Origin of the sequence: Blautia acetica, from assembly GCF_038739805.1 — a bacterium.
Classification (GTDB): Bacteria; Bacillota; Clostridia; order Lachnospirales; family Lachnospiraceae; genus Blautia.
The window spans coordinates 114,168-171,838 of sequence record NZ_JBBEWO010000003.1 but is presented as its reverse complement, the minus strand read 5'-3'; the positions used below and the strand labels follow the sequence as shown (position 1 = coordinate 171,838).

Annotated in this window: 45 protein-coding genes (2 of these 45 cut by a window edge); 37 read left to right on the top strand and 8 right to left on the bottom strand. The window is 44.5% G+C overall.

Translation table 11 applies throughout. The features are described from left to right. Together WBS51_RS03325 and WBS51_RS03320 are read left to right on the top strand one after the other, a co-directional pair. Nucleotides 1-819 carry the 3' portion of an ABC transporter permease gene (locus WBS51_RS03325; protein WP_173748647.1) on the top strand. Its footprint begins 129 nt before the window's first position, so the window shows 819 of its 948 coding nt (coding positions 130-948); its start codon lies beyond the left edge, outside the window; the stop codon is at nt 817-819. Nucleotides 820-839: 20 nt separating this feature from the next. Beyond that, nucleotides 840-1,799: a biotin--[acetyl-CoA-carboxylase] ligase gene (locus WBS51_RS03320; RefSeq protein ID WP_294459237.1), complete on the top strand. Its 960-nt coding sequence runs from the start codon at nt 840-842 to the stop codon at nt 1,797-1,799. A gap of 41 nt (nt 1,800-1,840) precedes the next feature. On the opposite strand, the gene WBS51_RS03315 is transcribed toward WBS51_RS03320, so the two are convergent. After that, entirely contained in the window at nt 1,841-2,332 is a 492-nt protein-coding gene (locus WBS51_RS03315; RefSeq protein WP_173748643.1) for a VanZ family protein, read from the bottom strand. 197 nt (nt 2,333-2,529) lie between these two features. Between WBS51_RS03315 and thyA the strand changes: the two genes are divergently transcribed. Together thyA and WBS51_RS03305 are read left to right on the top strand one after the other, a co-directional pair. Beyond that, nucleotides 2,530-3,381, top strand: a complete 852-nt coding sequence (gene thyA / locus WBS51_RS03310; protein WP_173748641.1) for a thymidylate synthase — start codon at nt 2,530-2,532, stop codon at nt 3,379-3,381. 14 nt (nt 3,382-3,395) lie between these two features. Beyond that, complete coding sequence (locus tag WBS51_RS03305; protein ID WP_173748639.1) at nt 3,396-3,887, top strand: dihydrofolate reductase; 492 nt, start codon at nt 3,396-3,398, stop codon at nt 3,885-3,887. A 54-nt stretch (nt 3,888-3,941) separates the two neighbouring features. Here the strand turns inward: WBS51_RS03305 and WBS51_RS03300 are convergent, their stop codons facing one another. Further along, the gene (locus tag WBS51_RS03300) at nt 3,942-5,003 is read right to left on the bottom strand and encodes a LacI family DNA-binding transcriptional regulator (protein WP_173748636.1); all 1,062 of its coding nucleotides are present in this window, start codon (nt 5,001-5,003) and stop codon (nt 3,942-3,944) included. 221 nt (nt 5,004-5,224) lie between these two features. Here WBS51_RS03300 and WBS51_RS03295 point away from each other — a divergent pair, with 221 nt between their 5' ends. The 10 genes from WBS51_RS03295 to WBS51_RS03250 all read left to right on the top strand — a co-directional run bounded on the left by WBS51_RS03295 (nt 5,225) and on the right by WBS51_RS03250 (nt 16,548). Beyond that, nucleotides 5,225-6,049, top strand: a complete 825-nt coding sequence (locus WBS51_RS03295; protein WP_291683201.1) for a sugar phosphate isomerase family — start codon at nt 5,225-5,227, stop codon at nt 6,047-6,049. Nucleotides 6,050-6,051: 2 nt separating this feature from the next. After that, nucleotides 6,052-7,227 (top strand): N-acetylglucosamine-6-phosphate deacetylase, encoded by a 1,176-nt coding sequence (nagA, locus tag WBS51_RS03290; protein WP_173748632.1) that lies wholly within the window; start codon nt 6,052-6,054, stop codon nt 7,225-7,227. Further along, nucleotides 7,218-8,369 carry a class II fructose-bisphosphate aldolase gene (locus tag WBS51_RS03285; protein WP_173748630.1) on the top strand — a complete coding sequence of 384 codons (1,152 nt, stop codon included), beginning with the start codon at nt 7,218-7,220 and terminating at the stop codon, nt 8,367-8,369. Before nagA ends, WBS51_RS03285 begins: the two co-directional genes overlap by 10 nt. A gap of 263 nt (nt 8,370-8,632) precedes the next feature. Next, the gene (locus WBS51_RS03280; protein ID WP_173748628.1) at nt 8,633-9,430 is read left to right on the top strand and encodes an ABC transporter permease; all 798 of its coding nucleotides are present in this window, start codon (nt 8,633-8,635) and stop codon (nt 9,428-9,430) included. Then, nucleotides 9,406-10,197, top strand: a complete 792-nt coding sequence (locus tag WBS51_RS03275; RefSeq protein ID WP_173748626.1) for an ABC transporter ATP-binding protein — start codon at nt 9,406-9,408, stop codon at nt 10,195-10,197. Before WBS51_RS03280 ends, WBS51_RS03275 begins: the two co-directional genes overlap by 25 nt. A 59-nt stretch (nt 10,198-10,256) precedes the next feature. Continuing rightward, complete coding sequence (locus tag WBS51_RS03270) at nt 10,257-11,318, top strand: ABC transporter substrate-binding protein (RefSeq protein ID WP_291683203.1); 1,062 nt, start codon at nt 10,257-10,259, stop codon at nt 11,316-11,318. A 234-nt stretch (nt 11,319-11,552) separates the two neighbouring features. Beyond that, nucleotides 11,553-12,731 carry a diphosphate--fructose-6-phosphate 1-phosphotransferase gene (locus WBS51_RS03265; protein WP_173748622.1) on the top strand — a complete coding sequence of 393 codons (1,179 nt, stop codon included), beginning with the start codon at nt 11,553-11,555 and terminating at the stop codon, nt 12,729-12,731. A gap of 48 nt (nt 12,732-12,779) precedes the next feature. Next, on the top strand, nt 12,780-13,616 hold the full coding sequence (locus WBS51_RS03260) for a triose-phosphate isomerase family protein (RefSeq protein WP_173748620.1): 837 nt from the start codon (nt 12,780-12,782) through the stop codon (nt 13,614-13,616). 19 nt (nt 13,617-13,635) lie between these two features. Further along, nucleotides 13,636-15,123 carry a lactate racemase domain-containing protein gene (locus WBS51_RS03255; RefSeq protein ID WP_173748618.1) on the top strand — a complete coding sequence of 496 codons (1,488 nt, stop codon included), beginning with the start codon at nt 13,636-13,638 and terminating at the stop codon, nt 15,121-15,123. 171 nt (nt 15,124-15,294) lie between these two features. After that, on the top strand, nt 15,295-16,548 hold the full coding sequence (locus WBS51_RS03250; protein WP_173748616.1) for a glucose-6-phosphate isomerase: 1,254 nt from the start codon (nt 15,295-15,297) through the stop codon (nt 16,546-16,548). 34 nt (nt 16,549-16,582) lie between these two features. On the opposite strand, the gene WBS51_RS03245 is transcribed toward WBS51_RS03250, so the two are convergent. Continuing rightward, nucleotides 16,583-17,608 carry a branched-chain amino acid aminotransferase gene (locus WBS51_RS03245; RefSeq protein WP_173748614.1) on the bottom strand — a complete coding sequence of 342 codons (1,026 nt, stop codon included), beginning with the start codon at nt 17,606-17,608 and terminating at the stop codon, nt 16,583-16,585. Between the two features lie 220 nt (nt 17,609-17,828). On the opposite strand from WBS51_RS03245, the gene WBS51_RS03240 reads away from it, so the two are divergent. The 5 genes from WBS51_RS03240 (at nt 17,829) to WBS51_RS03220 (ending at nt 26,839) form a co-directional block, all read left to right on the top strand. Next, entirely contained in the window at nt 17,829-19,112 is a 1,284-nt protein-coding gene (locus WBS51_RS03240) for a 5-bromo-4-chloroindolyl phosphate hydrolysis family protein (protein WP_291683205.1), read from the top strand. 3 nt (nt 19,113-19,115) lie between these two features. After that, on the top strand, nt 19,116-20,258 hold the full coding sequence (locus tag WBS51_RS03235) for a toxic anion resistance protein (RefSeq protein WP_173748610.1): 1,143 nt from the start codon (nt 19,116-19,118) through the stop codon (nt 20,256-20,258). Between the two features lie 13 nt (nt 20,259-20,271). After that, the gene (gene ispG / locus WBS51_RS03230) at nt 20,272-21,324 is read left to right on the top strand and encodes a flavodoxin-dependent (E)-4-hydroxy-3-methylbut-2-enyl-diphosphate synthase (RefSeq protein ID WP_173748608.1); all 1,053 of its coding nucleotides are present in this window, start codon (nt 20,272-20,274) and stop codon (nt 21,322-21,324) included. A gap of 19 nt (nt 21,325-21,343) precedes the next feature. Further along, nucleotides 21,344-25,825: a PolC-type DNA polymerase III gene (locus tag WBS51_RS03225; RefSeq protein WP_294459216.1), complete on the top strand. Its 4,482-nt coding sequence runs from the start codon at nt 21,344-21,346 to the stop codon at nt 25,823-25,825. Between the two features lie 144 nt (nt 25,826-25,969). Further along, nucleotides 25,970-26,839, top strand: coding sequence for a phosphoribosylaminoimidazolesuccinocarboxamide synthase (locus WBS51_RS03220; RefSeq protein ID WP_173748604.1), 870 nt, complete (start codon nt 25,970-25,972; stop codon nt 26,837-26,839). Nucleotides 26,840-26,937: 98 nt separating this feature from the next. On the opposite strand, the gene WBS51_RS03215 is transcribed toward WBS51_RS03220, so the two are convergent. Next, nucleotides 26,938-28,044, bottom strand: coding sequence for a pyridoxal phosphate-dependent aminotransferase (locus WBS51_RS03215; RefSeq protein WP_173748602.1), 1,107 nt, complete (start codon nt 28,042-28,044; stop codon nt 26,938-26,940). A gap of 165 nt (nt 28,045-28,209) precedes the next feature. On the opposite strand from WBS51_RS03215, the gene WBS51_RS03210 reads away from it, so the two are divergent. The 9 genes from WBS51_RS03210 (at nt 28,210) to rlmD (ending at nt 42,246) form a co-directional block, all read left to right on the top strand. After that, complete coding sequence (locus WBS51_RS03210; RefSeq protein ID WP_173748734.1) at nt 28,210-31,734, top strand: DUF5717 family protein; 3,525 nt, start codon at nt 28,210-28,212, stop codon at nt 31,732-31,734. Nucleotides 31,735-31,745: 11 nt separating this feature from the next. Further along, nucleotides 31,746-32,993 carry a DUF5716 family protein gene (locus WBS51_RS03205; protein WP_173748600.1) on the top strand — a complete coding sequence of 416 codons (1,248 nt, stop codon included), beginning with the start codon at nt 31,746-31,748 and terminating at the stop codon, nt 32,991-32,993. A gap of 13 nt (nt 32,994-33,006) precedes the next feature. Continuing rightward, nucleotides 33,007-33,783, top strand: a complete 777-nt coding sequence (locus tag WBS51_RS03200; protein ID WP_173748598.1) for a hypothetical protein — start codon at nt 33,007-33,009, stop codon at nt 33,781-33,783. Between the two features lie 83 nt (nt 33,784-33,866). After that, complete coding sequence (gene purB / locus WBS51_RS03195) at nt 33,867-35,300, top strand: adenylosuccinate lyase (protein WP_173748596.1); 1,434 nt, start codon at nt 33,867-33,869, stop codon at nt 35,298-35,300. 106 nt (nt 35,301-35,406) lie between these two features. After that, nucleotides 35,407-36,684 carry a Na+/H+ antiporter NhaC family protein gene (locus tag WBS51_RS03190; RefSeq protein WP_173748594.1) on the top strand — a complete coding sequence of 426 codons (1,278 nt, stop codon included), beginning with the start codon at nt 35,407-35,409 and terminating at the stop codon, nt 36,682-36,684. A 90-nt stretch (nt 36,685-36,774) separates the two neighbouring features. Continuing rightward, nucleotides 36,775-38,052, top strand: a complete 1,278-nt coding sequence (locus WBS51_RS03185) for an adenylosuccinate synthase (protein WP_173748592.1) — start codon at nt 36,775-36,777, stop codon at nt 38,050-38,052. Between the two features lie 142 nt (nt 38,053-38,194). Further along, the gene (gene pcrA, locus WBS51_RS03180; protein ID WP_294459207.1) at nt 38,195-40,468 is read left to right on the top strand and encodes a DNA helicase PcrA; all 2,274 of its coding nucleotides are present in this window, start codon (nt 38,195-38,197) and stop codon (nt 40,466-40,468) included. A gap of 81 nt (nt 40,469-40,549) precedes the next feature. Continuing rightward, on the top strand, nt 40,550-40,777 hold the full coding sequence (locus WBS51_RS03175; RefSeq protein ID WP_173748588.1) for a hypothetical protein: 228 nt from the start codon (nt 40,550-40,552) through the stop codon (nt 40,775-40,777). An 80-nt stretch (nt 40,778-40,857) separates the two neighbouring features. After that, on the top strand, nt 40,858-42,246 hold the full coding sequence (gene rlmD, locus WBS51_RS03170; protein WP_294459203.1) for a 23S rRNA (uracil(1939)-C(5))-methyltransferase RlmD: 1,389 nt from the start codon (nt 40,858-40,860) through the stop codon (nt 42,244-42,246). Nucleotides 42,247-42,365: 119 nt separating this feature from the next. Here rlmD and WBS51_RS03165 read toward each other — a convergent pair whose 3' ends face one another. Further along, nucleotides 42,366-43,268 carry an AraC family transcriptional regulator gene (locus tag WBS51_RS03165; protein WP_173747101.1) on the bottom strand — a complete coding sequence of 301 codons (903 nt, stop codon included), beginning with the start codon at nt 43,266-43,268 and terminating at the stop codon, nt 42,366-42,368. 154 nt (nt 43,269-43,422) lie between these two features. Between WBS51_RS03165 and WBS51_RS03160 the strand changes: the two genes are divergently transcribed. The 3 genes from WBS51_RS03160 (at nt 43,423) to glgD (ending at nt 47,601) form a co-directional block, all read left to right on the top strand. Next, nucleotides 43,423-45,087: a glycoside hydrolase family 13 protein gene (locus WBS51_RS03160; protein ID WP_173747102.1), complete on the top strand. Its 1,665-nt coding sequence runs from the start codon at nt 43,423-43,425 to the stop codon at nt 45,085-45,087. 166 nt (nt 45,088-45,253) lie between these two features. Next, nucleotides 45,254-46,462 (top strand): glucose-1-phosphate adenylyltransferase, encoded by a 1,209-nt coding sequence (locus WBS51_RS03155; RefSeq protein ID WP_291683216.1) that lies wholly within the window; start codon nt 45,254-45,256, stop codon nt 46,460-46,462. After that, nucleotides 46,456-47,601 (top strand): glucose-1-phosphate adenylyltransferase subunit GlgD, encoded by a 1,146-nt coding sequence (gene glgD, locus WBS51_RS03150; RefSeq protein ID WP_291683217.1) that lies wholly within the window; start codon nt 46,456-46,458, stop codon nt 47,599-47,601. The genes WBS51_RS03155 and glgD overlap by 7 nt, the downstream gene beginning before the upstream one ends. 52 nt (nt 47,602-47,653) lie before the next feature. Here the strand turns inward: glgD and WBS51_RS03145 are convergent, their stop codons facing one another. Next, complete coding sequence (locus WBS51_RS03145) at nt 47,654-48,010, bottom strand: P-II family nitrogen regulator (protein ID WP_173747105.1); 357 nt, start codon at nt 48,008-48,010, stop codon at nt 47,654-47,656. A 14-nt stretch (nt 48,011-48,024) separates the two neighbouring features. Then, a complete protein-coding gene (locus tag WBS51_RS03140) occupies nt 48,025-49,266 on the bottom strand; it encodes an ammonium transporter (RefSeq protein WP_294459200.1) in 1,242 nt (413 codons plus the stop codon). A gap of 286 nt (nt 49,267-49,552) precedes the next feature. On the opposite strand from WBS51_RS03140, the gene WBS51_RS03135 reads away from it, so the two are divergent. From WBS51_RS03135 to WBS51_RS03110, 6 genes are all read left to right on the top strand, one after another. Then, nucleotides 49,553-50,422 carry a MurR/RpiR family transcriptional regulator gene (locus WBS51_RS03135; protein ID WP_173747107.1) on the top strand — a complete coding sequence of 290 codons (870 nt, stop codon included), beginning with the start codon at nt 49,553-49,555 and terminating at the stop codon, nt 50,420-50,422. A 179-nt stretch (nt 50,423-50,601) separates the two neighbouring features. Further along, complete coding sequence (locus tag WBS51_RS03130; protein WP_173747108.1) at nt 50,602-51,381, top strand: ABC transporter ATP-binding protein; 780 nt, start codon at nt 50,602-50,604, stop codon at nt 51,379-51,381. A gap of 18 nt (nt 51,382-51,399) precedes the next feature. Continuing rightward, nucleotides 51,400-54,021: an ABC transporter permease subunit gene (locus WBS51_RS03125; protein ID WP_294459197.1), complete on the top strand. Its 2,622-nt coding sequence runs from the start codon at nt 51,400-51,402 to the stop codon at nt 54,019-54,021. Nucleotides 54,022-54,059: 38 nt separating this feature from the next. Beyond that, nucleotides 54,060-55,151, top strand: a complete 1,092-nt coding sequence (locus WBS51_RS03120; RefSeq protein ID WP_294459195.1) for a 2-aminoethylphosphonate--pyruvate transaminase — start codon at nt 54,060-54,062, stop codon at nt 55,149-55,151. 1 nt (nt 55,152) lies between these two features. Beyond that, complete coding sequence (gene phnX / locus WBS51_RS03115) at nt 55,153-55,932, top strand: phosphonoacetaldehyde hydrolase (RefSeq protein WP_291683222.1); 780 nt, start codon at nt 55,153-55,155, stop codon at nt 55,930-55,932. Between the two features lie 110 nt (nt 55,933-56,042). Next, on the top strand, nt 56,043-57,536 hold the full coding sequence (locus WBS51_RS03110) for an IMP dehydrogenase (RefSeq protein ID WP_294459192.1): 1,494 nt from the start codon (nt 56,043-56,045) through the stop codon (nt 57,534-57,536). A 99-nt stretch (nt 57,537-57,635) separates the two neighbouring features. Here the strand turns inward: WBS51_RS03110 and WBS51_RS03105 are convergent, their stop codons facing one another. Beyond that, nucleotides 57,636-57,671, bottom strand: partial view of a hypothetical protein gene (locus tag WBS51_RS03105; RefSeq protein WP_173747113.1) — the 3' portion only. 150 nt of this gene lie beyond the right edge of the window; only the last 36 of its 186 coding nucleotides appear in the window; the start codon falls outside the window, past its right edge — the gene reads right to left on this strand; its stop codon occupies nt 57,636-57,638.

Genomic DNA, 57,671 nt, shown 5'->3' with positions numbered 1-57,671 from the left:
ATTGGTGCCGTAGGCGGATTTGTGGTGGGATACTGGACAGACAATCTGGTGTTTGCCTTGATTGCAGCCTTTGTGACCGGTATGCTGGGTGCGCTTATCTATGCGGTTCTGACTGTTACCTTTATGGCAGACCAGAATGTGACCGGTCTGACGCTTACGATTTTCGGCATTGGTTTTAGTAACTTTGTAGGTGATTTTGTAAGGGAAAAGAGCGGAAGCACCTCTTTAAAGCTGCCGGAAGGAATTCTGGACAGTCTGGGAAAGGTGGAGATTCCTTTCCTGACCGATATTCCGGTACTGGGAAAACTGCTTTTTAACTATAATATTTTTGTGTACCTGGGTGTGGCTGCGGCTATTCTGTGCGCCATTTATCTCCATAGAACGAAAGCAGGTCTGAATGTCCGGGCGGTAGGCGAGAATCCGGCGGCAGCAGATGCAGCGGGAATTCCGGTTACGAAACTGAAATACCTGAATCTGATGCTGGGCGGCGGCTTGTGCGGTATCGGTGGTGCTTACTGTTCTATGATTATTTGTAATGGTGTGTGGGTGACAAGCTGCGTAAACGGACTTGGATGGATTGCGGTGGCTTTGGTTATCTTTGCAACCTGGAATCCCAACAGAGCTATTTTGGCAGCCTTGGTATTTGGCGGTTTCAGCGTTCTGAAATACTATGTACCTCAGGTGATTCCAAGCTCTATTTTTGACATGATTCCGTTCCTCATGACGATTGTGGTGCTGGTTGTGACCTCCATTCGCTTCTCTAAGGAGAATGCGCAGCCGAAATCCTGCGGTGTGAATTATTTCCGTGAAGAGCGGTAAAAGAAAGTAAGGGAAGGCAAATGTCTACGAAATCAAAGCTTCTGGAGTTGTTGGAAAGTCAAAAAGGAACTTATCTTTCGGGAGAGGAACTGGCGCGGCAGCTTCAGGTGTCCAGAGCCGCTGTATGGAAAGCAGTGAAAACGCTCCGTCAGGAGGGGTATCAGATTCAGGCGGCAACAAACAGGGGATATGCGCTGAAGCAGGAAAACGATATCCTTTCCAGAGAAGCTGTCCGTTGTTTCCTGGAGCACCAGGAGGCAGAGGTGCAGGTCTTTCAGAAAATTTCTTCTACCAGCAGGGTCATGAAACAGTTAGCGGTGGAGAAACAGCTGCCCCATGGGTCTCTGGTGGCAGCCAACAGCCAGACAGAAGGAAGAGGCAGAAAAGGACGAAAGTTCTATTCGCCTGAAAGCAGCGGGCTGTATCTCAGTGTGCTGCTTTATCCGAAAAAGACACTGCGGCAGAGCCTGGAGATTACGGCAGCAGCTGCGGTGGCTGTGTGCCGTGCGGTGGAAGGGTGCTGCGGGGTTTCTCTGGGCATTAAGTGGGTCAATGATTTGTATCTGCAGGAAAAAAAGGTGTGCGGAATTCTTACAGAAGCTGTCACGGATTTTGAGACAGGAGAGATAGAGTTTGCCGTAGTGGGAATCGGTCTGAATCTCTATGAACCAAAGGAGGGATTCCCGGAAGAAATTCGCCGGAAGGCAGGAGCGATTCTGGAAAGAGGAGTTCGGACAGACAGAAACCGACTGGCAGCCTGTATTGTCAATGAACTTTTAAAAGAAGCAGAAAAGCCAGGCATTTCTCCAGAATATCGACAGAGAAATATTGTGCCGGGAAGACAGATAAAAGTCTTTGGAAATCAGGAGTGTCGTGTGGTAAAGGCAGAAAAAATTCTGGAGGATGGAAGACTTCTTGTAACCAATGGACAGGGAGAGAGAGAACTTCTGGATTTTGCAGATGTGTCCCTGGAAATTTAAAAAATAAAAAAGGAACTGTTGGCGGGACAGTTCCTTTTTTATTACCTTCTTTTAGAAGGCGTAAAGCTATGACAGAAAATCTGGACGAAAATAATACCAAACAGCGCCCCGGTACTGTCGATAAGGACGTCTCGCTTGGAAGGTCCCCGTCCGGCAACAAAGGACTGGTGGAATTCATCTGTGCAGGCAAATCCTGCGGACAGCAGTCCGGCCAGAAGAAAGAGCCAGAAGCCCCGGACTCCGTATACATACAGAGGGAAAGATATACATATGGTCAGAATGCAGTATTCTGTCATGTGAGCCAGTTTTCGTACCGGCAGTTCAATTTTGTCGGCATAGGTATTTTTGCTTTCTTCAGACAGATTTTTATCCAGAATCCGGTCTGCTGCGGATACAATCTGATAACTGATTTCATGGCTTAAATTTCCGGACTCTTTGCCGGTTTGGCTGGAAAAGCTGAAAATGAGATACATCATGGCAATGGCCGGAAGGAAGGAAAATGGTTTCAATAAATAAATAATCAGTTTTTTCATCTGTAAAGGGCTCCTTTCTGAATCGTAAAAAGTAAAACACACGTTGAAGAATTTATTGTTAAAGCGTATCATTTTTTGCAGGATTTGTAAAGTTCAGAAGCTTTCCGCCGGGAGACGCTTTTGTTTTTTGTATAGCAAAAGACAGGAGAATAGGGTATAATAAAAAGCATGAGAAAAGCAGAAGAAAGGAAACCAGTATGAGTTTAGCAGATAATTTGTTTATTTCCATGTGCCGTGACATCCTGGAAAACGGAACTGATACACAGGGAGAAAAGGTGCGCCCCAAATGGGAGGATACAGGCGCTTATGCTTATACCATTAAGCGTTTTGGAGTGGTAAATCGTTACGATCTGCGCAAGGAATTTCCGGCGCTGACTTTAAGAAAAACAGCATTAAAAACCTGTATGGACGAAATTCTCTGGATTTATCAGAGAAAGTCCAACAATATTCATGATTTAAACGCCCATATCTGGGATGCGTGGGCGGATGAAAACGGCTCTATCGGAACCTGCTACGGAGATGTGGTGGGCAGAAAATTTCTGTATAAGGGCGAAAAAATTGACCAGATGGACTATGTATTAAAGCAGCTGAAGGAGAATCCTTACAGCAGAAGAATTATGACGAATCTGTATCAGTTTGAATATCTGCACAGCGGCGGCTTAGACCCTTGCTGTTACAGTATGACGTACAACGTTACCAAAGAAAAGAACAGCGAGAAGCTGGTGCTGAATGGCGTGTTAAACCAGCGTTCCCAGGACGTGCTGGCAGCAAATAACTGGAATGTGTGCCAGTATGCGATTCTTCTTATGATGGTGGCTCAGGTCAACGATATGATTCCCGGAGAACTGGTACATGTGATTGCGGACGCCCATATTTATGACCGACATGTGGACATTGTGAAAGAACTGATTTCCAGAGATACCTATCCTGCGCCAAAGGTTTCTTTGAATCCGGAAATCAAGGATTTTTATGCGTTTACCACAGCAGATTTGATTGTGGAAAATTATCAGGCAGGACCACAGATTAAAAATATACCTATTGCAGTGTAAGAGAGGAGAACAGTATGAATCTGATTGTAGCGGCAGACGCCAACTGGGGCATTGGAAAAGAGAATAAACTGCTGGTAAGTATTCCGGCGGATATGAAATTTTTCCGTACCACAACCACGGGAAATGTGGTGATTATGGGAAGAAAAACATTGGAGAGTTTTCCGGGAGGACTTCCATTGAAGAACCGGGTGAACATTGTTCTTACAAGGGACAAGAATTACCGGGTAAAGGATGCCATTGTAGTGCACAGCGTGGAAGAAGCTCTGGAAGAAGTGAAAAAATATAAGGAAGACGTTTACGTTATCGGCGGGGACAGCATTTATAAACAGATGCTGCCTTACTGCCACAAGGCTCATGTGACAAAAATTGATTTTGCCTACGAAGCAGATACCTTTTTCCCAAATCTGGATGAGGATAAAGAGTGGAAAGTGACTGAGAGAAGCGAAGAACAGACGTATTTTGATATTGAATACGAATTCCGGACATATGAGAGAGTGAAAAAATAAAAAACAGCAGAAAGCTGCAGGAGAAAAACGCCATTGCAGCTTTCTGCTGTTTTTTTACCCTGGGGGCATTTGCAGAAAGGTTTTCCCGTTTCGTGCAGGCTTTGCGCAGGTGTCCCGTTTGGCAATGTGGAAGGGCAGAATTACTTTCAAAGGAATTCTGTGTCCGCCGTTAATCCGGTCAATGAGAATCTTGGCAGCCAGCTGTCCCATTTCTTCTGTGGGAATGTGTACGGTGGTCAGCATGGGAGAGAGATACTGGGCGGTTTCGATGTCATCCACACCAATGATAGAAATATCTTCCGGAATCCGGTATCCTTTTTCCCGGATGGCTTTGATGGCCCCGATGGCAGTATTGTCATTGGCACAGAAAATGGCCGTTATGTCGGATTTGGCTTCCATAAGATGATAAGCTCCCTGGTAGCCGCCTTCGTGGGAAAGTTTTACGTTTGCTGTATTTTTCTGTAAAAAGGGCAGATTCAGGGATTTTAAAGCCTCCTTGAAAGCCGTATAGCGGATTTCGTTGTTCTGCTCTCCGATATAGCCGATTTTAGTATGCCCCAGTTCATGGAGATAGGAAATGGCGCTGTAGGTAATCTCTCTTCCATCGCATACCACCTGGTCGTATTTGCTTCCCATGGGGTTTAGTCCTGCATATACAATATGCTTATAATGTTCTGTGAAAAATTTCAGCATTTGTTTGTCATAACGACCCAGAATCACGGCTCCGTCGGCAGGAGAATTAGCTACCCGGGCGGCAACCTCCGCATTGGCAATATCAAGAGCAGTGAAAGAATGTTTGATGAAAAAGTTGCTTTTAAAAGCTTCCTGCTCAATGGCCTTGGCAATATGCGAGAAAAAAAGGTCGGAAACTGCGGTTTCTCCTCTTGCGTAAATACAGGAAATCGTTTTCGGCAAAGAGGTGATTGCAGCAGGTGCTTTTGTCCCCATTTTCAGCGCCCGTGCAGAAGTATTGGGCGTATAGCCGCTCTCCCGCACAATTTCCCAGATACGTTCCTGAACTTCAGGGCTTGCTGCTTTTGTGTTTTTTTGATTAATGACACGGGAAACCGTGGATATGGATACGTTTGCTTTTTGGGCGATTTCTTTTAAAGTCATATTCAAACCTCACAATACAAGAGTTAATAGATAAGTATATTATAACTGAAATGACGGATTATGACAACAAAATATAAGACAACGTTTGCTTAAATAGAATATAAAAACAAGGGGCTTTTGGGAAAGGTTTGTTGAAAATGTATGGTGATTATCGTATAATCGGAACTACAAAGATAAGATTTATAGTACAATGACCAATCGTATGGAAAGGAAGAACTGATATGAGACATGCATATTACAGCTATACCAGAGAAGAACTTTTAAGCAATAACCCGAAACTTCCTGTGCTGGTTATGGAAAACAATGAAGCGGTGTTTCGCTCTATGGCAGAGGAAATGGCAGAGGAAATCAAGTCCCACAACGAAAAAGGGGAAAAAACAGTATTTATTTGCCCTGTAGGCCCGGTAGGACAGTATCCGTTTTTTGTGGAAAAGGTAAATACGGAAAAAATCAGCCTGAAAAATGTATGGTTCATCAACATGGATGAATATCTGGAGGACGACAAAAAGTGGGTGCCGGAAACCCATCCGTTAAGTTTTCGAGGCTTTATGAACCGTGAAGTATATGGAAAAATCGAAAAAGAACTTTTGATGCCGGAAGAACAGAGGGTTTTCCCGGATCCGGAAAATTTGGGATACATACCGGAATTGATTGAAAAGCTGGGCGGTGTGGATATTTGTTTTGGCGGTATCGGTATCAACGGTCATGTGGCGTTCAACGAAGCAGACGCTTCTATGAGCAAGGAAGAATTTCTGGCGCAGAAGACCAGAGTGCTGGAGATTACAAAGGAAACCAGAACTGCAAATGCCATTGGAGATTTTAACGGTGCACTGGAAGATATGCCTCATTACTGTGTGACCATTGGTATCTGGGAAATTGCCCATGCAAAAAAAATCAGACTGGGATGCTTCAGAAACTGGCACAGAGCAGTGGTACGCCGTACAGCTTACGGAGAGGCAACTTCTGATTTCCCGGTATCCCTTCTTACCGGACATCCGGACATTAATCTGAAGATTACAGAGTTTGTAGCTGCACTGGAGGGATAGAGATGAAAACCTGGATTACCGGCGGATATGTATACCGATATGAAAAACGCCGCCTGGAAAGAAAAAATCTCTGTATGGAAGATGGGAGGATTACCAGAATCTGCAGCCCGTCTGAGAAAATTACAGATGGAATCATCCATGATGTCAAAGGCAATGCGGTAGTTCCCGGCTTTATCGATATTCACACCCACGGCGGCTGCGGCTTTGACGTCAATGCAGCTTCCAAAGAAAAATTTCAGAAAATCGGTTATTTTTTTGCACAGCAGGGAACTACAACCTGGCTTTGTTCGATTTTGACCGATACCAAAGAACAAACGGAAAAGGTCATTGCAGAAGTGCTGAAGCATAAAGAAGACCACGAAAACTGTGCAGATTTGCTGGGAATTCATCTGGAAGGACCTTTTTTATCCGTGGAATTTAAAGGGGCCATGCCTGAATCCCTGCTTCGGGGGGCGGATATAGAGCTTTTACGGGAATATCAGGAAAAAGCCCGGGGGAACATTCGGTATATTACAGTATCGCCGGAGGTAGAGGGAATTCCGGAATCCATTCCTGAAATCAGAAAGCTGGGCATAACCGTTGCCATCGGTCATTCCGGAGCGGATTATGAGACGTCAAGAAAATGTATTGAAAACGGAGCCGAAGCCTGTACCCACACCTGCAATGCCATGAAGCTGTTTCATCAGCATTTCCCTGCAATTATGGGGGCTGTGCTGGAAGCGGACGATGTATACTGTGAAACTATCTGTGACGGAAGACATCTGCACCCGGGCAGTGTCCGTATGATTTTAAAGGCAAAAGGCCATGACAGAGTGGTAGCTGTGACTGATTCTATTATGGCCGCAGGACTTCCGGACGGAGCGTACAAGCTGGGAGTCAATGATGTGATTGTGGAAGACGGAGATGCCAAACTGCCAAACGGTGTCCGGGCCGGCAGTACGCTGACTACGGGAACAGCTCTGAAGCGGCTGATCGAATTTACGGGAGAGTCTATGGAAGACGTTCTGCCGCTGCTTACCATGAATCCGGCCAGACTGATACACGCAGAGGAGCATATTGGCAGTCTGGAAGTGGGAAAAGACGCAGATATACTCATTTTAGATGAAAATTACAATATTCTGGAAACTTTTGTAAAAGGAATGAAAATTGAAAAACAGGAGGAATCATCATGCCATTAATACCATTGAGACCATTGTTGGAAACCGTTGACAAATATCATTTTGCCCAGGGGGCTTTTAATGTAAATGCAGTGGCACAGGCAAAAGCAGCCATTGAAGTACACGAAATGTTCCGTTCCGCAGCAATTCTGCAGGGGGCGGATTTGGCCAACGGATTTATGGGAGGACGCACAGATTTTCAGAATGCTACCCTGGAAGATAAAAAAGTAGGCGCAAAAAATATTGCGGCAGCAGTAAAAAAATACGCAGAAAATTCACCTATACCGGTTGTTCTGCACCTGGACCACGGCAAAAATTTTGATTCCTGTGTGGCAGCCATTGAAGGTGGATATACGTCGGTTATGATTGACGGTTCTTCCCTTCCTTTTGAGGAAAATGTGGAACTGACCAGAGAAGTGGTAAAATATGCCCATGAAAGGGGCGTATCTGTAGAAGGAGAATTAGGTGTACTGGCCGGCGTGGAAGACCATGTATTTTCCGCCACCTCTACTTATACCAATCCTTTAAAGGCAGTGGAATTCTTTCGGAAAACAGGCTGTGATGCCCTGGCCATTTCTTATGGAACTATGCATGGGGCTTCCAAAGGAAAAGGTGTAAAGCTGAGAAAAGAAATTGCTATTGCAATTAAAGAGTGCATGATGCATGAAAATCTCTTTGGAGTTCTGGTATCTCACGGTTCCTCTACAGTACCCGGATATATTGTAGAGGAAATCAATGCACTGGGCGGAAATATTCAGAATGCACATGGTATTTCCATTGAAGAACTGAAAGCTGCCATTCCCTGTGGCATTGGCAAAATTAATGTGGACACGGATATTCGTCTGGCTGTTACCAGAAATATGAAAGAATATTTCGCACAACATCCGGAAAAGAGAAACAGTCCGTCTATTGGAGGCGTTTATCAGCTGCTGGAAGAGAAGAGAGAGCAGTTTGACCCAAGAGCCTTTCTGCCGCCAATTATGGATACGGTTATGTATGGAATGGTTCCGGATAAGGACAGGGCGGAATTGGTAGAAGTGATTGAGAAAGGTGTAAAAGAAGCTATCGGAACTTTGATTGTAGAGTTTGGTTCTTACGGAAAAGCGCCGCTGGTGGAACAGGTTTCTCTTGAGGAAATGGCAGAACGTTATAAAAGAATGTAAAAAATAGAGTCAAAAGTGCAAAATGCACAGAAAAATGTGAGGTTTGGGCAGCGCAAAAAAGGCGCTGCTCAAATTTTTATGCTTTTTTGCTATCTTGCGCAATATTTTACTTTGATAAAACACAAAAATAAACAAAACAATCAAACGTTTGCTTAAAATACAGTTGAAACAAAACCCTATATAGGGGATAATGTCAATAGAAAAACAAATAAGAAATGTGTTTTGGTGCGAAATACCGAAACGAAAGAAAGCGGAGGTTTAAAATGGGGAAAAAAAACAAGGGCGGTGCTGATTTTATTAGCAAAATACCAAAAGGGATATGGCTGTTTATTTCATTTATCGTTGCCATGCTTGTATGGACGCTGTTATCTGTGACGCCGCAGACAGCAAGATGTTTTCCAAATGCGGTGAAAGTAGTGGAGTCCATAGGATTAATGCAGGGAGAAAGAGGAATTTTGCTGCAGGATATCGGAAGCAGTTTGATTTCCGTATTCTGGGGATTTCTTCTGGGATTTGTGATTTCTGTGCCGGTAGCCTTTCTGATGGCCTGGTACAGACCGGTACGGTTTATTCTTGAGCCGTGGATTCAGTTTATTAGAAATATCCCGCCATTAGCATATGTACCGTTGGTTGTTATTGGTGTTGGTGTTGGACGTACACCGCAGATTATCGTTATCTGTCTGGCCACTTTCCTGATTATGACCGTTACGATTTTCCAGGGTGTTATCAATGTGGATGAAACGTTGATTAAGGCGGCAAGAGTATTGGGAGCCAATGATGCGCAGCTGTTCGTGAAGGTTATCTTTCCGGCTACGACACCATTTATCATTACGGCAGTAAGACTTGGTATTTCTACTGCACTGACGACTCTGATTGCGGCAGAGTCCACCGGAGCCATTGCAGGTCTTGGTATGAGGATTAAATCTCTGGCCAACTCTTATGAGACAACACCTATGCTGCTTTACATCATCATTATTGGTGTAATCGGTATGATTGCAGAAAAAGTTCTTAAATTCTTTGAAAGGAAGTTAACAGGATGGCAGGAAAAGAGGGAAATATAAAGGTAAGTATTCAGGGCATAGAGAAAAAGTACAATACCCGTAAGGGAGAGGTAGTTGCTCTGAATGGTGTAAATTTTGATATTAAAGAAAATGAATTTATCTGTGTAATCGGGCCGTCCGGCTGTGGAAAATCCACCCTGTTAAATATTATTGCCGGACTTTTAGAGCCTACAGCCGGACAGATTCTGGTAGACGGCAAACCGATTCAGGGAACCGGAACAGACAGAGGTGTGGTATTTCAGCAGTATGCGCTGTTTCCGTGGCTGACAGTTAAGAAAAACGTAGAGTTTGGTCTGAAGTTAAAGGGACTCTCCAAAGACGAATGTGACAGCATTGCCATGAAATATCTGAAAATGGTAGAACTCGAAAAATTCGCAGATTCTTATCCAAAGGAATTATCCGGCGGTATGAAACAGAGGGTTGCGATTGCAAGAGCTTATGCCATGAATCCGGAAGTACTTCTCATGGATGAGCCTTTCGGCGCTTTGGATGCACAGACCAGGACGCAGCTTCAGACAGAGTTATTAAAAGCATGGCAGGAAGAGAATAAAACCTGTTTCTTTGTAACGCATGACATTGAGGAGGCCATTGTACTGGCTACCAGGGTAGTGATTATGAGTGCCCGCCCGGGACGGATTAAAGAAGTGGTGGATATTGATATTCCATATCCGAGAGACCAGGAAACAAAAATGAGCGAGCGTTTCATTGAACTGAAAAACCATATCTGGGGTCAGGTATACCAGGAATACCTGGAGGTTAGAAAATAGGACTTACAAGGGGCGACCTGTGAGAACATAAAAACTATATTTTTAAGGAGGATTTTTTCATGAAGAAGAAATTATTGGCAATGGTACTGGCAGCAGCGACTGCAATGACAATGTTGGCAGGCTGCGGCGGTGACGACAAGGCGGCAGGCACCAAGGACAACAAAGAAGCGTCTGCAGATGCAGGGGAGAAAAAAGAAGAGTCCAAAGAACTGGACAAGGTAAAAGTGGCTTATATGCCGAATTACGCTTCCTTATGGGTTGTTACCACAGCGAGAGAAAAAGGATTTTTTGAAGAAGAAGGCATTGAAGTAGAACTGACAAAGTTTGATGACGGTCCTACAGAAATTGCAGCTATGGAATCCGGTTCTATGGACGTGGCTTATATCGGCCCTGGCGCTCATACACTGGCAATTCAGGGAAATGTAGACGTATTCTGCTTCCAGCAGTTGGGTGATGCAGACTGCGTGATGGGGCTGAAATCCCACGGTGTAAATTCCCTGGAAGACTTAAAGGGTAAAAAAGTAGCGTATGCTTCCGGTACATCTTCTGAGACAATTTTGCTTCGCGCTCTGAACTCTGTAGGGCTTACTATGGACGATATTGAACCATACAACATGGAAGTTACCAACATGCCAAGTGCCATGATTTCCGGTTCCATTGACGCCTGTGCTCCATGGTCACCGAACACAAAGGTTATCACGGATGAGTTAGGCGATGACGCACAGATTTTCGTAAGCAACGCAGACTTCTCTGACATTGCAGCAGACCCGGCAAGCTGGGTATGTATGCCGGAATATGCAGAGAAGAACAAAGACCTGCTGGTAAGATACACAAGAGCATTGTATAAAGCCATGGACTTCGGTGCAAAAGAAGAAAACTTTGAAGAAGTTGCCGGATATGTGGCAGATGAAACAAAAACAGATGTAGAAACGGCTATGGGTCAGACAACAGACGGTGCATGGATTACTTCCGAAGAACTGTTGAAAGAAGTTGGTGACGGAACCGTTGCAGGATACTATGAAATTCAGCAGAAAAACTTCCTGGATGCAGGAAAGATAAAAGAAGAAGTTCCGGTTGAGGACTATGTACTGTTTGACATTATGGAAGAGGCAGGAAAATAAGCTTCCAAACTTGTCAGGTGCAGCTGTAGGAAAAACAGAGGATTGAAAATTGGGGGAGGGGCTGCCGCGTTTGTTGTATACAGAAAATTACAGAAAGCGGCAGCCCCTGTTTTTTGTCATATGGAAAACACGTTTTTCCCTGTGCCAAAGAACTTCCCGAAATATGGAAAAGAAAAATTCTGTGTTTCAAAGGGAACTCCAAATTTTATAGAAGATTGAGAAAGGAAAAGAAGCATGGCAGAGAATTTACTGATTGTACATGGAGGCGGGCCTACGGCAGTTTTAAACGCTTCTCTGTACGGGGCAATCAAAGAAGCAAAAAAATACGGAAAGCTGGAACATATTTACGGAGCTGAAAATGGAACGGGAGGTGTTCTGGAAGAGCATTTTCTTGCATTAGAAAATGTGCCGGAAGAAAAGCTGGAACTGCTTCTGCAGACTCCAGGAACTGCCATTGGAACGTCCAGAGACCCTATCTGGCAGGAAGACTATGAAAAAATGGCAGATATTCTGGTAAAGAGAGAGATAAAATATGTGCTCTTTAATGGAGGCAACGGTACGATGGATACTTGCGGGAAACTGCATAAAACCTGTCAGGCCAGAAATCTGGATATCCGTGTTATGGGGATTCCCAAGACTACAGATAACGATATTGCGGTGACAGACCACAGTCCCGGTTTTGGAAGTGCAGCCCGCTATATTGCAGCCTGTACGGAAGAATTGTGTGCGGATGTGCGTTCCCTGCCAATTCATGTAGTGGTGATGGAGGCTTCCGGTAGAAATGCAGGCTGGATTACGGCAGCCAGTGCGCTGGCCGGGGAGAAAGGATACGGACCGGATTTGATTTACCTTCCGGAGCGTCCTTTTGATGAAGAACAGTTTATAAAAGATGTGGAAAATAGGCTGAAAGAGAAAAGCGGCATTGTGGTAGTGGCCAGTGAAGGGCTCACAGACAAAGAGGGAAACCCCATTGTCAAACCGGTTTTTAAAACAGAACGGGCTACGTATTTCGGAGATGTGAGTTCTCATCTGGCTAACCTGGTGATTCAGAAGCTGGGGTATAAAGCCAGAGGAGAAAAACCGGGGCTTCTGGGCCGGGCATCCATTGGTCTGCAAAGTCCGGTGGACTGTCAGGAAGCGCAGCTTGCGGGAGAAACAGCATGCCGGGCTGCCCTTGATGGAGAGTCCGGGAAGATGGTGGCATTTAAACGGACTTCAGAAAATCCATATCACATAGAAGCGTTTCTGGTGGATATTGATGAGGTTATGATGTATGAGAGGACCATGCCGGAGGAATTTATCAATGAAGAGGGCAATGGTGTGACCGGGGCCTTTCTGGACTGGTGCAGACCTCTTATCGGAGAAGAACTTCCGGATATGGTATCGTTTAACGGATTTTATGGAAAAAAGTAAAAGCGTGTTTCGTTCGGTTTGAAAAGGGAAACACAGAAAGGAAAAAAGATGAAACATATTTATCTGAATTTAAAGAGATTTGATGTGCCTGCAGAGTTGGGCGGTGTAAACCGGATTGCGGATGTTCGGGAATGGGGCAGTTATATAGTAAAGGAAACACAGGAAAAGCTGAAACCTTATGCAAAAGAGGATGTGGAGTTTGCTATGTTTTTCCCTGAAATTCACCTGTTCTCCGCTATTGGGGCAAAGACAGAAGAAAGTCCGGTTCAGGTGGGCTGTCAGGGAGTATTCCGGAATGACGTACAGCCCGGTGGAAACTTCGGGGCCTTTACAACCGGAAGACCGGCAGCAGCGATGAAAGCGGCGGGCTGTGAAGCCGTGATTATCGGACACTGTGAGGAACGGAACAACTTAAATGGGATTCTGGCAGAAGCCGGATGTAAAGATACCAAAGCCGTGAACCGTATTTTGAATCAGGAAATCAAATGCGCGGTAGCTCAGGGGCTGAAAGTTCTGTACTGTATTGGGGAAAAGAGCGAAGAACAAGAGCAGTGGCAGGAAGTTTTGGGAGAGCAGTTGGAAATCGGACTGCAGGATGTGGATAAATCCATGGTAACCATTGCCTATGAACCGGTTTGGTCCATTGGACCGGGCAAAACTCCGGCAGATAAAGAATATATCACGAAGATTGCCAGATTTGTCAAAGAAAAGACAGCGGGCATGGATATGGTATACGGAGGCGGGCTGAAGCAGGACAATGCAGCCATGCTGGCTTCTATACCGGAAATCGACGGCGGACTCATTGCTCTTACCAGATTTCAGGGTGAAATAGGTTACTATCCGGAAGAATATCTGGAAATCATCGGTCTTTATATGAATGCATAAAATCAGGAGGAATAAGGTTATGAAATTAGAATTTGAATACGGACAGGGAACTATGGCAGCAGAACTGCCGGATAACACAGACATTTTTATTCCGGGTGAAACGGTAAAAGACCCGGACTACATACCGGAAGACAAATTAAGAGACGCTTATCTCACAAGTTTGGCGCATCCCATCGGCATGCCTACACTGACAGAACTGGCTCATAAGGGCAGCACCGTTACCTTTGTAGTTCCGGACCGAGTAAAAGGCGGGGAACAGGCGACCAGCCACAGAAAACTGAGTATCAAATATATTTTGGAAGAACTCTATGCAGCAGGTGTGGAAAAGAAAGATATTTTATTCATTATCTCAAACGGTCTGCACCCAAGAAGTAAGGAATCTGACGCAAAGGCTATTTTCGGAGAAGAATTGTTCCATGAATTCTGGCACACAGGACAAATTATCAGCCACGACAGCGAAGACCAGGAGCATATGGTGAATCTGGGAACCACCAGAAGAGGGGACCCGGTTTACATGAATAAATATGTATATGAATGTGATATTCCGATTCTGATTGGTCATGTACAGGGAAATCCTTATGGCGGATATTCCGGTGGATACAAACACAGCGCAACCGGTATTACAAACTGGAAGAGCATTGCCAGCCACCATGTTCCGTCCGTTATGCACAGAAAAGACTTTACTCCTGTAAACGGAGGCAGTCTTATGAGAACGAAATTTGATGAGATTTCCATGCATATGGAAGAGAAAATGGGACATCCATTCTTCTGCTGTGACGCAGTCCTGGATACAAATTCCAGACAGATTGCGATTTATTCCGGTTATGCAAAAGAAATGATGCCGGAAAGCTGGAAACTGGCTGACAAGAGGACTTATGTACACTGGGCAGAGAAGAAATACGATGTTCTGGTATTTGGTATGCCGCAGAAATTCCATTACGGGGACGGCATGGGAACAAACCCGATTATGATGATGCAGGCTTTAAGCGCACAGGTACTGCGTTACAAACGTGTCATGAGTGATAACTGTGTTATCATCTGTTCTTCTCTGTGCAACGGCTTTTTCCATGATGAACTGTGGCCGTATTTGAGAGAAATGTATGATGTTTTCCAGCATGATTACATGAACACACTGCCGGATGTGAACCGCTATGGCGAGTATTTTGCTACAAACGAAGAGTATATCCGGAAATACCGTTTTACAAATGCGTTCCATCCATTCCATGGCTTTAGTATGATTTCCTGCGGACATATTGCAGAAATGAATACCAGTGCGATTTACATTGTAGGCGCACAGGAACCTGGTTATGCAAGGGGCATGGGACTGAAAACAAGAGCCACCTTTGAAGAAGCTCTGGAGGATGCCAAGAAGAAATTTGTTGGGGAAACTCCGAATATTCTGGCCCTGCCTCTGACCTTCAAAAAATCGGCAGTTCATCTCTGTATGAAAAATCCGGAAGAGGACTGTATGGATGCTTACGGACACTGTCATCCTTGCATGGGTTGAGAAAAGGCAGAGAGAAAGGGATAAAATAGGATAAATAATAGAAAGTGGGTTGTCTTTTATCGCTATGTGGAAAATTGTAAAATTTTGCAGCGTGGTTGGGGACAGCCTGCTTTTCGTTTATTTGCGGAAGAAGCAGTTGGGGAAACGGGGAAATCCAAGGAGGAAAAAGGAATGTTGAATTTAAAAATAGAAGACAAAAATCCCAATATCAAGCAGGAATTAAAGGAGTATATGGAAGGAAAAAGAAGCGTTCTGAATCAGATTCTGGAGGGCGAAACAGATTATAAAGATTCGCTGGGCTGGTTTCATACAGCAGAATGGGCAGATGTGGAACAGACAGAAAGGATTCAGAAGCTGGCCGATGAAATCCGGGAAGAGGCAGACGTTTTTGTAATCGTGGGAGTGGGAGGCTCCAATAATGCGGCCCGTTCCGTCATCGAAGCCATTCAGACAGACCGTAAAGTAGAAATTGTGTATGCAGGCCATACACTGTCACCTTATGCGTTAAATCAAATGCTGAAAAGTCTGGAGGGAAAATCCGTTTATATCGATTGCATTGCCAAGAACTTTGAAACATTGGAGCCGGGGGCTTCCTTCCGTATCCTGCGGAAATTTTTGTATGAAAGGTATGGAGAACAGGCAGGGAAAAGAATGATAGCAACCGGCACAAGGGGAAGTTCTCTGGAAAAACTCTGCAAAAAACACGGATACACGTTTCTGGAATTTCCGCAAAATGTAGGGGGACGTTTTTCTGCTGTGACCAGCGTGGGGCTGCTTCCCATGGCTGTGGCGGGAATTGATATGAAAAGTCTGGTAAGAGGCGCTGCCGATATGGAAAAACAGCTTCACAAAGGGGGAAGTGAGGAAAATCCGGCTTATGAGTATGCCTGTCTTCGGAATATGTATTATGAAAAAGGGTATAAGCTGGAAATGCTGGCAGGCTTTGAACCTCAACTTCGGTGGTTTTATAAATGGTGGGTGCAGCTTTTCGGGGAAACGGAAGGCAAAGAAAACAAAGGGCTTTTCCCTGTGGCGGCAGAATTCTGCGAGGAACTGCATGCAGTGGGGCAGTATATTCAGGACGGAGCGCCGCTGATGTTTGAGACGTTTCTGGATGTACAGGAGCAGAACGCGTCCTTGTATGCCGAACAAGACCGGGTGGAGGATGGATTTGATTACCTCAACGGGAAAGATTTCTGGGATATGAATAAGGCCTCTTTCCATGCTACGGTAAAAGCGCACAGAGAAAAGCTTCCATGCCTTATCCTGGAGATTGAGAAACTGGATGCTTACCACTTCGGACAGTTGTTTTACTTCTTTTTGTTCGCCTGCTATGTGTCGGCCAGGATTCTGGAAGTGAATCCCTTTGACCAGCCGGGGGTAGAGGCGTATAAGAAGTGGATGTTTGAGGCATTGGGGAAATAAAAAAGAGGGTGAGAAACCATCACCCTCCAGGTTGTTATTCAATCACCTTCAGCCAACCTTCCGGTGCCTCCAGTTTCCCCATCTGAATACCGGTCAGTGTTTCGTAAAGTTTCTGTGTCACCGGTCCCATGGCTTCCATGCCGCTTGGGAAGCAGATTTCTTTTCCGTGGTCTACGATTTTTCCCACCGGAGAAATAACGGCGGCTGTACCGCACAAACCACATTCTGAGAAATCCTTTAATTCATCCAGGAATACCTCCCGTTCTTCCACTTCCAGTCCAAGGTATTCTTTTGCTACATACATAAGAGAGCGGCGGGTAATGGAAGGAAGAATACTGTCGGATTTCGGTGTGACAACTTTTCCGTCTTTTGTAATAAACAGGAAGTTGGCGCCGCCTGTTTCTTCGACTTTTGTTCTGGTAGCTGCGTCCAGATACATGTTTTCATCATATCCCTGCTGATGGGCATCCACAATTGCATGCAGACTCATAGCATAATTAAGGCCGGCTTTGATGTGTCCGGTTCCGTGTGGGGCAGCCCGGTCAAAATCACTGACGCGGATGGTCAGAGGTTTCACACCGCCTTTGAAATACGGTCCTACCGGGGTGGTAAAGATACGGAACTGATATTCGTCTGCAGGTTTCACTCCAATAACAGGATTGCTGCCGAACATATAGGGGCGGATGTATAAGGTTGCGCCTGAGCCGTAAGGAGGAACATAAGCGGCATTTGCCTTTATGGTTTTTACAACAGCCTCAACAAAACGGTCTTCCGGAAATACCGGCATTTCCAGTCTTCTGGCAGAATCTGCCATACGGCTGGCATTTAAGTCCGGGCGGAAGGTAACAATGCGTCCATCCTGTGTAGTGTAAGCTTTCATTCCTTCAAATATGGTCTGGGCGTACTGCAGGACGCCGGCACATTCGCTGATGACTACTTTGTCATCCTGCGTCATTTTTCCTTCATCCCATTTTCCGTCTTTAAAGTCAGATACGAAACGATAATCGGTTTTTACATAGCCAAATCCCAGATTAGACCAGTCAATGTTCTTTTTCTCCATGTCCATTTCCTCCATTCTGCCGCAGAATGCGGTATGTAATTTTTTATCATTAATTAATTTTTTACCATTATAAAACTTTAACGTGTGAATTGCAAGAGAAGTTCCGTTGCTTTTTTGGATTCTTTCATATATAATTTAAGGGAGTGAAAAGAACAGAGTTTTAAATAGAAAATTGGGACGCAAAAAATAGGATGCGGACTGAGAGTGAGGAGTGAAGGATATGTCTGGAAATGACTGGAATAATTTGGGGAGAGATGTGAAAAATATTGTGCAGAATGCCATTGATACAGGAGACTTCGGCAGACTGAACCGGGACTTGGGACAGACTCTGGAGAGCGCATTGGGAAATGTGGCACAAAGTATGAAAAATGCAGGAAATATGGCCGGGCAGTACCGTTATCGGGGACAGCAGGGAATGAATCAGCCATACGGGCAGGATAAAGAGCCGAAACCGTACGGGCCGGGGAATGGGTATAGTACCAATTACAGGTATCGGCCCTTTGGACACTACAGAAGCCCTGCGTCATCTGAGCGAGTGAAGGAAGCCAGAGAAGAGTTTGCCTTATTTGTCAATACGGGAAGTGCAAAAGCCATGGGGATTTTGCTTACGACATTGGGAATTGCATTGACCATTATGTTTGGGGCGACTGCAGCGGGATTTATCATTGCATCTCTGTTTGTGCATACAGTTGCGGTAAAACTGGGGACTATCCTGGCTGTTTTTGGGACAGCTACTGCACTGAGTCTGATTATGGCGGTTTGCGGTAACCATTTGAGAAAGAAGATTAAACGATTCCGCACTTATGTGAAAACCCTCAATGGGAAACCTTATGGAAGCATCAGAGAGTTGGCAAAAAGCGTAAGAAAGTCGGAGAAATTTGTCCGCAGAGATTTGAAAAAAATGATTAATAAGCGCATGTTTTTAGAGGGGCATCTGGATGCTAAAGGCACTTGTCTGATTGCCAGTGACGAAGCTTATGAGCAGTATGTGAAAACAGAAGAAAATGCCAGAGAGTTAAAGAAACAAGAAAAAAAATCTCCCAGACAGCAGCTTTCTGAGGAAGTGAAAAAGGTTATCGAAGAGGGTGACCGTTATATCGAAGAAATCCGCAGAAGCAATGACGCTATTCCAGGCGTGGAAATTTCCAACAAAATTTATCATATGGAAAATGTAATTCTCCGGATTTTCCAGAGAGTAGAACAACATCCGGAGCTGATTCAGGATTTACATAAGTTTATGGATTATTATCTTCCTACCACAGTAAAACTTCTGAATGCTTACGAGGAACTGGACAAGCAGAGTCTGGAAGGCGAAAACATTAAAACGGCCAAGAGGGAAATTGAAAATACACTGGATACCATTAACGTAGCGTTTGAAAATCTTCTGGACAGTTTTTATAAAGAAACAGCCTGGGATGTTTCTGCCGACATTTCGGTATTGAAAACCATGCTGGCACAGGAAGGGCTTACGGAAGAAAAAAATTTTCAGAGAAAGGAATCATAGAAGATGAGCGAAGAATTAAAGGATTTTACGGTGACACCCACCCTGACTTTTGAACCTTTAAAAGAGGAGGCACCGGTTGCAGAAGTGAAGAAGGAAGAGCCCACAGAGCCAAAGATGGACGACAGTATTCTGTCACCGGAAGAGCGAAAGATGGTAGATGACTTTGCCAAACAGATTGATATCCGCAATTCAACTGCTATTTTACAGTATGGCGCAGGCACACAGAAGAAAATGGCGGATTTTTCGGAGGATGCGCTGGACAAAGTGCGCACCAAGGATTTGGGCGAAGTGGGCGATTTGCTGGAAGATGTGGTGACAGAACTGAAAAACTTTGATGCGGAAGAAGAGCGCAAAGGTATTATGGGATTCTTCAAAAAGGGAGCCAACAAACTGGAATCCATGAAAAACAAGTATGCCAAAGCGGAGACCAATGTGAATAAAATCGTGGAAACTCTGGAAAAACATCAGATTCAGCTTATGAAAGACGCAGCGATTATGGATAGGATGTATGCCTTAAACTTAAACTACTTTAAGGAATTATCCATGTATATTCTGGCAGGAAAACAGAAGCTGGAAGAAATCCGCGCCACAGAACTGCCCCAGCTTATGAGCAAAGCCCAGATCAGTGGTCTGCCGGAGGACGCCCAGGCGGCAAAGGATTTGGACTCTCTCTGCGACCGGTTTGAAAAGAAAATTCACGACCTGGAACTGACCAGGATGATTGCCATTCAGACAGCACCGCAGATTCGTCTGGTACAGGGAAATGATACGCTGATGGCAGAAAAAATACAGTCCACCATTGTCAATACTATCCCCCTGTGGAAGAGCCAGATGGTGATTGCCCTTGGAGTGGCACATTCTACGGAAGCGGCAAGAGCCCAGAGAGAAGTGACAGATATGACCAATGCTCTGCTGCAGAAAAATGCAGAGACTCTGAAGCTGGCTACTGTGGAAGCGGCGAAAGAATCCGAGCGCGGTATTGTAGATATTGAAACTCTGCAGAAGACCAATGAATCCTTAATCAGTACCTTTGATGAGGTTATGAGTATTCAAAAGGAAGGACGGGAAAAGAGAAGAGCTGCAGAAGCGGAAATCTACCGTCTGGAGGGAGAATTAAAACAGAAATTACTGCAGATTAATCATTAAGGAGGAAGGCAGTATGTATCGGGACAACACAAAGGTCATTGCTATCGGGAACCGGAAAATCGGTGGCGGGAATCCTATTTTGATTCAGTCCATGACCAACACACCTACCGAAGATGTAGAGGCAACGGTAAACCAGATATTAGAACTGGAGGCCGCAGGCTGCGAGATTATCCGCTGTACCGTGCCTACTCTGGAAGCGGCAAAAGCTGTTAAAGAAATTAAAAAACAGATACACATTCCACTGGTGGCAGACATTCATTTCGATTATAAAATGGCTCTTGCAGCCATGGAAAACGGGGCGGATAAGATTCGGATTAATCCGGGAAATATCGGCAAAAAAGAAAAAATCAAGGCGGTAGTGGATACGGCAAAAGAAAGGAATATCCCTATCCGTGTAGGAGTAAACAGCGGGTCGTTGGAAAAAGAACTGGTGGAAAAATATCATGGTGTCACAGCAGAAGGCTTGGTGGAAAGCGCGCTGGATAAAGTGAAAATCATAGAGGATTTGGGCTATGACAATCTGGTTATCAGCATTAAATCCTCGGATGTTCTGATGTGTGTAAAAGCCCATGAACTTTTGGCAAAAGAAACCTGCTATCCTCTGCATGTGGGAATTACAGAGGCGGGAACTTTGTATTCCGGAAATATAAAGTCTGCTGTGGGACTGGGCATTATTTTGTATCAGGGAATCGGAGATACGATTCGGGTATCGCTTACGGGCAGTCCGGTAGAGGAAATTAAGTCTGCCAAGCGGATTTTAAAGACGCTGAACCTGCGAAAAGGCGGTGTGGAAGTGGTTTCCTGTCCCACCTGCGGAAGAACAAAAATTGATTTGATTGGACTGGCCAATCAGGTGGAAAACATGGTGCAGGAATTTCCTCTGGACATTAAGGTGGCCGTTATGGGCTGCGTGGTTAATGGACCGGGGGAGGCAAAGGAAGCGGACATTGGAATTGCCGGAGGCAAAGGAGAGGGCCTTTTAATAAAGAAAGGCGAAATCATCCGAAAGGTACCGGAAGAAGAACTGCTTTTTACTTTGCGGGAAGAACTTGCAAATTGGAAATAAAGATGGAGGCAATGCGGTTATGGAAAAGGAATTTCTGGATGTGTTCCGGAATCTGGAATTAAACGGAGAACTGAAAGCCCTGTTGGAAGAGGTTGTGGTAATAAAGGTATCCGTGAACCAGAGAAAGGACCATATTCGGGTTTATATCCGAAGCCGGCAGTGGATTCATAAAAAGTATATCTACGCACTGGAGAGAGCCATTGCGTCCCAGTGTTTCAGGGGAGTTCCCATGGAGGTTAAGGTGTTGGAGAAATTTACACTTTCCAGCCAGTATACGCCCCAATTATTCTTTGAAGCGTATCAGTCTTCCATGGGACTGGAACTAAAAAATTACAGCATTCTGGTCTTTAATATGTTCCGGAATGCTGTTATTACGTTTCCGGAAACCAATACCATGCATATGCTTTTGCAGTCCACAGTACTGGCAAGAAGTAAAGAAGAAGAACTGATTCACTATATGGAAAAGGTGTTCTGTGAGCGGTGTGAATTTTCTCTGAAAGTGGAAGCCGAATATCAGGAAGCAAAGGAAAGCAGATTCCGAAAGAACAGTGATATTCGCATTGCGCAGGAGGCTGCGCATATTATAGAAATGTCAACTCTTGGAAAAGGAAAAGAAGAGGCGGAGAATACGGCAGAGGAACGAAAAGAAGAAGTAAAAAATACAGAAAAGAAGAGTGCAAAACAGGTTGGCAGCGGAGAGAAAACACCCAGAACTAAGGGGAAAAACGAGAAGTTTTCCTCTGATTTCAGACGGAGTGTCAAGCGCTCGGATAATCCGGATGTATTGTACGGAAGAGACTTCGAGGATGAGGCGCTTCCTTTAGAAACCGTGCAGACAGAGATGGGAGAGGTGTGTATCCGCGGTCAGATTATGAGCCTGGAGAAGCGGGAAATCCGCAACGAAAAGACCATCATTATCTTTTCTATTACGGATTTTACGGATTCCATTACGGTAAAAATGTTTGCCCGCAACGATCAGGTAGAGGAGATTACCGAAGGGGTAAAAGAAAAAGCCTTTGTAAAATTAAAGGGAATTACCACCATAGACCGCTTTGACAGTGAGCTGACCATTGGCTCTGTAGTGGGGATTAAAAAGATTGCCAGTTTTGGAACTGTGCGCTCCGATAATTATCCACAAAAGCGTGTAGAGCTGCACTGCCACACTAAAATGAGCGATATGGACGGTGTTTCTGACGCAAAGTCTATTATTAAGAGAGCGTATGAGTGGGGACATAAGGCCATTGCCATTACGGACCATGGAGTGGTACAGGCTTTCCCTGAAGCCAATCACTGTTTTGACGCCTGGGGCGGCGTAGTGCCGCAGGATTCGGACTTTAAGGTGATTTACGGTGTGGAGGCTTACCTGGTGGATGATTTGAAAGGAATTGTCCAGAAAAGTCAGGGGCAGAGCCTGGACGCTCCTTATGTGGTCTTTGATATCGAGACCACCGGTTTTTCTGCCATGAAGGACAAAATCATTGAAATCGGTGCGGTTAAGGTGGTAAACGGAAACATTACCGAGCGGTTTTCCGAGTTTGTGAATCCGGAAATTCCCATTCCTTTTCGCATTGAGCAGTTAACCAGCATTAATGACAGTATGGTGGCAGAGGCTCCTACCATTGATGTGATTCTTCCCCGTTTCGAGGAGTTCTGCAGGGGCTGTGTGATGGTGGCTCACAACGCAGAATTCGATATGAGTTTTATTAAGAAAAATTATGAGGATTTGGGGATAGAGAGAGAGGATACCATTGTGGATACCGTGGGAATGGCTCGTTTTCTGCTGCCTCAGTTAAATCGTTTTAAGCTGGATACTGTGGCAAAGGCCGTGGGAGTTTCTTTGGAACATCACCACAGAGCCGTGGATGACGCAGCATGTACGGCTGAAATTTTTGTGAAATTTCTTCAGATGTGCAGGGAAAGAGATATTTTCAATCTGGATGAGTTAAATGAAAAAGGTGCGGTTTCCGTGAATTCTATTCAGAAAATGCCTACCTATCACGCCATTATTCTGGCGAAAAATGATATTGGAAGGGTGAATCTGTACCACTTGATTTCGGATTCTCACCTGGTTTATTATCACAGGCGTCCCCGTGTGCCCAAAAGCCTGTTTTTGAAGTACCGGGAGGGATTGATTATTGGTTCAGCCTGTGAAGCAGGGGAACTGTATCAGGCCGTATTAAACGGCAGACCGGAGGCGGAAATTGCCCGATTAGTGAATTTTTATGATTATCTGGAGATTCAGCCGCTGGGCAACAATGCCTTTATGATTCGCAGCGAGGACCGTTCCGACATTACTTGTGAAGAGGATTTGCAGGAGATTAATCGAAAGATTGTGAAGCTGGGAGAAGCCTTTAATAAACCGGTGGTGGGAACCTGTGATGTGCATTTTCTGGACCCGGGAGATGAGGTGTACCGGAGAATTATTATGGCTGGGAAAGGTTTTGATGATGCAGATGACCAGGCTCCGCTGTACCTGCGTACAACAGAGGAAATGTTGGAAGAATTTTCTTATCTGGGGCGGGAAAAGGCAGAGGAAATTGTCATTACCAACCCGAACAAAATTGCAGATATGGTGGAGAAAATTTCTCCTATTCACAAAGGAAAATGTCCGCCGGTGATTGAAAATTCGGATAATATGCTGCGGGAAATCTGTTACAATAAAGCCCATGAAATCTACGGGGACAATCTTCCAAAAGCCGTGGAGGAGCGTTTGGAAAGAGAACTGAATTCTATTATTTCAAACGGATATGCGGTTATGTATATGATTGCGCAGAAGCTGGTATGGAAGAGCAACAGCGACGGTTATCTGGTAGGCTCCCGAGGCTCGGTAGGCTCTTCTTTTGCGGCAACCATGTCGGGAATTACAGAGGTAAATCCTTTAAGCCCTCATTATTATTGCGCGAAATGCCATTACTCGGACTTCGATTCTGAGGAAGTGCGGGCTTATTCGGGAAGAGCGGGCTGCGACATGCCAGATAAGAAGTGTCCGGTGTGTGGAGAGCCTCTGATTAAAGAGGGATTTGACATTCCTTTTGAAACCTTCCTGGGATTTAAAGGAGATAAGGAACCGGATATTGACTTGAACTTTTCCGGGGATTATCAGGGAAAAGCCCACCGCTATGTAGAGGTTATTTTCGGCGCAGGACAGACTTTTAAGGCGGGAACAATCGGTACGCTGGCAGAGAAAACAGCTTTCGGATATGTGAAAAAATATTATGAGGAACGGGGGCAGAGAAAGCGTTACTGCGAGATTAACCGGATTGTGCAGGGGTGCACCGGTATCCGCCGTACCACAGGGCAGCACCCGGGAGGAATCATTGTTCTTCCCATCGGCTGGGATATCGAAGAATTCACTCCGGTACAGCACCCGGCTAATGATATGAACAGCGACATTATTACCACCCATTTTGATTATCACTCCATTGATTCCAATTTGCTGAAGCTGGATATTCTGGGGCACGATGATCCTACCATGATTCGTATGTTAGAAGACCTTACGGGAATTAATGCCAGGGAAATTCCGCTGGATTCCAAGGAGGTTATGTCTCTGTTTAAGAGTACAGATGCCCTTGGAGTTACCCCGGCAGATATCCGCGGCTGTCCTCTTGGCTGTCTGGGGATTCCGGAGTTTGGCACCGATTTTGCCATGCAGATGTTAATTGACGCCAACCCCACTTCTTTTTCGGATTTAGTGCGTATTTCCGGTCTTTCCCATGGTACGGATGTGTGGCTAGGGAATGCGCAGGATTTGATTAAATCCGGTACAGCAACCATTACCACTTGTATCTGTACCCGAGATGATATCATGATTTATCTTATCAATAAGGGCCTGGAACACGGGCAGGCTTTCACCATTATGGAGAGTGTCCGTAAAGGGAAAGGTTTGAAGCCGGAATGGGAAGAAGAGATGAAAAAGCATGATGTTCCGGACTGGTATATTGCTTCCTGTAAAAAGATTAAATACATGTTCCCAAAAGCCCATGCAGCGGCTTACGTTATGATGGGCTGGCGTATTGCCTACTGTAAAATTTTTCATCCGTTGGCATATTATGCGGCGTATTTCAGTATACGCGCTACGGCATTTTCCTATGAAATCATGTGCCAGGGAAAGGAAAAACTGGAGTATTTTATGGATGATTATGAGCGGAGAAAGGATACGCTCAGCAAGAAAGAGCAGGATACCTATAAAGACATGAAAATTGTGCAGGAGATGTATGCAAGAGGATTTGAGTTTGTGCCTATTGATATTTATAAAGCCAATGCGCATACCTTCCAGATAAAAGGGGATAAGTTGATGCCTGCGCTGGATACCATTGAAGGATTGGGGGACAGAGCCGCCGACGCTGTGGTGGCTGCGGCAGAAGAGGGAGAATTTTTGTCTCTGGATGACTTCCGAAACCGGACAAAGGTGACGGCTTCTACGATTGACTTGATGAATGATTTGGGCCTGTTTGGGAAACTGCCACAGTCTAATCAGATGTCGCTGTTTGATTTTCAATAAAGAAGAACGTTTTGGCAAACGGATAGAGTATCTGTCGAAACAGAAAAATTTTGTATTTTTTTCAGGAATTCTATTCCCTTTTTCGGGAAATTTGTTACAATAAAGAAGAATCAACTACTATTAAGCAAGAGGAAAGGTGAAAACATGCAGGAGTACAAACCATTTAAAGAAGGAAAAGTGCGTCAGGTATATGATATTGGAGATAAGCTGGTTATCTATGCAACTGACCGGATTTCCGCATTTGACTACATTTTGAAAAACAAGATTACAGACAAGGGCGTTGTCCTGACAAAGATGTCTAAATTCTGGTTCGATTTTACGAAAGATATTGTTCCGAACCATATGATTTCCACAGATGTAAAAGAAATGCCGGAATTTTTCCAGAAACCGGAATTTGAAGGACATGCTATGCTGTGCCAGAAGCTGGATATGCTGCCTGTAGAATGTATTGTTCGAGGATATATTACAGGAAGCGGCTGGGCTAGTTACCAGGAAAATGGAACTGTATGCGGCATTGAACTGCCGGAAGGGTTACAGGAGTCTGATAAACTGCCTGAACCAATCTATACACCGACAACAAAAGCAGAGCTTGGCGACCATGACGAACACGTTTCTTTTGAAGAAACCGTAGAAACTCTGGAAAAACTTCATCCGGGAAGAGGAAGAGAGTACGCAGAGAAAATCCGTGATTACACCATTGCTCTTTATAAAAAATGTGCAGAATACGCACTGACAAAAAATATCATTATTGCAGATACAAAATTTGAATTTGGTCTGGACGAAAACGGAGAAGTGGTACTGGGGGATGAAATGCTCACACCGGACAGCTCCAGATTCTGGCCGTTAGAAGGCTACAAACCGGGACAGGGACAGCCATCTTTTGACAAACAGTATGTGCGGGACTGGCTGAAAGCAAATCCTGAAAGCGATTTCCTTCTTCCGGAGGAAGTAGTGAAAAAGACCGTAGACAAATATGTGGAAGCATATGAACTGCTTTCCGGAGAAAAATTCTAAAAAGTTGTATTGCTATTTCTTGCAGGATAAGATAGCTTTTTCAAGGTACAGCCGCTGTTTTGAGTTTGAGATTCAAAACAGCGGCGCCTTGAAAAAGATTATTTTGTTTCTTCTAAGATTTCACGAAATGCTTCTATCAGTTCATGATTCTTTTCAGGACTCATGACACAGAATCGGATAAAAGAATTATCTAAAAACGGAAATGTAGAGCAATCCCGAATCATCAATCCCCTTCGGATACAGAAATCAAAAATCATTTCAGAAGTAATATCCTCTTTTAAAATTTTCATAAGCAGAAAATTCGAGCAGGAAGGGTATACCTTTACGCTGTCCCAGGTAGAAAGCAGAGAATAAAGGTGTTCTCTTTCCGCAGTAATCAGGCTTTTGGTTTTCTCGATATATTCCTTGTCGGAAAACATAATGCAGCCTGCGATTTCTGCAAGACTGTTAATGGTCCAGGGATTTTTACGGGTGTTGATGTATTTCAGCAGGTCAGGGTTTCCGGTAACCGCATAACCCAGCCGCAGTCCGGGAGCTGCGAAAAATTTGGAGATTCCCCTTAAAACAATCAGATTGTTGTAATTATTGGTAAGGGGAATTGCGGAAATTTTACTTTTGGGGTCTGTAAACTCCTCATACGTTTCATCTACCATGACGGAAATGCCGTACTGCAGGGCTTTATCCAGGATTTTCCGCATATCTTTTCTGGCAATGGCCGTGGAAGTGGGATTGTTGGGATTGCACAGTACCAGCAAATCCAGACTGTCATTCAGATGTTGGCAGAAATCTGCCACATCCATTTGAAAATCATCCTCTTCTTTCAGCGGATAATAAAGGGTGTGGCCTCCCTCCAGAGCGATTTCCCGTTCATATTCCGAATAGGTAGGTCCCAGAATCAGGGCTTTTTGAGGATGTGTGGTCTGGATAAAGAGAGAAATCAATTCTGTAGAGCCGTTTCCCACAATGATATTTTCAAACTGTGCCCCCGTGTACTGGCAGATACTTTTTCTGAGTCCTGTGTAGTCTCTGTCAGGATAGGAAGTAATAGCGTTTACATGTTTCGCCAGGGTCTCTTTCAGTAAGGGAGAAATCCCAAGAGGGTTGACATTGGCGGAAAAGCTGGTAATGTCTTCTTTCTTTATATGATAGATTTCCTCAATTTTTTCCAGGTCGCTGCCGTGAAAATGATCCTTGTGTTTCAGCATAAAAAACCTCCTTTTGGTAAAAAAATGTTCCAAAACAGGCTGTGTATTGAAGTTGCACAGCAGAAGTTTGTAGTGTATAATTCATAGTAGCAGAATATTGTCAATTATTCAATAATCAGATTTTTATAAATAAAACAGGGCAAAGGTGATATTTTGAAGACACGAATGGAACAACTGATAAACGGAAGATTTGAATATGAAGTACCCGGTCTGGATTTGTCTGCAAGTCATATTTCTTTCAGTACCATGCCGGAAGAAAAGGTAAGAGGAGAACTGCAGTTTGCAGCAAAAGACGGAAGAAAAATCAAGGGAATGGCTTATTCCACACATCGCAGATTTCTTCTGGGTAAGGAAAAGTTTTCAGGAGAAAAGATGATTCTTCCTTATGGTGTGGATACCAAGGGATTGGACAGTACAGATTGCATAGAGGGAGAAATTGTTTTAAGTACCAGTATCGGAACGTACCGGGTGCCTTTTTCTGTTGGAATAAAAAAGTTGGAAGTGCGCACATCTCAGGGAACGGTAGGGACTCTGGAGGAATTTGTCAGTCTGGCAAAGGAAGACTTCAGAGAGGCATACCAGCTTTTTATAGATACTTCCTTTAAAAGGCTGTTAAAAGGCAGAGAAGAACTGCTGCCGTATTATGCCTCCATGGTAAAAACGCCTGTGCCGTATCAGAATCTGGAAGAATTTCTTATAGGCGCGGGGCTGAAGGAACCTGTGCATTTAAGCCTGGAAAAAGAAAATCTGGAACTTTATGAGGTACAGACTTCTTTAAAAGATACGTTGAGAATCCGAAGAAGCGGATGGGGTTTTCTTCGCGCTGAAATTCAGACCGAGGGAGATTTTCTGGAAGTAGAGAAAAAGGTTATCCAAGACGGGCATTTTATCGGCAGTGTCTATGATTTGGAATATATCATACGGAAGGAATGTCTCGGAAAGGGGAAAAATTTCGGAAGAATTCAGATAAAAACGGTGTATGAGACCATTACCTACCAGATTATGGCATCGAAAAACGGCCATATTCAGGTCAATGTCACAGCTTATGAAAAGAAAAAAAGGCTGGAAGCAGCCAGAGATTTCCTGCTTTTGGAGCTTGGAAGAAAGAATACGGAAGCCTGGTGCGCCGAAATGAAAGCACTCTTGGATGAACTGAAGGAAAACGGCTATTATTCCACAGAATGCCAGCTTTTTGAAGCTTATGTACAGGTGCGCGCAGACAGGAAGGAGGAAGCCAGAAGGCTTTTGGATTCCCTGGAAAACAACCAGAAGATTCAGCAGGAGGAAATTCTGGAGGGGGCGTTTTTGTATTTGAATGAGATTTCCGAGAGAAGTACACAGTCCAAAGAAGCTGCGGCTGTGCGGCTCCATCAGCTTTATCAGAGAAGAGTGGACAGTCTGCTGCTTCTTTCTATGATTTTTGAATTGGATGAAGAAAATCTGCGCACCCAGTCCAGGAAAATGTTTCTCTTAGAAGAACAGTACAGAATCGGCTGCAGGAGTCCATTTCTCTATCTGACAGCGTGCAGACTGGCGGCAGCAGATGGTTCCGCATTTCGGAAAATGAATGCTTTTACCATACAGGTGTATCTTTTTGCCAAAAAATACGGGATTCTCACGGAAGAAATGGCTTTTCGTGCCATTGACCTTGCAGGACAGATGAAAGGATTTTCCCAAAAGGTTTACGAAGTCCTGCAGTATGTGTATGAGAAATACCCTTCCGTTCATGCTGTCAGGGGAATTTGTCAGCTGATTATGAAGGGGGAACCCAGAAAGCCGGAGTATTTCCGCTGGTATGAACTGGCGGTGCAGGCAGAACTGAAAATCACAGGGCTGTATGAGTATTACATTGAAACCATGAGCAGAAACTATCAGAAGGTACTGCCAAAAGTCATTCGCCTGTATTTCGGATACAACAATACGTTAAGTGATACGAAGAAGGCGTTTGTCTACAGCAACGTTATTCGGAATAAAGAGATAGATAGAGAAACTTATCAGAGTTATCAGAAAAACATGGAGACCTTTGCAAAAGAAAAAATCAAAGAGGGAAGAATCAATGAAGATTTTGCAGTGGTGTATCAGGAATTCTGTGTGGATTCTCAGGACGAAAATGTCAGGACGGCTCTGGCAAAAGTACTCTTTACTTATCGGCTTTACTGCGATGACCCCAAAATCCGAAAGGTGATTGTGCGCCATGCTTCTATGAAAGAGGAACAGGTGTATCTTTGCACAGATAAGACGACCTATATTTCACTGTATACCAAGGATGCCGCTGTTTTGTTTGAGGACAGCAGTCAGCGTAGATATGTGAATACGGTGGATTACAATGTACACAATCTCCTGGATTTGGAGGAGCTGGCCGGGAAGCTGCGAAAGGACGGAAAGAAATATCCGGGCATGCTGCTGCACACTTGTGGGGAGCTGAAACACGAATCTCCGGTGACTGAAGCCAATGTGGCTTCTTTTGAAGCAGTTTTGAAACAGGAGATTTTCTGTGAGGATTACCGGCAGAATATACGCAAAAAGCTGCTGCTGTATTATGAATCCCAGATGGATAACCGCAATTTGAGAGAGTCGCTGCAGGAAATGGACTTCCGTGCATTTGCCAGGGTAAATAAACGGCTGCTGATTACGATTCTGGTGAAACAGGAGATGTTTGTAGGGGCTTATGACCTGATTTGTGAATACGGATATGAACGGATAGAAATGCCGGTTCTTTTAAGACTGTGCAGCCAGATGATTTTGAAGCTGGAATTTGAATATGAAGAGGAACTTCTCTTGCTGGCAGGGTACATTGTGCACGCCGGTATTTATGATGAAGTGCTCCTGCAGTATCTGGTACAGCATTTTGAAGGCCCTGTGGAGGAAATGGTACAGCTTTGGAACCGTGCTATGGGCTTTGCATTGGACTGCTATCAGCTGGAGGAAAAGATTCTGGTATGCAGCATGTTTTCCAGAGTGTGTCATGAAAAAGGTCTTGCAGTGCTGGAAAATTATATCAGTCAGAGCGGAAAGGAGCAGGTGATTCTCTCTTATCTGACCTTTGAGTGTTATGAATATTTCCTGGGAGAAAAGGAAAAAGACCAATTTCTTTTTGAGGCTTTGGAAAAAGTCATGGAGAGGAAATGGGAATGTGATATCATCTGCAGAATTTCTCTTTTAAAGCATTACGGAGAAACCGGAGTCTGGGATGAAAAGCGAAAGAATATAGCAGAAGAAATCCTGGAGGAATGTGAAAAAGAGCGTCTGCAGTTCGCATTTTTCCGGATGCTGCCCAGAGAACTGCTCTGCACCTGCCAGATGGAGGATAAAATGTTTGTAGAATGTCGGGCAGGCCGTCGTGCAAGAGTAACACTGCATTCCTATATTGAACGGGGAGAAACCTCAGAAGAAAAAAGCGAACCGTTAAAGGAGCGGTATCAGGGGATTTATAACAGAGAATTTGTTTTATTCTACGGAGAAAAACTGCATTATTATTTTGTGATTGAAAAAGACGGGAAGGTGGAAACAACCGGGGAAGAAATTCTGACGGTAGAAGAAAGCAGTATGCAGGGCAGCAGCAAATATCAGATGCTGAACACTATGCTGCAGCTAAGAGAAAAGGGAAAAAAAGAGGAACTGCAGCGTATGGCAGAAGCCTATATGGAACGGGAGCAGCAGGTAAAAGACCTGTTTGCTTTATTGGATTAGGAGGCAGAGAGATGAATGAGACAAGAAATATTATAGTAGGTCTGGAAATCGGAAAAAACCAGTCCCAGATTTGCTATTATGACCGCAGGGAAAAAGAGCCGATTTCTGTTTCCGTAAAAGCAGGCAGCAACCAATATCTTTTTCCTACCCGACTTTCCAAGAAACCGGGAGAAGAAGTGTGGCATTACGGCATGGAGGCAGATTATTTTTCCCGCCAGGAAGGGGAAATTTCCATTACCGGACTTCTGGGGATTTTTGGAAGCGCGGAGGAAGTCATCGTGGACGGAGAAAAAAGAAAGCCTTCTGAACTGTTGGAAAACTATTTAAAGGGCTGTATTTCTCTTCTGGGAACAGCGGAACCCGCAAGACAGATAAAGGCTCTGATGATTACCGTACCCCGGCTTTCCGCAGCTCTGGTGAAAAATTTATATCAGGCAGGAGAAAATCTGGGATTTACCAGAAACCAGATTTACCTGCAGGATTATGACGAAAGTTTTTACTATTATGTGATGAATCACCGCAAGGATAACTGGAATCGGAAAATCGGCTGGTTTTTGTTTGAAGAAAATCAGGTGTCTTTTGCCAGACTGGTTATGGATAATCAGAAACGTCCTATTACAGCGTTTATAGAGCATGGAATTACCGCGGAGCTGCCGCAGGATGCCATAGAAAAAGATGATAATTTTTATCGTCTAATCGAGCGTTCCTGCGGAACAGATACGTATTCCAGTATCTATATTGTGGGGGACGGGTTTGACCAGGAGTGGGCAGTGCGTTCGACGCCCCTGCTGTGTAGAAACCAGAGACATGTGTATTATGGAAACAATTTGTATGTGAAAGGTGCCTGCTATGGAGCCAGAGAAAAATGTGAAGACGGAACTTTGAAGGGATATCTCTACCTGAGTCCCTCTCTGGTAAAGCACAATGTATCCATGGAGATGCTGGTGAATGGTTCACCCAAGACGTATGCGCTTATCGAAGCAGGGAAAAACTGGTATGAGATTCACACGGAACTGGAATTGATATTGGACGGAAAAGAGGATTTGGAATTTCTGGTAACCTCTATGGAGGGAACCGGAAAAACCAGGTGCAGTATGAAACTGGAAGGTCTGCCAAAGCGTCCCAATAAAACCACCAGACTGGGTATCCGTATTGTCTATGAATCTCAGGAACTCTGCGTCATTACGGCGGAAGACCTGGGATTTGGAGATTTGTTCCCCTCCGAGGGCAAAGTCTGGACAGAAAAAGTATCATGGTAAAGGAGAAAAGGGAATGAGCGGATATATTTTATGTCAGTTAAAAAGAGCAAAGATGCCTTATTATATTGAGAACATCAGCACAAATATCTATTCCATTGAAGAACTCTGTTATTATTTTTACCATAATATTTATCTTCTGGACGAGACGATTTTAAATGAACATCTCTGTGACTGGCTGAGAAAAGAACTGGGGCTGGAAAAGCTGTACAGGCGGCTTTATAAAATCCTGGAGGATAATCTGGGAACAGCAGAGTTTATTCTGGCCGTGTTTAAAGAAATTAATTATCTGACACACAGTGAATTTAAGGAATTGAATGAGCGGATGAGCCTTCTGAATCAACAGCCGGAGGTGTTGAGAGAAAAGAAAAAGGGAGATTATCTGGTGGAAAACCGGATGTATGTCAATGCGGTGAGGATTTATGAAAATGCATTGCAAAAAGAAGATAAGGAAGGGTTAGGAGAACAGTTTAACGGCGGTATTTACCACAATATGGGCTGCGCGTATTTAAATCTGTTTCAGTTTCAGGAAGCAGCAGACTGTTTTTGGAAAGCCTATGAACTGCTTCATACAAAACAGGTATACAGGCACTACCTTACTGCATCTTATATGAGAAACCCCCAGGAATTTCCTCAAATATGCAGAAAAATGGAAGTAGAGGCAGAGGAACAGGAAGAAATTATCCGGAATCTGGAACAGAGTGCAAAGAAAGCCAGGAAGGTGTCCGGAGAAGATACAGATGGGCTTTTAGAACAATTTATTCGTGACTATCACAGGAGTACGGGATTTTAAACTTGTTTTTTCAGAAGTGTTGCGATATAATCCATGTGTATTAACTGCGTGATATATGAAAGAGAACAGAGAGGTAAATGAATATGAGTACAGACAGATATGTAAGTCCATTATCCGAGCGTTATGCAAGCAGAGAAATGCAGTATATTTTTTCTCCTGATATGAAATTCCGTACCTGGAGAAAGCTGTGGATTGCTCTGGCAGAGACCGAAAAAGAACTGGGACTGCCCATTACACAGGAACAGATTGACGAATTGAAAGCTCATGCAGAGGATATTAACTATGAAGTGGCAAAAGAAAGAGAAAAACAGGTTCGCCACGATGTGATGTCCCATGTATACGCATATGGTGTACAGTGTCCAAAAGCGAAAGGTATCATCCACCTGGGCGCTACCAGCTGCTATGTAGGAGACAATACAGATATTATTGTGATGACAGAAGCGCTGAAGCTGGTGCGCAGGAAATTAGTCAATGTGATTGCGGAACTGGCAAAATTCGCAGATGCGCATAAAGCGCTGCCAACTCTGGCATTTACCCATTTCCAGCCGGCACAGCCCACTACGGTAGGGAAAAGAGCGACCCTTTGGATGCAGGAATTCCTTCTGGACTTGGAAGATTTGGAATTTGTACTCAGCACCATGAAGCTGTTAGGTTCAAAAGGAACGACAGGAACACAGGCAAGTTTTCTGGAGCTTTTTGACGGAGACCAGGAAACCATTGATAAAATTGACCCGATGATTGCAGAAAAAATGGGATTCAAAGAATGTTATCCGGTTTCGGGACAGACTTACTCCAGAAAAGTAGATACAAGAGTTTTAAATGTCCTGGCAGGAATTGCAGCCAGCGCACATAAATTCTCTAATGACATTCGTCTTCTGCAGCATTTGAAAGAAGTAGAAGAGCCTTTTGAAAAGAGCCAGATTGGTTCTTCTGCCATGGCTTATAAGAGAAACCCGATGAGAAGTGAAAGAATTGCCTCTTTGTCACGCTTCGTTATGGTGGATGCTTTAAATCCCGCTATTACTTCCGCAACACAGTGGTTTGAGAGAACTCTGGACGATTCTGCAAACAAACGTCTCTCTGTTCCGGAAGGCTTTCTGGCTATTGACGGTATTCTGGATTTGTGCTTAAACGTCGTAGACGGACTGGTAGTATATCCAAAAGTTATCGAAAAACGTCTGAGAAGCGAACTGCCGTTTATGGCTACAGAAAATATTATGATGGACGCTGTAAAAGCAGGCGGCGACCGTCAGGAACTTCATGAAAGAATCCGTGAACTTTCCATGGAAGCAGGAAGAAACGTGAAGGTGGAAGGAAAGGATAACAATCTTCTGGAACTGATTGCAGCGGATCCTGCATTCAATATGAGCCTGGAAGATCTTCAGAAGACTATGGATCCTGCAAAATATACAGGAAGAGCAGCCGTACAGGTAGACAACTTCCTGAACAAGGTAGTAAATCCCGTACTGGAAGCAAATAAGGAACTTCTTGGAATGACAGCAGAGATTAACGTATAAAGAAACGTATAACGAAGAACACAAGAGAAGAGGTTGCTGCATGAAAATCAGAGCAAAAGGAGTGCGGCAGCCTCTTTTTCTGTTATAGAAAGGAGCATATCATTTTATGAATCAAAAGAAGAACGGAAATGCCCTGGCGCTTTTGCCTATCGGGGTATTTCTGGTGATTTTTATCGGAGCAGGGGTTTTGTCCCGGGATTTTTATACCATGCCGGCCATTGTAGGTTTTCTCATAGCCTTAATGGTAGCGTTTATGCAGAATCGCCGTGTGCGTTTTGCGGACAAAATGACCATTATCTCCAAAGGCATCGGAGAGGAGAATATTGTAACCATGTGCTTGATTTTCCTGGCCGCAGGCGCTTTTTCCGGCACCATTAAGGCTGCAGGAGGAGTGGAGAGCACGGTAAATCTGGGACTGTCCATTATGCCGGCATCCATTGCTGTCATGGGTCTGTTTATTATCGGCTGTTTTATTTCGATTTCCATGGGAACTTCTGTGGGAACCATTACAGCCATGGCTCCCATTGGAGTGGGAATTGCAGAAAAGACGGGAATTTCTCTGCCTGTCTGCATGGGCGCTATTGTGTGCGGCGCCATGTTCGGAGACAATCTTTCCATGATTTCCGATACCACCATTGCGGCTGTGAGAACCCAGGGATGTGAAATGAAGGATAAATTTAAGGAAAATTTTCTGATTGTCCTTCCGGCTGCTGTCATTACTGCAGTGATTTTCTTTTTCCTGGCAGGAGGAAATGCGGGAAATATGGACAAAGATTTGGAATACCAGTTTATTAAAGTGGTTCCGTATCTGGTCGTTCTGATAGGTGCTTTGATTGGAATTAATGTTTTTGTGGTACTGATTGTAGGAACTGTGCTGGCAGCCATTGTAGGAGTAGGAACCGGTGCTTTTGCTCTGGGAGAAATGTTCCAGAAGATGGGCGAAGGCGTTACCAGTATGTATGACATTACCGTAATTTCCATCATTGTAGCAGCCATTGTGGCCCTGGTGAAGGAATATGGCGGTATCGAGTTTATTCTGAATCTGATTAAGAAAAATATCAAAGGGGCAAGAGGCGGAGAATTTGGAATTTCCCTGTTGGTTTTTCTGGTAGACTGCTGTACTGCAAATAATACGGTGGCGATTGTTATGGCAGGACCGATTGCCAAGGAAATCAGTGAGGAATTTGATGTATCACCGAGAAGAAGCGCCTCTCTTTTGGATATTTTTGCCTCTGTGGGACAGGGAATGATTCCTTACGGAGCGCAGCTTCTTACAGCAGCCAGTCTGGCAGGTCTGTCACCGGTGCAGATTATGCCATATCTGTTTTATCCGATTCTTATGGGAATCAGTGCGGTTCTGTTTATTCTTTTCAGAAGAAGATGATTTTTTCAAATTTTACTTTATTTCTGAAAAAAAATGGTGTATGATACTGTAGTAATTGAAATGAGTTCAATCTTACAGGAGGAATAAAAGATGGTAAAAGCAGTAGTAGGGGCAAACTGGGGAGACGAAGGCAAAGGCAAAATTACAGATATGCTGGCGCAGGACGCAGATATTGTTGTGCGGTTTCAGGGTGGTGCCAACGCAGGGCATACCATTGTAAATAACTACGGTAAATTTGCACTTCACACACTTCCTTCCGGTGTTTTTAATGACCATACTACAAGTATTATCGGAAACGGTGTGGCTCTTAATATTCCGGTACTGTTTAAAGAGATACAGTCTATTGTGGAAAAAGGTGTTCCCACTCCGGACATTAAGGTTTCTGACCGTGCACAGATGGTAATGTCTTATCATATTAAATTTGATGAATACGAAGAAGAACGTCTGGCAGGCAAATCCTTTGGTTCTACAAAATCAGGAATTGCCCCGTTCTATTCAGATAAATTTGCAAAAATCGGATTCCAGGTCAGCGAGCTGTTTGAAGACGAAGCGGCACTGAGAGAAAAAGTGCAAAATATCTGTGATAAGAAAAATGTTTTATTAGAGCATTTGTATCACAAACCGCTGTTGACTGCAGATGACATTATGGAAGAATTAATGCAGTATAAAGAGATGATTGCACCTTATGTATGTGACGTTTCGCTGCTCTTGTGGAATGCCTTAAAAGAAGGAAAGGAAATCCTTCTGGAAGGTCAGTTAGGTTCCTTAAAAGATCCTGACCATGGTATTTATCCAATGGTTACCTCTTCTTCTACACTGGCTGCTTACGGTGCAGTAGGAGCAGGAGTTCCGCCATATGAAATTAAAAAAATTATTACGGTTTGCAAAGCATACTCCAGCGCAGTAGGTGCAGGTGCATTTGTATCCGAAATTTTCGGTGAAGATGCAGATGAGTTGAGACGCAGAGGCGGCGACGGCGGAGAGTACGGTGCGACTACAGGACGTCCGAGACGTATGGGATGGTTTGACTGTGTGGCTTCCAAATATGGCTGCCGTATCCAGGGAACTACGGATGTAGCCTTTACCGTGCTGGACGTATTGGGATATTTAGATGAAATTCCGGTATGTGTAGGTTATGAAATTGACGGTGAAGTGACAACAGAATTTCCAACAACACATCTTCTGGAAAAGGCAAAACCGGTACTGGAAGTGCTGCCCGGATGGAAATGTGATATCCGCGGCATTAAGAAGTATGAAGATTTGCCGGAGAATTGCCGCAAATATGTGGAATTTGTGGAAGAAAAACTGGGATTCCCGATTACTATGGTTTCCAATGGACCGGGAAGAGAAGATATTATTTACAGATAAGAATAGAGAAAACGGGCTTCTGTATCAGAGGGAAAAAGATACGGGAGCTCTTTTCTTTTGCGGCAAAAGGTTGCCTGTTTCAGCTGAATATGATATATTGTAGGAACAAATGTTTTGATTTACATATGGAGGAGAACAAACCATGAGTATTTACGATACATTAAATCACGAACAGCAGACTGCTGTTTTTCATACAGAAGGACCGGTTCTGATTCTGGCTGGCGCCGGTTCGGGAAAGACCAGGGTGCTGACCCACAGAATCGCATATTTAATAGAAGAAAAGGGTGTGAATCCCTGGAATATTATGGCCATTACCTTTACCAACAAGGCAGCAGGAGAAATGCGGGAACGTGTGGATAAGATTGTGGGATTTGGCTCTGAAAGCATCTGGGTTTCCACGTTTCACTCCAGTTGTGTGAGAATGCTGCGCCGGTTTATTGACCGTCTGGGATACGACACCAATTTTACGATTTATGATACCGATGACCAGAAAACGCTGATGAAAGATATTTGCAAGCGCCTGGATATTGATACCAAGGTGTACAAGGAAAGAGCAATTCTGGCTGCGATTTCTTCGGCCAAGGACGAGCTCATCAGCCCGGAGGAGTACGAAATCAACGTGATGTCCGATTTTTCCAAGCGGAAGATTGCCCTGGCTTACAAGGAATACCAGAAAGAACTGAAAAAGAACAATGCTCTGGATTTTGATGATTTGATTGTGAAAACAGTGGAGCTTTTCCGCGCCTGCCCGGATGTACTGGAATATTTCCAGGACCGGTTTCAGTATATTATGGTGGATGAGTATCAGGATACCAATACCGCCCAGTTTAAGTTTGTCAGCCTTCTGGCAGATAAATACCGTAATCTCTGCGTGGTGGGAGATGACGACCAGTCTATTTACAAGTTCCGCGGCGCCAACATCGGAAATATTTTGGGATTTGAGAAAGTTTTCCCGGATGCAAAGGTGGTTCGCCTGGAACAGAATTATCGTTCTACCCAGAACATTTTGAATGCAGCGAATCAGGTGATTCAGAATAATATGGAAAGAAAGAGAAAATCTCTCTGGACGGAAAATGCAGAAGGAGAAAAACTGCATTTCCGCCAGTTTATGAACGCTCATGAAGAGGCAGAATACATTGTGGGGGATATCAGCAAAAAAGTGCGTGAGCATGACGGGGAGTACCGGGATTTTGCCATTCTCTACAGAACCAATGCCCAGTCCCGTCTGTTTGAAGAAAAATTCCTTATGGCCAATATTCCTTATAAATTGGTAGGAGGCGTGAACTTCTATGCCAGAAAGGAAATCAAGGACTTGCTGGCCTATTTAAAGACGGTGGATAATGCAAGAGATGATTTGGCGGTACGGAGAATTATTAATGTGCCAAAAAGGGGAATTGGCGCGACCACCCTTGGCCGTGTGCAGGATTATGCCGCAGAGAGGGGCATGAGTTTCTATGATGCTCTGCGGGAAGCAGACCAGATTCCGTCTCTTGGAAGAGCTGCGTCTAAAGTAGAGCCATTTGTCACGTTTATTCAGACACTGAGAAGCAAGCTGGAGTACCTCTCTCCCTCAGAACTTTTGAAAGATATTATTGAAAATACCGGTTATGTGGAAGAACTGCGGGCAGAGGGAACGGAAGAAGCAGAGGCCAGAATTGAAAACATTGACGAGTTGATTACCAAAGTCGTTACATATGAAGAGGAAAACGAAGAGCCTACGCTTTCCGGTTTTCTGGAAGAAGTTGCTCTGGTAGCGGATATTGATTCCGTGGACGGCGATGACAATCAGGTGCTTCTGATGACCCTTCACAGCGCCAAAGGTCTGGAATTTCCTTATGTGTATCTGGCTGGTATGGAGGATGGAATTTTTCCAAGCTATATGACCATTACCGCAGATGATCCTACGGAAATCGAGGAAGAACGACGCCTGTGTTATGTGGGAATTACCAGAGCCATGAAGGATTTGACACTGACCTGCGCCCAACAGCGTATGATTCGTGGAGAAACCCAGTATAATAAGGTATCTCGCTTTATTAAGGAAATCCCCAGAGACCTGGTGGAACTTGGCAGAAATTTTGAGGAGAAAAAATTGAAAGAAATTCCTCTTCCCACCAGTTACCGGCAGATGAAGGAGGCCTTTAAACAGCCGGCTTTTGTGCCGAAACAGTTTGAAGTAAAGAAGGCTTCCGGTCTGGATTACGGCGTAGGTGACACGGTGAAGCACATGAAGTTCGGCGTGGGTGTGGTAACGGCCATTACAGAAGGCGGCCGGGATTACGAAGTTACGGTGAACTTTGACAAAGCGGGAATCAAAAAGATGTTTGCTTCTTTTGCAAAATTAAAAAAGTGCAGTGATTGTGAAAATATCTTGAAAATTTCAAGAAGGGATAGTAAAATTCAAAGTACGGTGGTATAATATCTACAGAAATAAAGTTCAGAATAATATAATTTCAGAAATGCGTTACAGACAATTTCAGCAGAGAGGAAGGTGCAGACTATGAATCGTATTGAGGATTTAATTACCGCATTGCAGAAAAAAGAGGAAGAAAAAAATAAAAATACCGTATTGTGGGTACTGGCGATTATCGGTGCAGTTGCAGCCGTTGCCGGAATCGCATATGCTGTTTACCGTTTCTTTACTCCGGATTATCTGGAAGATTTTGAAGAGGATTTCGACGATGACTTCGACGACTACTTTGAAGACGAGGACGACGAGGAAAAGTAAAGACTTAAAGGGAATAGGAACTTCGGGGAACCGGAGTTTCTTTTTCTGTAAAGCAGAATAAGAGTGAAAAGGAGAGCAGTGTGAAGAAAGGCGAAATATACGAGGGAATTATCGAGAAAGTGGATTTTCCAAATAAAGGAAGGGTGCAGATAGGGGACAGAACCGTAATTGTCAAAAATGGTATGCCGGGACAGAAGATACGATTTCAGATTAATAAAAAGAAAGGCACCCGCCTGGAGGGAAGGCTCCTGGAAGTACTGGAAAAATCACCTCTGGAAACCAGAGAACCGGTATGCAGTATTTTTCCGGCCTGCGGCGGCTGTATGTATCAGACCATGTCTTATGAGCATCAGCTGCAGATGAAGGCTGAGCAGATAAAAAAACTCATAGATACGGCGGTGATACAGAGCGGACAGGTTGACGAGCACGGAAATGCGGACTATACATTTGAGGGAATCAAGGGAAGTCCCCAGGAATTTGCTTACCGCAATAAAATGGAGTTTTCTTTCGGCGATGAATATAAGGACGGACCGCTTTCTCTGGGACTTCATAAAAAAGGAAGTACTTATGATGTATTAAATGCCTGTGACTGTAAGCTGGTGCATGAGGATATGACAAAAATTCTCACCTGTGTGCTGGAATACTGCAGGGAACAGGGATATGCATATTATCACAAAATGCAGCATACGGGATTCCTGCGGCATTTGCTTTTGAGAAGAGGGAATACCACAGGAGAGATTCTGGTGAATCTGGTGACAACCAGTCAGGAGCAGACAGACTTTGGAGAGCTGAAAGAAAGGCTTTTGAATCTGAAATTGGAAGGCGAAATCGTGGGATTTCTGCATATTGTCAATGATGCTCTCTCCGATGTGGTGAAAAGTGATGAAACCAGGATTCTTTACGGAAAAGATTATTTTTATGAGGAAATTCTGGGACTGAAGTTTAAGATTACGCCGTTTTCTTTTTTCCAGCCCAATTCTTATGGGGCAGAGGTGCTCTATGAGACGGCCAGGGAATACATTGGAAATACAAAGGATATGACGGTGTTTGACCTTTACAGCGGCACGGGAACCATTTCCCAGATTCTGGCTTCTGTGGCAAAGGAAGTCATCGGAGTGGAAATTGTGGAAGAGGCCGTTGTAGCAGCAAAAGAAAATGCAAAGCGAAACGGGATTGAAAACTGCCGGTTTCTTGCAGGGGATGTGCTGAAGGTGCTGGATGAGATAGAAGAGAGACCGGATTTTATTGTACTGGATCCGCCAAGGGACGGGATTCATCCAAAGGCGCTGCCTAAAATTATTGATTATGGGGTGGATAAACTGGTTTATATTTCCTGTAAGCCCACCAGTCTGGCAAGGGACTTGGAGATGTTTCTGGGACGGGGCTACCGGGTGGAGAAGGTGTGCTGTGTGGATCAGTTTTGTCAGACCGTACACTGTGAGACTATCTGTAAATTAGTGAGGAAATAGGTGGTTTTACAGGCTGTCCCAGCCTGCGGAGAGGAATCTGGGTAATCACAGGCTCAATCACTTCTTTTAGCACTGCTTTTTTCTGTGACCAGATCACAAAAGTATTGGAAAAGTGTTCCCTATAAGATAGGCATAGCCTTCGGCGTTTTCATGCTGCGGAAAGCAGAGGGAGTACAGCCCCGGTAATGTTTAAACTGCCGGATAAAGTAGCTGATATTTTCAAACCCAGTGTTTAAGGCAATTTCTGTAACCGGCAGGCTGCTCTTTAAAAGCAGGGCAGCCGCCTGGTTGATGCGGTACTCATTCAAATAGGAAAAGGGCGTTTTGCCCACCTTTTCTTTAAAAAATTTGCAGAAATAATTTTTATTCATATGTAAGAGAAGAGAAAGCTGCTCCAGAGTGATTTTTTCCATGTAATGACCCTCTATATAGGAAAAAACAGGTTTCAGGGAGTAGCGGACAAAATCTTCCTGCTCGTAGGCAGCAGGGGATTTTGCCAGAAAAGCCTCATAAGAAAACAGCGTTTCCAATATTTGAAGCAGGGCAATTTTTACAGATAAAGGCCCGGAGAGAGAGTCCGTGTCCCAGGAAGCAAGAGCGGCTTTCTCCATATATTGTCCGAGAGCAGATGTGCAGGAGGCAGGAAGTTTGTCGCCCAGAGGAAACTGCAGCTTGCCGGAAAGAACGGGGGATAAAAATTCATTCTGACAAATGTCGTATCTGGCAAAGCTTAAAAATTCCAGAGGGAACAAAAGTGCATAGTGGTGGGAAATCGGACTGTCCCCAAAAATGCCGTGTACGGTGCCGGGATTGATAAAGTATACATGGCCGGCTTTCAACGGATGGGTATCGGTTTCTGTGTGGAGAAGCAGACTTCCTTCTGTCACATAGAGAAATTCTACTTCATCATGCCAGTGATAGGGAGCAAAATACTGTCCGCAGGTGTCTTTTTGGGAAAAAGCCTGGAAGGGAAAATAGGGGGTGCCGTGGCGTTCCTCTTCCCGAAAGTTAATTTTATTCATAATCAGTTCTGATTCTCCTTGAAAATCCCATATAATTTACAATAAAAAGTGAATATAGTACAAATATAGAATAACATATTGCAAGAAGAAGGAAAAGCCTTTTCGTATACTATAGGTAACAAATAAGAAAACGCAGAGGAAAGAGGAAATAAACATGGAAAAAGCATGGTGGAAAAAAAGTGTTATTTATCAGATTTATCCCAGAAGTTTTGCAGACAGCAACGGGGACGGAATTGGAGATATTAACGGAATTACCGCACATCTGGATTATTTAAAAGATCTGGGAGTCGATGTCATCTGGCTCTCTCCGGTATACCAGTCCCCCAATGATGACAATGGATACGATATTTCGGATTATCAGGCAATTATGCAGGAATTCGGAACCATGGAAGACTTTGACCGTATGCTGGAGGAAATGCATAAAAGAGGCCTGAAGCTGGTAATGGATTTGGTTGTAAACCACACTTCCGATGAGCATCGCTGGTTTGTGGAAAGCCGCAAGTCAAAGGACAATCCTTACCGGGATTACTATATCTGGAAAGACCCGAAAGACGGTAAAGAACCCAACAACTGGGGAGCTTGCTTCGGCGGTTCTGCCTGGGAATACGATGAGGAAACAGAGATGTATTATCTGCACTGTTTCTCCAAAAAACAGCCGGATTTGAACTGGGAAAATGAGAAGGTGCGCAAGGAAGTTTTTGACATGATGACCTGGTGGTGCGAGAAAGGGGTGGATGGCTTCCGCATGGATGTTATCAGTATGATTTCCAAAGACCCCGCATACCCGGACGGTATTGTACATAATGGTCTGTACGGAGATAACAGCCCCTATGTGTGCAATGGTCCTCGTGTCCATGAATACCTGCAGGAAATGAATCAAAAGGTATTGTCCAAATTTGATTTGATTACGGTTGGTGAGGCGGCAGGCGTAACCGTGGAGGAAGCGAAAAAATATGCCAACCTGGACGGCAGTGAACTGAATATGGTTTTCCAGTTTGAGCACGTAGACGCTCCAACCGCTGAGCACGGAAAATGGACAGACAAGAGATTTGAATTGAAAAGACTGAGAAGTATTTTAAATAAATGGCAGACCCAGCTGGAAGGAAAAGCATGGAACAGCCTGTATTGGGACAACCATGACCAGCCAAGAGCCGTATCCCGTTTCGGAAACGACGGCCCCATGTACAGAGAGCTTTCCGCCAAGATGCTGGCAACCTGTCTGCACATGCTGAAAGGAACACCTTACATTTACCAGGGTGAGGAAATCGGCATGACCAATGCTTACTTTGACAAGATGGAAGATTACCGGGATATTGAAAGTATCAATACCTATAAAGAATTTACAGAAAACGGTCTGATGAATCCGGAAGAAATGATGAGTGCATTAAAAGCAGTCAGCCGTGATAATGCCAGAACTCCCATGCAGTGGAATACCAGCGCTCATGCAGGTTTTACCACAGGGGAGCCATGGATTAGGGTAAATCCAAACTATCTGCAGATTAATGCAGAAGCAGCTGTGGAGGACAAAAACAGCATTTACTACTATTACCAGAAGCTGATAAAACTGCGTAAAAATTATGAGATTATTATTGACGGTATTTTCGAAGGTCTTTTGGAAGAGGATGAAAATATTTATGCTTATGCCAGAAATCTGGGCAGCCAGCGTCTGGTTGTGGCATGTAACTTCAGCGGAGAGGAAGTTTCCTGTGATTTGTTCGACAGAGCAGAGGAAGGAAAAGAACTGATTTCCAATTACGAGTATCATAAGGACGGTATGTTAAAACCTTATGAAGCCAGAGCGATTCTTTTTGAAAAATAGAACAATTCAACACGAACATGCAGAAAAAACTGCTGCCCCAAGGGAAAACACCATCTGGGCAGCAGTTTTTTTGCTAAAAGTTAACAAAAAAATGCAAAATTTTATATTGATATTGGTAAAAGTGTGGTATAATTGAAACATCGAATACATACTAGGGGGAATTAAAATGGCAAAAGAAATGATTGCAATGCTGCTGGCAGGCGGTCAGGGTTCACGTTTGTATGCACTGACAAAGAAGCTGGCAAAACCGGCAGTTCCTTTTGGCGGAAAATACAGAATTATTGACTTTCCGCTGTCCAACTGTATTAATTCAGGGATTGATACTGTAGGAATTCTGACCCAGTACCAGCCTTTGGTATTGAACGAATATATCGGAAACGGCCAGCCGTGGGATTTGGACCGGCTTCACGGAGGCGTTCATGTACTGCCGCCGTATCAGCAGGCGTCCGGTTCAGACTGGTATAAGGGAACCGCAAATGCGATTTACCAGAATTTATCTTTTATTGAGAGATACGACCCGCAGTACGTCATTATTTTATCCGGAGACCAGATTTGCAAACAGGATTACAGCGACTTCCTCAGATTCCATAAAGAAAAAGGGGCTGAGTTCAGTGTGGCTGTTATGGAAGTGCCGTGGGAAGATGCCTCCCGTTTCGGTTTAATGGTTGCAGATGAGGACGACCGAATAACAGAATTCCAGGAAAAACCAGAGAATCCAAAGTCCAATCTGGCTTCTATGGGAATCTACATCTTTAACTGGGATATTCTGAAACAATATCTGGAAGAAGACGAGGCAGACCCGGAATCCGAAAACGATTTTGGAAACAACATTATTCCCAATCTTCTTCGCGATAAGAGAAAAATGTATGCTTATCATTTTGACGGCTACTGGAAAGATGTGGGAACGATTCCGTCTCTCTGGGAGGCCAATATGGAGGTACTGGATCCGGAGCACAGTGGTATCAATTTATTTGACGATGACTGGAAAATATACAGCCGCAACAGCGGTATGACCGGACATCGTATCAGCGCGGAAGCTGTAGTGGAAAATTCCATGATTACAGATGGTTGCCGTATCAAAGGCCATGTAAAACACTCCGTTTTGTTTGCCGGTGTGCGTGTGGAAGAGGGCGCTGTGGTAGAAGACGCGGTGGTTATGGGAGGCACGGTAATTCAGGCCGGTGCGGTTGTAAAACACTGCATTGTCGCAGAAAAAGTAGTCATTGGGGAACATGCAGTGGTTGGAGCCATGCCTTCGGAAGAAGAAAAGGGCGTTGCGACTGTAGGTCCCGGCATTCACATTGGAAACAATGCTAAAATCGGACCATGTGCCATGGTCGAGCATGACGTAAAGGACGGTGAAGAACAATGGTAAATTCAAATGCAGATGCGTTGGGAATTATTTTCCCAAACAGTTATGATACACTGGTTCCCGAACTGGTAGGGAAAAGACTGATGGCGTCCATTCCTTTTGCAGGACGTTATCGTATGGTAGACTTTATTTTGTCAAGTATGGTAAACAGCGGTATCGGCAATATTTCCATTGCAGTCCGTCAGAACTATCTCTCCCTTATGGATCACCTGGGTTCCGGACGAGAATGGGATTTGACCAGGAAAAATGGTGGTCTGAATATTGTTCCTCCCTTTGCAGAAAACGGTGTAAAAGTGTATACCGGACGTGTGGAAGCGATGGCCAATCTTCTGGATTATCTCAGAAGACAGAAAGAAAAATATGTGGTGATGTCAGATGCCAACATTGCAGTAAACTTTGATTTCAAGGTTTTGATGGACAAACATGCGGAAAATCATGCGGACATTACCATGGTTTATGCGGAAGAAGAAATTCCCCAGGGGCTTTTGAAACCGCGTACAGCCACGGACGGCATGTATTACACGCTGAATGTGGATGCAGAGGGCAGAGTAAGAAAAATCTATGCAAATTCCAGAGAAGCGGGCGTGCAGAAACTATCCATGAATATCTATATTATGGAGAGAGAATTTCTGCTGAAACTTTTTGAAATTTCCTTTGCCAGAGGCTATTGCTATTTTGAGCGGGATATTCTGGCTCAGCATCTGGATAAAATCCATGTGCAGGCTTATGAATTTCACGGTTACAAAGCGCGTATTTGCGATATGCAGAGCTATTTCCGGGAAAATATGAAGCTGCTTAAGGACGAAAGTCTGGACGGGCTTTTTTCCGGGGACCCAATTTATACGAAGATTCGTGACGACAACCCAACCCGTTACATCAACGGCTGCAAAGCCAGCAATATTATGGCTGCTGACGGCTGTGTGATTGAAGGCGAGGTGGAAAACAGCATCTTATTCAGAGGTGTAAAAATTGCAAAGGGTGCAGTGGTGAAAAACTGTGTGCTCATGCAGGATACGGTAATAGAAGAAGGTGTGAAAGCAGAATATGTGATTTCCGATAAGAACGTGAGAATTACTGCCGGAAAAGAAGTGCGGGGGGCAGAGACCTTCCCGGTTTATATTGCCAAGCATCAGGTAGTCTGAAAATAAAAAGCAGCCCCATGAAAGAAGAAAAAATCTTTCATGGGGCATTTTTTTAATTGTCAGACTGCAGAGCGTCATACCCGGTTTCTTTGGTTCGGATTTTCTGTGCCATGCGGATTTCGTAGCTGAAAATCTTTCCATCGCCCACCTGCCCGGTGAAGGCAGCTTTTTGTATGGCTTGTATGGTTTTTGTTTCCCATTCTTCAGAAGATACCACAATTTCAAATTTGATTTTAGGTACCATCTGAATATCCACTTCCATGCCGCGGACATATTGGGTGTAACCCCACTGAGCCCCGCAGCCCATAACCTGGGAAACAGTCATGCCGTTGACTCCGATTTCCTGCAACGCCTGTTTCACGTCTTCAAACTGTTCTTCCCGTATAATGGCTTCTACTTTTATTAACATAAGTTTCCTCCTCCTTATTGGTCAAGACCTGTAAAGGTCGGATATGCACTTTCTCCATGCTGGGAAATATCAAGCCCAAGCTGTTCGTCCCGTACAGAAACGCGAAGTTCGGTAAAGATTCTTACAATTCCCGCACAGACAAGTGTGCCAATGACCGCAATGATAATTGTAATGAGAATGCCTGCAAGCTGCGCCAGAAAGAGTCTGGTATCACCGAAAAACAAGCCGTCCCATCGGGCTGTGCTGTTAATGGAACTCTGACCGAATAAACCGGTGGCAAGGCCGCCCCAGATACCGCCGATACCGTGACATCCAAAGGCATCCAAAGCATCGTCAATTTTCAGTTTTTTCTTTACCAGAGCTACACCAAGGTAACAGATGGGGCTGACCAGACCGCCAATGAGAAAGGCAGACCAGATGGGAACAAAGCCGGCGCCTGGAGTAATGGCAACCAATCCGATAACCAGACCTGTAGAAGCGCCTACCAGTGTGGGTTTTCCTTCCCGAATCACTTCTATAAGTATCCAGGTCAGCATGGCGCAGGCAGATGACAGCGCCGAGGTCATAAATGCATGTGCGGCAAGGCCGTTGGCTCCCAGCGCGCTTCCGGCATTGAAACCAAACCAGCCGAACCAGAGAATAGAAGCGCCCAGAAGAACAAAGGGCACGTTGTGTACCCTGTAAGTGGTATGTTCGTATCCGCGGCGTCTGCCAAGGAGAATGGAGAGTACAAGGGCGCTGACTCCGGAACTGATATGTACCACATTGCCTCCTGCAAAGTCTACAGAGCCAAGCTTTGCCAAAATTCCTCCGCTGCCCCAGACCATATGAGCCAGAGGATAGTATACCAGCACGGACCAGAAAGCCATGAAGAAAAACATTGCTTTAAATTTCATGCGCCCTACCAGAGAACCTGTGATTAAGGCAGGGGTAATCATGGCAAACATCATTTGAAAAGCAGCAAAGACTAAATGGGGAATGGTGTCTGCATATGGTCCGGCGTCCATTCCCACATGGCGGAAAGCCAGCCAGCGGAAATCTCCGATAATACCCAGATGGTTTCCGCCAAAGGAAAGCGAATATCCAAAGAGCACCCACATCACAACAGAAAGTCCCATAATAGAAGTACAAGCCATCATGGTACTGCACACATTTTTCCTTCGGACCAGTCCGCCGTAGAAAAAGGCAAGACCCGGTGTCATAAAGAAGACCAATGCGGCTGAGAGAATCATAAAACCTGTGTCACCTGTGTTCATAATACATTCCTCCTCAAATAAAAATGGGGCGCTCTGGATTTCTCCAAAGCGCCCTTGCTTTATGACATTATAGTATACACAGAAAAACACGTCTGTCAACTGCTTTTTTAAAGAGATAAAGCGAGATAAGAAAGGAAATCTGCGTGAAAACAGCAGAAAAGAATGGATTTTACCAAGATTTAACATAGCAAAAGGGTGATTTCGTGTACACTAGAAAAAAGAGAAAAACAGAAAAAAATTTTTTTATAGTCAAAAAAATGTAGAATTTCTACAGGGAGGAAAGAACGTGTACCAAAAAGAATCCATGAGTTTTTTAATAGAAGCAAACTATGCGTCCCTGCGGGCATCAGAGAAGAAGGCTGCAGATTATATATTGGAAAATCCGGAGGCGGCAGCAGGAATGGGCTTGTCCTGCCTGGCTCAAAAGGCAGGGGTTAGTCAGCCTACAGTAGTGCGCTTTGCAAAGGCATTGGGGTTTAAAGGGTATAAGGAATTTCAGCACTGTCTGCTGGCACAAAGCCCGGCAGGCAGAGGGAGTACGATTCCTCATGCCATGTACGGATATGAGGTGGCAAGGGAAGAGGAAAGGAGAAATATCCCGGCCGGAATTACAGCTGCCGTAATCGCCATGTTGGAGGAAAATCTGAAATCTTTGTCCGCAGACGCTTATGAAAAAGCAGTGGATAGTCTGCTTCAGGCAGAAAAAATCGAGGTGTACGGTGTGGAAAACTCTCATACAGTATGCAGTGATTTGTGTACCAAGCTGACATATCTGGGATTGAACTGCAGGTGTTTCACAGATACTTATCTGCAGCGTATCAGTGCAGAAAATTTAAAACCTACAGACGCAGCGGTGGGGATTTCTTACAGCGGCAGTTCCAGAGATACCGTAGATACGTTAAAAGCAGCAAAAAAGCAGGGGGCAGTTACCATTGCCCTGACCAATTTCCGGGACTCTCCTTTAAGCAAATATGCAGACTATGTGCTTTGCTCCAGTCAGAAGCAGTTTTTTTACGGAGACGCCATTTTTTCCAGGACGACACAGCTGGCTGTGGTGGATATGCTGTATATGGGAATTCTGGTCAGTGATTATACAAGATTCGCAGGACTTCTGGATAAAAACAGTAAGAAGATAAGTGATCGGGCCTACAGATAAATAAGACGGAAAAATTTTGTAGAATTTCTACAGAGTTTTTCCGTTTTTTCTGTCCTGATTTTATCTTTTCTTTACAAAACTTTGACTTTTTCTTGATAGTTTTTGTCAGAACAACATGTTTATAATGGCGGTGAGTTTTAAAACAGAGCGCAGACAGTAGCGGAAAGGAAAAAAGTAGTATGTTAGAATTAGTGAACATTAAGAAATCTTACGATGGTGTGACAATTTTAAATGATATGAATCTGAGTATTGAAAAAGGAGAAATTGTTTCTATTTTGGGACCTTCCGGCTGCGGAAAAACCACTCTTTTAAATATGATTCTGGGAATTACGGAACCGGACAGTGGAACAATGCTCTTTCAGGGAGAAGACATTACCAGAGTACCTATGGAAAAAAGAGGATTTAACATTGTCTTTCAGGATTATGCCCTTTTTCCAAATCTGAATGTGTACAGGAACATTACTTATGGGCTGCGGAATAAGCCGGATATTTCCACCAGACAGGAAGTGGAGGAACTTATTGACCTGCTGGGGTTAAGAGAACATCTGACAAAGAAAATCGAGCAGCTTTCCGGCGGTCAGAAGCAGAGAGTGGCACTGGCCAGAACCATGGTTATGAAACCGAAAATTCTGCTTTTAGACGAGCCTTTAAGTGCACTGGACGGTGTGATTAAAGAATCCATTAAAGAACGGATTAAGAAAATTGCAAGAGAGTATCAGCTGACTACCATTATTGTTACGCATGACCCGGAGGAAGCACTGACAATTTCCGATAAAGTGCTGATTTTAAACAAGGGAGGAATTGCCCAGTTCGGAACGCCGGATGAGATTGTACACAATCCAAAAGACGATTTTATCCGACAGTTTATTCTCAATCAGCTGGAAATCAAGAGAAACAACATTTACAGTCTGTTCGGATACCGGGAACTTTCCTCCGATAAGACCAGCGTAGCATGTTAGGTCAGGGGAAAGACAGAGATGAAGAAAACAAAAGACCGAGAGATTAAACTGATATTTGCAGCGGTAATACTGCTTTTCGGGGCCTTCCTGGTGCTTCCCGTTTTCCGGCTTCTGGGAAAATCTTTTCTGGGAGATTCCGGAGTTACCACTGCCTTTTACAGAGAAGTATTTGGCTCAAAGGGATTTCTGACAGCCCTGGGGAACAGTTTTCTGGTGGCCTCTCTGGCAGCTCTTTGTACCACGGCCATTGCTTTTTTGCTGGCCTATACCATTCACTATACCAATGTGCCAAAAAAGCTGAAAAAGTTTCTCCGTGCAGCAGCGGTACTTCCTATGCTGCTGCCCACCATTACTTATGGTTTTGCGATTTTGTATTCCTTTGGAAAAGAAGGGCTTTTGACAAAAATTTTTGGAAAACAGCTTTTCCAGATTTACGGCATGAATGGTCTTCTTCTGGGGTATGTGATTTACACTCTGCCTGTGTCCTTTATGCTGCTGTATAATGCCATGTCCTATATTGACAAGAAATATATGGTAGTTTCCAGAGTTATGGGGGATAATGCCCTGTCTACATTCTGGATAACCATTATCCGGCCTCTGTTGGGAACGCTGGCAGCCTCTTTTGTACAGTCTTTTTTCTTAAGCTTTACGGATTTTGGTATTCCTGCGGCTGTAGGAGGGGAATTTGAGGTGCTGGCCGGCGTACTTTATGACCGGATGTTGGGAAGTGTACCCAATTTTCATAACGGCGCAGTGGTTGCAGTGGTAATGCTCATTCCTTCTGTTGTCAGCATTGCCCTTCTTCATTACCTGGAGAAATATAATGTGCGCTACAACAAGATTTCCAATATTGAAATCCGGAAAAACAGGGGCAGAGATATCGTTTGCACAGGTCTGGGCAGTTTTATCTGTCTGGGGGTTTTGATGATTTTCCTCGTTATTTTTGTAGTGCCTTTTGTAAAGCAGTGGCCTTATGAATTGGGATTTACTCTGGAGAATGTAAAAAATGTGTTTGGAGATTCTGAACTTTTGAACGTGTATCTGAATTCTCTTTACACCGCTTTTTTTACCGCAGTGTTTGGAACGCTGACTGCATATGGAAGTGCTCTGGTGACAGCCAGAAGCAAGGTGTCCAGGGCGCTGAAAAATGTCATTGAGGGAATTGCGCTGGTGACGAATACCATTCCGGGAATGGTGCTTGGTCTTGCCTTTCTCTTTGCCTTTTCGGGAACCGGACTGCAGAGCACTTTTGCGATTCTGGTACTGTGCAATGTGATTCACTTTTTTTCAACTCCGTATCTTATGATGAAGGAATCCCTGGCAAAGATGAATGCCTCCTGGGAAACTACTGCCATGCTTATGGGAGACAACTGGCTGAAAACCATTGTGCGGATTGTGACGCCCAATGCTCTTTCCACCATTATTGAGGTGTTCAGCTATTATTTTATCAATGCAATGGTAACCATCAGTGCTGTGATTTTCCTGGCAGGGGCCAGAACCATGGTGATTACCACGAAAATCAAGCAGCTGCAGTATTATAACAAATACAATGAAATTTTTGTATTGTCCATATTGCTGCTGGCTACCAATCTGGTGTGCAAGCTTATATTCCAACATCTGGCCAGACGGGAGCGGAAGACGGATAAAGCAGGAGTCCGCATTGCCAGAAGAGCGGCAGCAGCAGGACTGGCCCTGGTGCTGGTATTTTCCGGAGTATCTTTGGTAAGCGGGGGCAGAAACAGCGACCTGGTTGTGATTTATTCCAATGCGGATGATGAGGCCATTACGGCTATGAAAAATACCCTGGACGAAAACGGATATCAGGGAAAATACATTCTGCAGTCTTTTGGTACTTCCGAACTGGGAGGAAAACTGCTGGCAGAAGGAGAAAATATGGAAGCAGATATGATTACCATGAGTACCTTTTACATTGACAGCGCCCAGGAACAGCACCCTATGTTTTCTGACCTGGATTTTGGGAAACAGACATTGTCGGACGTTTCTGCCTGGTGTCAGCCCATTACCGCCCAGGAGGGCGCTATTCTTATCAATACCCGGGTGCTGCAGGAGGCAGGTCTTCCCATGCCAAACTCTCTGAAAGATTTAGCAGACCCTGTGTACCGGGATATGATTTCTGTAACCGATTTATCCTCCTCTTCTACGGCCTGGCTTATGGTACAGGCTTTGGTAGATGCCTATGGAGAAGACGGCGCCGAAGAAGTGCTGACAAAAATTTACGAAAATGCAGGACCGCACATAGAAGATTCCGGTTCCGGCCCCCTTAAGAAAGTCCGGGCAGGAGAAGTGGCGGTGGGATTTGGCCTGCGTCATCAGGCTGTGGCAGACAAGGAAGAAGGGCTGCCGGTGGACTATGTAGACCCGCAAGAGGGAAACTTTTCTCTCACGGAATCGGTGGCTGTTTTGGACAGAGAAACACCGAGAAAGAAACTGGCTATGGAAATGGCACAGTGCATAATCGAAAAAGGCAGAACTAAACTGCAGAAAACCTATCCCCTTGCCGTATATGAGGGAGAAGTTCAGGACGCCGCAAATCAATCGGCCTACCCGAAAGTATTTCCGGAGCCATTGACTGTGGACCTGTTGGAACAACATCAGAAATTATCAGAAAGATGTAAATAAAAAAGGATATAGAAAGAGATAAAAGGAGAAAAAGAATCATGAAAAATTATAAATTATTAACACCGGGACCGCTGACCACCACAGAAACTGTGAGAAAAGAAATGATGTTTGACCATTGTACCTGGGATGATGATTATAAAGCCATTACCCTGAAAATCAGAAGACAGCTTCTGGAGCTGGCTCATGTGACAGATGAGGACTACACCGTGGTATTGATGCAGGGAAGCGGAACTTTTGGTGTGGAGTCTGTGCTTACCAGTGTTATGGGTGAGCAGGAGAAACTGCTGATTGTGGCAAATGGCGCCTATGGAGAGCGTATGGAAGATATCGCTGAGCATGCTCAGATTTCCTATGTGATGTACCGCGAGGTATATAATAAGATTCCAAGCGCTGCAAAAATAGCGGAAATTCTGGAAAAAGACCCGGATATTACCCATGTTTCCATGGTACACAGTGAAACGACCTCCGGGATTCTGAACGATATTGAAGCAGTGGGAAAGGTTGTGAAAGAAAAGGGACGTACGTTTATTGTAGATGCCATGAGCAGTTTTGGCGGTGTGGATATTCCGGTTCAAGACTGGGACATTGATTTTCTGGTGAGCAGCGCCAACAAGTGTATTCAGGGCGTACCGGGATTCTCCTTTATTATTGCCCGCAAGCAGAAGTTGATAGAAAGTGAGGGCAAAGCCAGAAGTCTTTCTCTGGATTTGTATGATCAGTGGAAAACTATGAATAAGGATGGAAAGTGGAGATTTACCTCCCCTACCCATGTGGTGCTGGCTTTCTCAAAAGCCTTAGATGAAATTCTGGAAGAGGGTGGAATCGCAGCCAGAAGCAAACGGTATTCTGACAACAACCGGCTGCTGATTCAGCGCATGAAAGAAATGGGCATGGAAACTTATATTGAAGACGAACATCAGGGACCGATTATTACTACTTTTTTGTATCCGAAGAATCACGCTTTTGCTTTTCAGGAGATGTACGAGTATATCAAAGAGAGAGGTTATGCTATTTATCCGGGAAAGGTCACAGAGGCAGATACTTTCCGTATTGGAAATATCGGGGAAATTTACGAAGAGGATATTGAAAAAGTATGCAGCATTATGAAAGACTTTCTGGAGGGCAGATAAAATGGGAAAAATAGAAGCGGTAATTTTTGACTGGGCAGGAACTACGGTAGACTTTGGATGTTTTGCACCGGTGCAGGCTTTTGTGGAAGTCTTTAAACACTTCGGTATTGAACCGACTATGGAGGAAGTGCGGAAACCCATGGGAATGCTGAAAAGAGATCACATTAAAACCATGCTTTCCATGGAACGAATTCACAGGCTTTGGTTGGAAAAATACGGGCATGAAGTGACAGAAGAAGACATTGACAGCCTTTATGGACTTTTTGAGGAAAAACTTCTGGGGATTCTGGACCAATTTGCAGAACCCAAGCCATATGTGCTGGAAACGGTGAAAAAACTTCGGGAAATGGGACTGAAAATCGGTTCGACCACCGGATACACGGATAAGATGATGGAAATTGTCACAAGAGAAGCGAAAAATGCGGGATATGAACCGGATGCCTGGTTCAGCCCGGACTCTGTGGGGCATGCGGGACGTCCATATCCCTTTATGATATTTAAAAATATGGAAGTGTTAAAGTGCAGTTCTGCGGCAGGTGTCGTGAAGGTGGGAGATACGGTATCCGATATCAAAGAGGGAAAACATGCCGGCGTGCTTTCTGTAGGTGTTCTGGAAGGCAGTTCAGAGATGGGTCTGACAGAAGAAGAATACGAAAAACTTTCCAAAGAAGAGAAGATTATGCAGTGTGCGAAAGTGGAAAGAATCTATCGGGAGGCCGGGGCAGATTATGTGATTCGCAATCTGGCAGAACTGCCGGAATTGATTACGCGTCTGTCATAAGAGTCGTTGAAAGAATATTTGACAGAAAAGTTCTTTTTCCTGTTTTTCTTTTTGTGCATTTTGTGGTAAAATAAAGAAAATTTACAGTGAGAAGCCAAGGAGGAAGAACTATGGCATTTTATTATGAAGAACCGTCAAGAACCTTTAGCGAGTATCTTCTGGTACCGGGATACTCTTCATCAGCCTGCATTCCGTCAAAGGTAAGCCTGAAAACACCTCTGGTAAAGTTTAAAAAAGGGGAAGAACCGGCATTGTCCGTTAACATTCCTATGGTATCTGCCATTATGCAGTCTGTTTCGGATGATAATCTGGCTATTGCATTGGCCCAGGAGGGCGGTATGTCCTTTATCTATGGTTCCCAGCCCATAGAAAAGCAGGCAGAGATGATTCGGAAAGTGAAACGCTACCGGGCCGGTTTTGTGGTGAGTGACTCCAATGTATCTCCGGAAATGACGCTGCAGAACGTGTTGGATATTACAGAGAAAACCGGACATTCTACTGTAGCGGTTACAGAAAACGGTCAGGCAAACGGAAAGCTGCTGGGGATTGTAACGAATAAGGACTACCGTATCAGCAGAATGTCGCCGGATACAAAAGTGTCAGAATTTATGACAAAGCTGGAAAGTCTGGTATATGCAGGAGAGGAGACCACCTTAAAAGCGGCCAATGACATAATCTGGGAGCATAAAATTAACTGTCTGCCTCTGGTAAATAAAAATCAGGAACTGGTGTATCTGGTATTCCGAAAAGATTATGATACCCACAAGAAAAACGAGAATGAATTGATTGACAGTTCCAAGCGGTACATGGTGGGTGCGGGAATTAACACCAGGGATTACCGGGAACGGGTTCCGGCGCTTTTGGAAGCCGGGGCAGATGCGCTGTGTATTGACAGTTCCGAAGGCTTTTCGGAGTGGCAGAAGCTGACCATAGACTATATCCGGGAAAACTACGGAGATACAGTAAAAGTAGGTGCCGGAAATGTCGTAGACGGAGAAGGTTTCCGTTTTCTGGCAGAGGCCGGAGCAGATTTTGTAAAGGTAGGTATCGGCGGCGGCGCTATCTGTATTACCCGTGAGCAGAAGGGAATCGGAAGAGGACAGGCTACCGCCCTCATTGATGTAGCCAAAGCCAGGGATGCATATTATAAGGAGACGGGAATCTATGTGCCGATTTGCTCGGACGGCGGTATTGTCCATGATTACCACATTACCCTTGCACTGGCTATGGGGGCGGATTTCATTATGCTGGGAAGATATTTTGCCAGATTTGATGAAAGTCCTACGAAAAAGGTGAACATTAACGGAAGCTATATGAAAGAGTACTGGGGTGAGGGAAGTGCAAGAGCCAGAAACTGGCAGCGGTATGATATGGGAGGAGATAAGAAGCTGTCCTTTGAGGAAGGGGTGGATTCGCTGGTGCCCTATGCGGGAAGTTTGAAGGACAATGTGGGGCTGACGCTCAGCAAAGTGCGCTCTACCATGTGCAACTGCGGGGCGCTGACCATACCGGAATTGCAGGAAAAGGCAAAAATCACACTGGTTTCCGCTACCAGTATTGTAGAAGGCGGGGCGCATGATGTACTTTTGCGGGATAAGAGATAGGGATTGAAGATGAGAAAACCACCTTGCTGGGTGAATGCAGGGTGGTTTTGTTGAACTGTCTAAATAGGCAGAGCAGTGCGGCAGGGTAAGGAATTTGCCTTATCCTAAAGCGGTATACAGCATAAGCCCTGCCAG

Coding starts and splice junctions, on each gene's coding strand:
- WBS51_RS03320 (WP_294459237.1), top strand. CDS start 840: ATGTCTACGAAATCAAAGCTTCTGGAGTTGTTGGAAAGTCAAAAAGGA.
- WBS51_RS03315 (WP_173748643.1), bottom strand. CDS start 2,332: ATGAAAAAACTGATTATTTATTTATTGAAACCATTTTCCTTCCTTCCG.
- thyA (WP_173748641.1), top strand. CDS start 2,530: ATGAGTTTAGCAGATAATTTGTTTATTTCCATGTGCCGTGACATCCTG.
- WBS51_RS03305 (WP_173748639.1), top strand. CDS start 3,396: ATGAATCTGATTGTAGCGGCAGACGCCAACTGGGGCATTGGAAAAGAG.
- WBS51_RS03300 (WP_173748636.1), bottom strand. CDS start 5,003: ATGACTTTAAAAGAAATCGCCCAAAAAGCAAACGTATCCATATCCACG.
- WBS51_RS03295 (WP_291683201.1), top strand. CDS start 5,225: ATGAGACATGCATATTACAGCTATACCAGAGAAGAACTTTTAAGCAAT.
- nagA (WP_173748632.1), top strand. CDS start 6,052: ATGAAAACCTGGATTACCGGCGGATATGTATACCGATATGAAAAACGC.
- WBS51_RS03285 (WP_173748630.1), top strand. CDS start 7,218: ATGCCATTAATACCATTGAGACCATTGTTGGAAACCGTTGACAAATAT.
- WBS51_RS03280 (WP_173748628.1), top strand. CDS start 8,633: ATGGGGAAAAAAAACAAGGGCGGTGCTGATTTTATTAGCAAAATACCA.
- WBS51_RS03275 (WP_173748626.1), top strand. CDS start 9,406: ATGGCAGGAAAAGAGGGAAATATAAAGGTAAGTATTCAGGGCATAGAG.
- WBS51_RS03270 (WP_291683203.1), top strand. CDS start 10,257: ATGAAGAAGAAATTATTGGCAATGGTACTGGCAGCAGCGACTGCAATG.
- WBS51_RS03265 (WP_173748622.1), top strand. CDS start 11,553: ATGGCAGAGAATTTACTGATTGTACATGGAGGCGGGCCTACGGCAGTT.
- WBS51_RS03260 (WP_173748620.1), top strand. CDS start 12,780: ATGAAACATATTTATCTGAATTTAAAGAGATTTGATGTGCCTGCAGAG.
- WBS51_RS03255 (WP_173748618.1), top strand. CDS start 13,636: ATGAAATTAGAATTTGAATACGGACAGGGAACTATGGCAGCAGAACTG.
- WBS51_RS03250 (WP_173748616.1), top strand. CDS start 15,295: ATGTTGAATTTAAAAATAGAAGACAAAAATCCCAATATCAAGCAGGAA.
- WBS51_RS03245 (WP_173748614.1), bottom strand. CDS start 17,608: ATGGAGAAAAAGAACATTGACTGGTCTAATCTGGGATTTGGCTATGTA.
- WBS51_RS03240 (WP_291683205.1), top strand. CDS start 17,829: ATGTCTGGAAATGACTGGAATAATTTGGGGAGAGATGTGAAAAATATT.
- WBS51_RS03235 (WP_173748610.1), top strand. CDS start 19,116: ATGAGCGAAGAATTAAAGGATTTTACGGTGACACCCACCCTGACTTTT.
- ispG (WP_173748608.1), top strand. CDS start 20,272: ATGTATCGGGACAACACAAAGGTCATTGCTATCGGGAACCGGAAAATC.
- WBS51_RS03225 (WP_294459216.1), top strand. CDS start 21,344: ATGGAAAAGGAATTTCTGGATGTGTTCCGGAATCTGGAATTAAACGGA.
- WBS51_RS03220 (WP_173748604.1), top strand. CDS start 25,970: ATGCAGGAGTACAAACCATTTAAAGAAGGAAAAGTGCGTCAGGTATAT.
- WBS51_RS03215 (WP_173748602.1), bottom strand. CDS start 28,044: ATGCTGAAACACAAGGATCATTTTCACGGCAGCGACCTGGAAAAAATT.
- WBS51_RS03210 (WP_173748734.1), top strand. CDS start 28,210: ATGGAACAACTGATAAACGGAAGATTTGAATATGAAGTACCCGGTCTG.
- WBS51_RS03205 (WP_173748600.1), top strand. CDS start 31,746: ATGAATGAGACAAGAAATATTATAGTAGGTCTGGAAATCGGAAAAAAC.
- WBS51_RS03200 (WP_173748598.1), top strand. CDS start 33,007: ATGAGCGGATATATTTTATGTCAGTTAAAAAGAGCAAAGATGCCTTAT.
- purB (WP_173748596.1), top strand. CDS start 33,867: ATGAGTACAGACAGATATGTAAGTCCATTATCCGAGCGTTATGCAAGC.
- WBS51_RS03190 (WP_173748594.1), top strand. CDS start 35,407: ATGAATCAAAAGAAGAACGGAAATGCCCTGGCGCTTTTGCCTATCGGG.
- WBS51_RS03185 (WP_173748592.1), top strand. CDS start 36,775: ATGGTAAAAGCAGTAGTAGGGGCAAACTGGGGAGACGAAGGCAAAGGC.
- pcrA (WP_294459207.1), top strand. CDS start 38,195: ATGAGTATTTACGATACATTAAATCACGAACAGCAGACTGCTGTTTTT.
- WBS51_RS03175 (WP_173748588.1), top strand. CDS start 40,550: ATGAATCGTATTGAGGATTTAATTACCGCATTGCAGAAAAAAGAGGAA.
- WBS51_RS03165 (WP_173747101.1), bottom strand. CDS start 43,268: ATGAATAAAATTAACTTTCGGGAAGAGGAACGCCACGGCACCCCCTAT.
- WBS51_RS03160 (WP_173747102.1), top strand. CDS start 43,423: ATGGAAAAAGCATGGTGGAAAAAAAGTGTTATTTATCAGATTTATCCC.
- WBS51_RS03155 (WP_291683216.1), top strand. CDS start 45,254: ATGGCAAAAGAAATGATTGCAATGCTGCTGGCAGGCGGTCAGGGTTCA.
- glgD (WP_291683217.1), top strand. CDS start 46,456: ATGGTAAATTCAAATGCAGATGCGTTGGGAATTATTTTCCCAAACAGT.
- WBS51_RS03145 (WP_173747105.1), bottom strand. CDS start 48,010: ATGTTAATAAAAGTAGAAGCCATTATACGGGAAGAACAGTTTGAAGAC.
- WBS51_RS03140 (WP_294459200.1), bottom strand. CDS start 49,266: ATGAACACAGGTGACACAGGTTTTATGATTCTCTCAGCCGCATTGGTC.
- WBS51_RS03130 (WP_173747108.1), top strand. CDS start 50,602: ATGTTAGAATTAGTGAACATTAAGAAATCTTACGATGGTGTGACAATT.
- WBS51_RS03125 (WP_294459197.1), top strand. CDS start 51,400: ATGAAGAAAACAAAAGACCGAGAGATTAAACTGATATTTGCAGCGGTA.
- WBS51_RS03120 (WP_294459195.1), top strand. CDS start 54,060: ATGAAAAATTATAAATTATTAACACCGGGACCGCTGACCACCACAGAA.
- phnX (WP_291683222.1), top strand. CDS start 55,153: ATGGGAAAAATAGAAGCGGTAATTTTTGACTGGGCAGGAACTACGGTA.
- WBS51_RS03110 (WP_294459192.1), top strand. CDS start 56,043: ATGGCATTTTATTATGAAGAACCGTCAAGAACCTTTAGCGAGTATCTT.